Consider the following 57,671-nt stretch of genomic DNA (forward strand, 5'->3'; position numbering starts at 1 on the left):
CGCGAACTGACCGAGAAAACGCGGCGAGTTGCTGCCGGAGATCTTGACGGCCCAGTGAATCTCCGTTCGCACGATGAATTGGCCGAACTGGGCGAGAGCCTGAATCAGATGTGTTCGCGGCTCGCCGATTCACAAAACAAGATTCGCGAGGAGACCGCAGCGCGGATCGCCGCGATCGAGCAACTCCGACATACCGATCGGCTCAATACGGTCGGCCGTTTGGCGGCGGGGATCGCCCACGAACTCGGCACGCCGCTCAATGTTGTCGCGGGACGCGCCGGCTTGATCCTGTCCGGGCGTCTTGCTCCGGATGAAATCGGCGTGAGTGCCGCCGCAATCAAAACCGAAGCGGACAGGATGACTAAGATCATCCGCCAGCTCCTCGATTTCGCCCGCGCCGGCACTCCGCGCAAGGCCACGGTCGATTTGCGTTCGGTCGCGACGCAAACGGTCGACCTGCTGCGCGGGCTCGCGGAGGAGCGAAAGGTCCAACTCTGCGTTGCGGCGAGCGGCGAGCCGGCGGTGGCTGCGGTCGATGCCGAACAGATTCAACAAGTGCTGACGAACCTCGTTGTGAACGCGATCCAGGCGATGCCCGATGGTGGCGAGGTCGAGATCGGCATTGGTCGCCGCGCCGCTAGTGTTCTTGAGGAAGTGCACGGGGGACTGTCCCCGACGTCTCCCTCTCCCTTGACGGGAGAGGGCCGGGGTGAGGGCGTCGCGGAAAAAAAGGGGACTGTCCCCTTCGCGGCGCGCGGTTCTCGGCCCGGTGAATACTACTGCATTAAAGTCCGCGATTCGGGGGTCGGCATCTCGCCGGAGCATCGCCAACATCTCTTCGAGCCGTTTTTCACCACCAAGGGCGTCGGCGAGGGGACCGGCCTCGGGCTATCCATCGCCTATGGCATCGTGCGCGAGCATGGAGGATGGATCGATGTGTCCAGCGAGCCGGGCAAAGGAAGCTGCTTCAGCGTATACTTGCCCGCGGAGACGGAATTGTGAAGCTGATCCGAAAACCGCCGGGGACTGTCCCCTTCTCCCAGGCGGTTTTGTGAGGGGTTCTCAATGCTGATCGACGCAATGAAACCGAAGGTTCTGATCGTTGACGACGAGCGGAGCATGTGCGATCTGTTGGAGGCGGATTTGCGGCTCCGCGACTTCGTACCCGTGTGCTTCACGTCGGCGGCGGAAGGCTTTGCAGCTTTCGAGGGCGAAGATTTCGACGTCGTGCTTACCGATCTCAAGATGCCGGGAATGGACGGCATCGAGTTCTGCTCGCGGCTCGTGGCCAACCGGCCCGATATTCCAGTCGTGGTGATGACGGCGTTCGGCAGCCTCGAGACGGCCATTGCGGCAATCCGCGCCGGCGCATACGACTTTGTCACGAAGCCAGTCGAGATGGAATTGCTGGGCGTGATCCTCCGCCGGGCGGTCGAGCGGCGGCGGCTTCAGGAGCAGGTCCGCTCGCTCAGCGAGGCCGTCGCCCGCACGTCGCGCTTCGAGGAGCTGCTCGGCGAGAGCCCGGCGATGGCCAAGCTGTACGATCAGTTGTCGCGGATCGCCGATTCTGAGGCGTCTGTGCTGATCACTGGCGAGAGCGGCACCGGCAAGGAATTGGTTGCTCGCGCCTTGCACCAACGCAGCCGGCGAAACGAAAAACCGTTCGTCGCGGTGAATTGTGCGGCCATGCCCGACGCGCTTCTGGAAAGCGAGCTGTTCGGACACATCAAAGGGGCGTTCACCGACGCCCGCAGCGATCGCAAGGGATTATTCGTGCAGGCCGAGGGAGGCACGCTGCTGTTGGACGAGATCGGCGAAATGCCACTCTCGATGCAGGCGAAGCTGCTGCGGGCGCTCGAGGAGAACAAGGTCCGCCCGGTCGGCGGCGAGCGCGAGGTCGCGTTCGACGCGCGGATTCTGGCGGCGACGAATCGCGATTTGGAGACGGCCATCGAAGAAGGCCGCTTCCGCCAGGACCTGTTCTTCCGCATCAACGTGATTCAGATCGAAGTCGCGCCGCTTCGCTCGCGCGGGGCCGACATTCTGCTCCTCGCCCAACATTTCATCGAGCATTTCGCCGCGCGCGGCAAAAAGGACGTCCTCGGCATCTCCGAACCGGTCGCCGACAAGTTGCTCGGCTACTCGTGGCCCGGAAATATCCGCGAGCTGCGAAACGTCGTCGAGCGCGCGGTCGCGCTCACTCGGCGCGACAAGCTCACGCTCGACGATTTGCCAGAGAAGATTCGCGACTATCGCAGCTCGCAAGTGCTGATCGGCGGCCCCGATCCGGGCGAACTCGTGCCGCTGGAAGAACTCGAGCGCCGCTACATCCTCCACGTCCTGCACTGCCTCGGCGACAATCGCACCCTCGCCGCCCGCACCCTCGGCCTCGACCGCAAAACTCTCTATCGCAAGCTGCGGCAATTTGGGATGCTCAGCGAGGAAGCAAACTAAGGTTGTGGCACATGTCTTTTGACCGAGAGCGGCCCGCGCGGTGATCGCGACTATCGTTTTGGCTTCGGCGCCAGGCGGCGCTCCAAGCAGCGGGGGCAGAGCGGGCCGATCTTGGCGGCGCGGTGTCGCGCCCTATGGCGAGATAGTTTGCCCTCGGGGGATGGCAAGAAGCTGAGATCAAACAGCGAGGCCGCGGCCTGCGAATCATCGATCTCGGTTCCGCATGACTTGCAATTGGGCATAATCGCCGAGAAGCAGGTTCAAAACCGCCGGCTACGGTCTGCTTATTACGCCGGCGGTGGAGCGAATTTCAATGTCCGGAATCGGAGTCGGCAGCGGTGGCGAGCGGATGGTGGCGAGGCATCGCTCATCATCGCAAATATACCTTGCAAATCGCCTTGGCGAACGATGTGGCCGAATTCCGTGCAATTTCGCGGCGGTTTTCACCGCGGCGTCAAGAACAGCCAATACAAGCCGATCATCCAGGCGAAGAGGAGCAGGCCCAAGCAACCGGATCGTGACGGGGCGACGATCCCGCGATTTGCGGCAACGGCCTCGACGGCTTCTTTCGCTTCCTTAAGTCCGGCGCCGGTTCGCTCGCGATAGACTTTGATCGCCGCGATTTTTCGCCCTTGCTCCAACAGCGAAACGATTTCTTGCTCAAAGTCCGACTCGCCGCTTGCATCTGCCGGCCGCGGCGCGCCCCGCGCCAACTTCTCGATCAGCTCGTCGATCACACTCTTAGCCTCGGCCAGCCCGACCCCGGTCGCTTCCCTGTACCGCTTGATCGCCTCGATCTTTCGCCCTGCCGCGAGGAGATCGCGTAAGTCGGCAGCAAGGTTCGCGTCATCAGCCATTTCCGATTTTCCTCGATCGAGAATACGCCCGTGAAATAAAGGGGACAGGCGCATATATTGGAGTATATGCGTGATATGGCAATGGATCTGGGAGAGGAAAAGGGGATAGGTCCAATTATTTCAACTTAGCCGATGTCGCTTTGTCCGTGCGAGGTCGGCCTCGGGGCTGCAAGGTGAATTCCAGCCCGAGTCGTTTCGCGGTGCGAGTCTGCCACTTCTCGGCGCCGAACGGGCGGCCGCGGCTGACCGACAGCTGAATCGCTTCCAACTCGCGTTCGGTTTGAGGCTCGTTGACCCATGCCAGCCAATCCTTCGGCTCGGCCAACGGCCATTTCGATAGTTCCGGTGGCTCAACCACGGTTTGCTGCCCGATCCGCTGCACGAGGCTTCCCCACCGCCATCGCTCCGCCTTCTTCACGAGGTTGGCGCGCAGGGCGTTCCGCTCAATATAGCGGACGACCGTGTAGAAATGGTCGCCCTCTTGAACGGGAAACGACTTGTACGTGCCTTGATGCAAATGCCCGCGTCCTACGCTGTGACGATTCAGATGCCAGCGACGGACATGCGTTCTGGTCAAATGCTGCTTGAAGGTCGCCAGTTCGCCGTCCGCAATCGGCGAGAGGAGCAAATGCCAATGATTGGGCATCAAGCAGTAAGCGAGGACCCGCATCGCAATCCGCTGCTGCGTCGTGCGCAGCACTCGCAAAAAGGCCTCGTAGTCGCCATTGTCTTCGAAGATTTCACGCCGATCGTTGCCCCGATTCAAGAAATGAAAAACCATTCCGCCCGGGGCAATTCTCGCGGCTCTTAGCATCCCAAAACCGATCGCGTCCCGTCAACAATGGGACTTATCCCCTTTTCCTCGAGTGGTGCTCGCGCTCGTCGAGCCGCTGGCCGTCCGGTTGCCGTTGAAATCGTAGGAAAAGCTTTCGCCGGTCAGGCTGGCGCTCGTGTCCGGGCTGCCGTCGACGTTGTACGTGAAGTTCACGCTCTTGCTCGTGATCCCGCTCGCGCCGTAGCCCGAAGTGTTCTGCTGGGCGATCTGCGTCACGTCCCCCACCGCGTCATAGAGATAGCTGGTTGTCCCGCGCAGGCTGCTCAAGCTCGACAGGTCCGACTTGTCGCTCACGCTCGCCACCGTCCCGTCCGCGTTATACGTGTAGTGCAATTGCGAAAGCATGAACGACATATTCATTGCTGTCGGACCAAAACGCCTTGCGACTCCAAGAGTTCCTCGGCGACGGGAAATTCGGCATCAGACAGTTCCCAGAGCCAAAGCGAACTATCGAGCTTCGAGAGCTTTCCGATGCGTTGCGGCAGGAAATCAGCTTTCTGCAAATGGGCTTCGGAAAGAATGCTCACAGGATACGCGCCGCGGAATAAACCCGTCAAATGGCGATCCTTCCCGCCGATCTCATCCTGCCAAAGGCGATCGGCGCTCTTCCGATACGTGCCAGCGCGGCGCGCTCTTGCCTCCTCTTTGAACGATTCGAGCGTTACCGCCTCACCGCCCATGGCATACCTGCTAGGGTGCTGCGAAAGCGGCATTTTGTACGCGAAACCATAACGCACTTCAGAAATACCTTCGGCGAGCGCACACGCGCGCCGAAGCAATTCGCGCGGATCGGGAATCAGTCCGTCGTCGATTCCAAAGTACAACATCGGGAAATTGAACGTCCCAACGCCAACGTCGGCGCGCCAATCGGATCGATCGCTAGAACCAGCGCGCGGCGAGTCGAATTTCAAGTACTCGACCTCGCCCATTCGCAATGCATGGACTAGCTCGCCCGCGCGCGCGCGCAATGCCTCGCCCCACAGGCTAATGTCATCGCCTCGTTCCGCCAGCACATAGCAATCGTCGTGCAAGAATCCGCCCCCGAATGCGGTAAACAGAATCGGCGACAGATTAAACTCGTTGAATGTTTCAATCGCGCGATCATAAAACCGCAACGGGATCGAGCTGCCTCGATCGCCGGCGAAGAACAATGCGGCGGACGTTGTGATTTGATCGTTGCTCATTCTGGTTGTGTGGCTCGCCAAATAAACTCTTTGGGATCGACCACATTGACCTCACCCCTCATTTCCGGCGGCAGTTGGCTTTGAGCCGTCTTGAGCTTTGTCACCAGTTCGTCGATAGTCTGCGACGGGCTTCTGAATTCGGCCATGTCGATTTGTCCGTCGGTCGTCAACCCCATGAAGTCCGGTTCGATGTTTGGCGAATGGCTGAGGCCCGAGAACTCGCCGAGCCTGATACTGCCCTGCGAGATTCGCTTATAATTGCCGGTCTCTTGCGCCGCCTCGGCGTACGTCCGCTGGAGCAACATGTGCTCCGGCGTCCGTGGCGTGTCGATGACGCCTTCGATCGGCGGATAGCTTGCATCCAACCGGGCGATACTTCTTGGCGCGGTCGGATACTCGAAGTTCGCAAACGGCGCTCCCGTGTCGAATTGGCCGATGACTGGGGTTGGCTCGGCAACGAAGTGAATCGAACTCAATTCCGCCGTTGCCGTGCGAGCCGCGTTCTCCACCTCCAGCGTTGCGTCTCCGGCGAGCGAATCTCCTGCGGTCAGAGCCGCGAGCGTCGCATTGAATAGGAACTCTCCCTTTCCTTCTTCCGTGCTCAACTGCTGGTTGAGTCCTTGCACAACTGCGTTGCCCGTGTCAATCGGGTGCAGGAGCGCGTTCGCGAAAGCGATGTCCGAGTCGATCGGGTGCAGCGCGTTTTGCAGCAGTCCTCCGGCCAGGTTCTTCGGGCCATCCCAGAAGTACCCCTTCAGCGTGCTGAGCATGTTCGAGCCATAGCCCGCGTAGGGCGTCGGGCCGCCCGACACCGGCGCTCCCGAGCCGCTCGACATCAGCATTGCCAGGGACTCCTCCGCGGTTGGCGCCTGCTCCATGCCGCCCCCAACATAGTTCGCCGCCCACGCCTGGACGCTCCCCGCGCTCACGGTCGGCTCCTGCGGCGCCGTCGGAACGTCCCGCGCCACATATTCGTTCTGCCAATCAATCGCTGCCTGCGCGCCGGTGTCGGTGAAGGAATAGGGATTGAAGGCGGGCGAGCTGGCCAGGTCGTAGCCGGTCGTGGGAACGTTGATGGATTGGGCGCAGGCGCCGGTCGGGTCCGTGGCGTTGCCCGGATTGTCGCCGACGTAGGCGTAGGGTTCGCTGCCGCCGAGGCCAGATTGATCGACGCTGAGCCAGGTCGCCGAGAGAGGATCGTAAATGCGCGATTCGGATTGGTAAAGCCCCGTCGATTGGTCGTAGCGCATGCCCCCTTCGCCAACCGAGAATGCGGCGAGGATGCTCGTGCTGCCGGTCGGCGCGCCGTAGCTCGTGAACTTGATGTGCCCGCCGCTCACCAGCGAGCCGCTGCCGTTCACGACGTCGCGCGGGGTGCCTTCGTTGTCGGCCAGGCCCCACAGCACGCTGCCGCTCGTGCCCAGGTCGTCGTCCGTGGCCAGGATTTCATCCACGGCCAACGCATACAACTCCCGCTGCGAGATTTTCGGGGTCGTGCTCGTGCCCGCGCCGGCCAGCTTGTTCGCATCGCTGACTTGCAGATACGGATTCGCGCCGTCGTAGACCGTGTAAACCGCCGGCTGGCTCGTTTCATAGCGGGCGATCTGCCGATTCGCAGAGTCATAGCCGTAGCTCACGGTGTCGGTGACGGCCCCCGCGCTCGTCTCGGCGGTGACGCTCGTCAGCCGGTCGCGATTGTCCCAAGCGTAGACGGTGATCGTGCCGTCGGAGAGCTTCGTGCGCTTCGTCCGATTTCCTTCGGCGTCGTATTGATACGTGTACGTGCCATCGAACGTGAGTCGGTTCGCCGCGCTGGTGCTCGCGCCCGTAGAGCCGCTGGCCGTGCGGTTGCCGTTGGAATCGTAGGAAAAACTTTCGCCGGTCAGGCTGGCGCTCGTCAGCTCGTTGGCGTTGTCGAAAGCGTAGTTCGCCGTGCCGTCGAATGAGGTCTGTTGCGTGACGTTGCCGGCCGCGTCGTATTGGAATGCATAGCTGTGCGTCGCGCCAAAGACCTGCTGCAAATTGGTGAGCCGCCCGTCGCCGTCGTACCCCGAGCCGGCCCCGCCGGAGGTTGTGCGATACTTCGTGGTCGCGGCCAAGGTGTTCGAAGTGCCGTCGTAGCGCGCGATCGTGTCCAAGCTGCCGTCGGCGTTGTAGGTGAAGTTCACCGTCTTCGGCGTGATTCCGCTCGCGCTATAGCCGCTCGTGTTCTGCTGGGCGATCTGCGTCACGTCCCCCACCGCGTCGTAGAGATAGCTGGTCGTCCCGCTCTTCGCGCTCAAGCTCGACAGGTCTGACTTATCCGTCACGCTCTTCGTCGTGCCGTCGGCATTATAGCTATAGTCCAACTCCTCCAGCGCCTTCGGCACGGCCGCGGTCACGACGCCGCCCGACGTGGTCGGCGGGTACTGCGCCACAAGATCCCCCGGCGCCATCCGCACCGAGGCGACCCGGCCGTCGAGATCATAAGCATACTGATAATTGGCCGCGTTCGAAGCGTTTTGCGTGTCGGTCTCGGTGATGCCGGTGACCTGCCCCGCCGCGTCGTACCAGGTGCGGATCGTGTGGAAAGCGCTCGTGGCGGCGGCGGTCGTGAACCAATCCTCCTCGATCTGCCGATTCAGCTTGTCATAGCCGTAAGTCGTTTTCCGGCCATCGGCGTCGATCTTCTGCGTCAAGTTGCCATCGGCGTCGTAGGAGAGCAGCGTCGAGACGGGGGCCGTTTGGGTCACGCCGGCCGGCGTGGTGTAGACCACCGCCTCGGTCTGGCTCGTCTCGCGATTCAAGTGATCGTAGCTGAAAGTCGTCGTATTGCCGGCCGGATCGGTCACGCTCGTGACGTTCCCCAGCGCGTCGTACGCGGTCGTCGTCCTCCCCACGGTGCTGGTGGGAAACACTCGTGGATCGGCCCCCAGCGCGCTGACGGAAACGGTCCGGCGGTTCAACCCGTCGTACACGCTGTACGTCGTGTGCTTGTCCGGATCGGTCATCGAGAGCACGTTGCCATCCGCGTCGTAGGTCCAGGAGGTCGTGGGGCGAGCGGCGCCGGATTGCGGGGCCGGGTCGATTTCGCTCAACTGTCGGCCCAGATTGTCGTAAGTGACTTGCGTGGTCCGGTTAAGCTGGTCGGTGGCGGTCGACACCCGCCCCAGCTCGTCGTACGCCGTCGCCGTGCTGCCCAGCGCGTCGGTCACGCTCACGGGCAGGTTCCAGCCATCATAGGCCGTGTCGGTCTCGTGCTGCAACGGATCGACCGCGGCCGTGACGTTGCCATCCAGATCGTAAGACCAAGTCGTCGTGGGATTCGTTTGGCTGGAAGCCGGGCCGGAGAACTGAGCGGGGGCCGGAGCGATCTCCTTGACCTTGCGGTTCAGGGCCTCGTACTGGAACTGGGTCGTTCGCCCCAGCGGATCCGTCACGCCCAGCACATTCCCGACCGCGTCGTAGAGCTTCGTGGTCATCTGGCTGGCGTCGGTCGGCCCGCTCCCCAAGGCATCGACCACCTGGGTCTGCTCCCCTTCGAGGTTGTAGCCGAAGTAGGTATTGTTGCCCAACGGATCGGTCGTTTGACTCAACTCGCCGGTCTGGTTGTAGGTCAAGACGGTCTGGGGTCTGGGGGCTGGCGACTGGGAGTTGGGAAGGAACCCGGGACTGGGGTCGATCTCCTTCACCTTCCGGTTCAGATTGTCGTAAACGTATGTCGTCGTGAAAAAGTGGTTCGTGTCGTTCGTGGGGGAGTTTGCATCGAGATAACCGCTCGGATTCTGATCGATGTACGGTTGATGGTTGTTCGGATACGCCGCGTTGACGACGTACTGCAAATTGCCGTTGTTGTCGTAAAAGAACTGCGTGGCCAGATCGTCGCTCGCTGAATCCACGAGGACATTGATCTCGGCCGTCTTGCGGTTTGCCTGGTCATAGACGTAATTTGTCTCGTGACCGAGCGGGTCGGTCACTGTAAGCACGTTGCGATTGTCGTCATACGTGTACACGGTGGTCGGCCGAGCCGCTCCGCTGCTCGGCGCCGGCTGGATCACGGCGACGACTTCGCCGAGATGGTTGTAGTCGGTCTCGGTCGTGTGGGCCGTGTCGGTAGAGCCGCTCCCCAGCGCATCGGTCACGAACATCTTGTCGTTCGCGTCGTCGTACTTCGTCACTGTCGTGGCGGCGGTGAGCGGCCCGCTCCCGTCCGGGTCGGGCAGAATCGTCTTGAGGTTGCGGCCCAGCGCGTCATAAGTGAACTGCGTCGTGTTTCCGTTCGGATCGGTCGTGGCGACGACGCGCGAGCCGCCGTCGTATCGCCAGGCGGAGATCGGGGTCGTCGTCGAGAGACCGGACCCAACAGTGCCGCCCGCCGCGACCAGTGGCACGGGATCGATCTCGGCAATCTTCCGGTCTCGCGAATCATAAACATACTGCGTCACTCGGCCGAGCGCGTCGGTCGAATAGATCAGGTTCCCGGCCGGATCGAACTCGGCGGTCGTGTAGGTGCCGTCGGGATTAACCGACTTGACGGTGCGATTCAGACCGTCGTACGAGGCCGTCGTGGTCCGCAACGAAGTCGCCGGCGCCGACGCCGTGGCAAGCATGGTTTGCGTGAGATTTCCGTTGGCGTCGTAGGTGAAGTTTGTCTGCGGCTGGACCAGCGGACCGTTTGTGCCGAGGGCCGCGAGATTGTCCGGGTCCGGCTGCTGCTCGGCGATGAGGCGATCGAGCGGATCATAATTCGGATAATTCGTGACGTTCCCGTTGCCGTCGGTGCTGCTGGTGAGATTGCCGTGGCCGTCGAAGGCCCAGCTCCGCGTGATCGATAGCGACGGCGAGACTTGGGTTGTCGTCGAGGTCGTTTGCCCGGCGGAGTTATAGGCGTACGTCGTCGTATAGCTGCTGCCGTCGGTGGCCCCATGCGCGTCGGGCGCGGTGACCGTCAGCGGCTCTCCGCGGCTTGTCGAGGGATACGTGTAGGTCGTGTAATTGCCGATATAGTTCCAGGTCGCGGAATCGTTCGCATCTTCGATGGATTGATGGAGACTGCCGTCGGAGTTGTACGAGTAGCTGGTGACGTCTCCTCCGAAGGATGACGTGTTGACGACGAGCGGCTGGCCAAACGCCGTGGTTGTGCCGTTGGCGCCGGGAGCTGAATAGGCGGTCGTCGTCGTTCGGCCGAGCCGGTCGGTGAACGACGTCACGTTTTCCGGATAATTGGGATCGCCATGAACGAACGTCTCCGTCTGCCCATACTCGTCGGTGTCGGTCTGCTTCAGATCGTTCAACCAGGTGGCGGTCGTCGTCGTCTGATCTGGATTGAGCTGCTGGAGAACGTTTCCATCCTTGTCGTAATCGTACAACGTGGTTTGGTCGTTCTCATTCGTCGCCGCCGTGCGGTTGCGGAAGAGGTTGTACGAGAAGCTCTGCGAATTGCCCAGCGTGTCGGTCACTTGGAACCCGCGGCGGTTGGCGTAGTAAGTGAATTGCGTTTTGTTGCCGTTCGCATCGATGACGGATTGCAGCAGGTCGTGCAGCGCCGGCGAGGGACTCGCGGTCGTATCGAAGTAGGCGTACTGCGTGACGACGGCCGCTTCGCCGCTCGCCACCGGGGCGGTGACTGAGATCAGGCGGCCGGTCGAGGCGCTCGAGTCGTAACCGTACGTCCAGGTGCGCGGCGACGTCGGAATCGTGTAATCGGTGATCGACGTGACGTGGTTTCCGGTGTACGAAAAACTGAGATAGCGGCTCGTGTCGCTGGGATGCGACGGATCGATGGCCGTGACGGTGGAGATGGTCGCGCCGCTGCGGCTGATGTTCACGCCGTTGCCGTAGCGGTCCTTGATCTGGGTAACGTAATACGTCCCCGAGCCGCCGTTGCTGAACGTGATTGTCGCTCCGGTCTTGTCCGTCCAGGTGTAGGTTGACGTGCTTGTGTTGAAGCCAAGCGCGCCGAAGATCGTGTCCGGCGTGATGTAGCCGGCCGTGGGATTGCTGGGGTTGGCGGGCTTGAACGCCAATCGCATTCCCGTATCGGTGAACCAGACCATCGTGTTCGCCGGCTGGGGACCGTCGATTGTTGTAGAGGGCGCGAGCGTGTCGCTATACATGAATGACCAGCCGTCCCCCATGCCGCGGTCCGGCAGGGCGGTTTGTCCCTGAGCAGGCGTGTCGAACGAATCGTAATGCCGCGACATTCCCAGCGGCGCGCCGAGATTCGGGACGCTGACGTCCGTGGCGTCCTGGATCGCGTCGCCGTTGGCCGTATTGATCGGATCACCGACAACGGCCGTGTTCGCGCTCAGCGAGACGTTGTCGGCGCTCTTTTCGTCCCCCGCGCCAGCGCCGCCGTGCGGAGCATCCCACACGCCGTTGATCGCGCCGTCGATGACGAAGCCCTGCGTTAAGCCGGCGCTATTGACGAGCATGTAGCCAATTCCCGTCCAGGGCCCCTTTGGATTTGGGGTGCCATGGGTCCCGTTGCCGACGATCACCTCGTAGGTCGGCACCCGGGCAGTAAAGCCCGAGCTGACCGCTGCCTGAATGTCGGCGATGAGGTGGGCGTTATCGGCGTTGTTAACCCCGTAGTGCAGCTCGCCGTTTAGCGTGTTCGTATCGTCGTTCGATGAGGTGATGGTCAGGAAGGTATTCTGGGCGTTTTGCTGCTGTTCCAACTGGAACGCTTTGACGGTGGAGATGCTGTCGTAGTTGGTAAGCTCCTCCCAGATGAGTCCTTCCATCGACGAGTTTTGATACCCCATCAAGAGATCACGGTTCAGGTCCTGCGAGTGGTCGTCGTTGATGGAGATGCCGGCCCACGAGTTGCTCGGCACGTCGATGCCCATGCCCGTGGGAAGATAAGGGAACTGCAACGCCGAAGCCGCGGCCGGCTGAAGCACCCAATCGCTGGTCGCGAGCCCCGAGGCGACGAGATTGTAAAACGGCACGGCGCCCGTCAATCCGGCAATTTCACTTTCCCCCGCGTCACATTGATTGAAATACTGGATCGCCGCCAATTGAAGCAGCCCGCCAATAAGGTGGTCCTTGTTCGCGGCGTTCTGATTGATCCACGTTGGCAGAGCGCTCTGGCTGTCAGCCTGGCTGATTTCCGCCGAGTTGACCGTCTGCCGGATGCTCGTCAGCATTTGCTGGGACGTCTGATTGGCGTCCAAGCCGACGGCCATATACTTGCCGCACGGACGGCTGTACACTTTGCTGTAAGATCCATTGGAGAAACTATATCCCGCGCTGGCAAAAGCATCGGCCGGCGCGCCTCCGGCGAATACCTGGACGATCACATTCATCGATTCCCCATAGCCCGCACGGTACCTTTGAGAACCGACGGAAAGTGAATTCGGGTCGGCCGCTCCATCCAGGTAAACATGCGGCACGAACCCGGTCGAGACCCACGACGTAACCGTGACCAAGTTGCCAAAAGAGTTGTACGTAGAAACAGTATTCCAATAGCCGGTGTCCGTGTATCCGACGGTAAGCCGCCGCAGGCTGATGTCCGCCAGGTTCTCGCGAGCCGTGGTGAGGGAAAGGGCGACTGGGTTTCCAACGGCGGCGCCGGTCGCATCCCCGGCGACCACCAACTGATTGGGTTGCGCGGGATCATATTTGACGATTTGAAATCCTTGCTCGCCGCTGCTCTCGCCGATGAACAGCAGCGATTGATTGACAAGCGTCGAATCAAACGCGGCCACGGTGCAGGTGATCGTCGTCGTGTGCGTCGATGCGTTGTATTGACTGACGCCGGAGACCGTGCAACCCGGCACTGGATCAGCGACGGCGATCTGAACGAAATACTGGTCCTGCGACGGGATAGCTGAATTCAATGTCTTGCTGGATTGACTCCAATGCGCCGAAGCGGCCGGCAACGAAGTAAAGACGTGTTGGCGGATCAATCCGGTATATGGCACATCGGCGATCGTCTGGGCCGCACCGCTGGACGCGAGGCTTTTCCGCACCTGGTTCTCGTAATACTCGGCCGCCGATTGTGTTTGCGGCGCCGCCAAATAGCCCGTCTGGTCGAACGCCGCGGAATTCAACATGTCGGGCAGGCCGGCTTGATAGTCGAATTGCTTCCACGTCGGATCGAGGACGACCGGATGGGCGCCGATCGTGCCTTCCAACCAGGTATGATCGAACGTCGCGTAGCTGGAAGACACCGTCGGATTGAGTCCCGCCAAGTTTAGCACGTTGTAAACGGCCGAGGAAGTCTGCACCCCCAGCCAGTTCTCGACCGCGCCAATCGGATCGGTCACCTGGCTCGTGGCATACTGCAAGCCGCTCGCGCCGGCGGCCGCCATGAGCTGGACCAAGAGCGAGTCGGTGTCCCAATCGTTACCGGCCCCGGTTTCCAGCACCGCCAACGGTCCTTTCATGGCGCCCCGGTACGGCTGGTACTGGATCGTATTGACGAGATACTGATAGATCTCGATCGGCAGCTTGTAGAACGCGCCGGCAAGGTCTTGGTAGACCGTGTTGACAGCCGATTGATAGCTAGCGCCGCTGGCCTGCGCGGCTGCGACAATCGAAGCGGCGTTCGCGACGATGGATTGCGGATTGTTCGGGGCGATATCGACGGTGAGCAGCTTGCCGGAAAGGTTGGAGTACCAAGGCGCGCTCGTGCTCGTGGAAAGAGGATTGCCGTAGACGAACAGGCTCGTGAGCGCCGGCTCGTTGGCCACGGACGTGGGCACAGAGGAGAAGTTGTTGTATCGCAAGTCGAGCGTTTGCAAGTGCGCGAACGTCGGCAGAGCGCTAACCGGGTTGCCGAGGACCGCGTCGGTGATCCCGCACCCTTGGAGCGTCAGGCTGGTCAATTGGGTGAGCTTCGAGAGCGGCGAGAGGTCTGGCAGACTTGCTCGCGTTGCATCCTGAGAGAAGTCGCTGGGCACGAGCGTGAGCGACTGGAGATTCGTTGCATTGGCGATCCCGTTGAGCGATGTGACATGGCTGCTGTCGACGGTGAGCGAGGTCAACTGCGCCCACTGGGCTGTCGTCGGGGTCGCGCTGGCGGACAGGCCGAGCGCCTGGTCGGCGGCCGCGACGATCGCCGCGTCCGGCGTGGTTGAAACGGAAGCCACGCTGAGCGTCACCGCGGTGTTCGACCGATTGAGCGTCAGCGTGTAGGGCTGGCCATTCAAGGTGCAGGAGTCCATGGTTTGCCCATCGAGAAACACGAAATTGCCGCCGCTGTTGAGACCGCTCGACGCCGTGATGAGAGTGTACGAGGAACTCACGCTGCTGCCGATGACGTTGACGTTGACTATGTTTGTGCCGCTGACGCTGGCGATGCCCGCGACGGCCAGTTTGTCGGCGCTGCTTGCGCCGACGTCAAAGGACAAATTGGCGCCGCCGAGCGTAAGGCCCGCGGCGGAGGTGGACGACTGCTGGACGCTGAACGTTCCCGTGGCGCCGTCACTCATGCAGAACGTCGATCCGAAATCGAGCGCGAGCGTGGCGCTGCCGGTGCTCGGATTGCCCGCGTAAATCGTTGTCGATCCGGTCTGGGCATCGAGCGTCCCACCGTATGCGACGTGGATCGCGGTGTTGCCGAGCGATGCGGCCGAGCCCATCGTCAGCGAGCCGCCGTTGTTGACGGTCGTTGCGCCGGAATAGGTGTCGTGGCTGTTGACCGTGAGCGAACCGTTGACGGCGACCGACAGCGCTCCGCCGCCGTCGGCCAAGGCGCCGGTGTTGAGGGTGTTGGTGCCGGCGAACGTGACCGTCGCGGCGCCGCTCCCCGAATTCATGCCGCCGGATACCGTCAGGTTGGAGATCGTTGCAGGGCCGCCCAACGTGATCAGGCCGCTGGCGGCGCTGCCGGCGCCAACCAGAGCGCCTCCGCCGCCGGCGCCGGTTCCAACGAGGCCGGTGATTTGATTGGCGAGTGTTACTGAGGGGCCCAAATCCAACTCTCCGCCGCTCAAGAGCGAAACGGCGCCGGTTCCAAGCGACGTGGAGCCGTTCGCGACGATTGTGCCCCAATTGCTTCCATACACAGTCGTTCCGCCGCTATACGTGTTTGCTCCGCTCAGGATGAGCTTCCCCGCGCCCTCCTTCCACACGCTGCCGGTGCCGCTGATCACGCCGGAATACGTCTCCGTCATACCAGCCGGAACGGCGAAGATCAGCGCCGCGCCGCTGGCAACGTATATGTTGCCGGCGACAGAGCCGACGTTGGCGGTCCCGTCGCCGATTTCCAAATAGCCGGCGCTGATTGTGACGCCGGCGGGGCAGTCGTTTGATCCTGTAAGTGTGAGGACTCCCCCGTTCGTCTTATTCATGACGGCGCTGCCGGCGAGGACGGAACCGATCGTATCGTCGGCCGTGGCCGGGACGTCGATGTTGGCGCTTGAGTTCGCCAGATTGATTTGTCCTCCTTGAATGTTGTAGTACGCGATCTGGAAGTAGATGTCAGCAGTCGTCACCTGCGAATCGACCGTGACCGTCCCCGCGCGATCCTTAAAATAAGCGGCTGCACCGACCGCGTTCTGCGGGTAAGTCTGCTCGGTGCCGTTATACTGCCAGAGCTGCGTCAAGGTTTGCCAATGACCAGTTCCGCCGAGACCATTGGTCAGACGGTTATTCGAGACGAGTCCGTCGGCGTCCCAATCCCACTCTTGCGACAGTTGGGCGCTGGCGGGTACAACAGTGCGAACCGTGCCGCCGCCGGTGGTCGTGGATTGTGCCACTGCCAGGAATGTCGGCGAGCCCGCGAGCGCGCTGGTGTCCACTCCCGTAAGCGTCCAGCCGCCGGGCCTGAAGCTGGAGCCGGAACCCGCGCCGCCGCCGCTGCCCGAGCTGGAGCCGGAGCCCCCGTCGAAGCCGCTGCCGGTCCCGGAGTAGATGGTGTCGATCTTGTCGGCCGGAACCGCCGCGCCGAGATAGAAATCGACTTGTTGCACGTCGCCCCAAGCCGCCACGTCGTCGGCTGTCAGGGTCACGTGTGTTGGATCATAGGGAACGGGCGTGATAATGAGCTGGCCGATGGTCACCGCGGTCGGCACGTTTCCTTCGGCGCTCGATTCGGCGGCCGTATCGAGGATGGTCACGCTCCCTTGATAAAAGAAATCCCCACCGCGCCAACCGACGCCGGAAGTGCCAATCGTGGCAACCCTGCCAGCATCGGATGAATCGACAGTCCCACGGAGCTTCGTGTCGCCGCGATAGGTGTATTTCACGAGCGTGTCGTACTGCGTCAGGTTGGAGAAGCCGTCCCACGAATTCCAGATCGCGCTCCCGCTGTGGTCACTATTGGCGTGAGAACCGTCGTCGTTGAGGATCACGCCAAGCGCCGTCATTCCCGTCGTCGGGTTTGATGAATCCGTCTTGTGCTGCTGATCGTAGGCGGCCGTGCTGCTGGTGATTCCGCGGCCGGTCCATGAATGATCGCTCGCCTGGCCGGACCGCACCATGTCGTTGACGTCGGAATAGTCGCTCGGCGCAGTCGTCTCGCTTTGATCTGGTGGGGCGACGATCAAATCGTTGTTCATCATGTCGAGCGTGCCGTAATACACCGTCGATCCCGGCGCCGCTTCGTTATTGTCGATCGAGATCGAGCCGAGCATGCTCGTGCGGGCCGTGTCATGGGCGACTGGCGTCTGATCACCGCGGATTTGCACCGAGCCGAACGAACTCGTGGTGCCGTGGATCGTGAGGATCGCTTGCCGAATGAAATCAGCCGTCAAACCGCTGCCCGCACTGACGGTCAAGGTGCCCGCGCCGTCGATCCCGCCGATTTTCTGGTTCGCGCCCGAGACGAGCAGCGTTCCGTCGTTCCACACAGCGACGCGATTATTCGCATCGGCAAGCATCGCGACGGAGCCGCCCAATTCCACGGTTGCTCCATGCGCGACGACTGCGCTCACTCCCACGCCGATCGACGGGCCGGTCGACGAGTCGTTCGGATCGGCTGCAAGGTGAAGAATTCCCGGCGCGTCGACCATAATCTGACTGAATCCGCTAAGCGTGGGAGCGGTGTCGATGTCCAACTCTCCTTCTTTGACATCGAGCGTGGCCGAGGAGTCGAGGGTCAAGCCGCCGAGCACGAGCGTCCCCGAGTCGGCCGTGGCCAGCGTCGCGCCTCCGCCGACCACAATATTGTCGGGCACAGAGCCGGTGTTGCTCGACCCATCACCCAATTGCAGCGTGCCGCCGCTGACGGTGGTGCCGCCGGTGTATGTATTGGCGTTCGTGAGATTCAATGTCCCTGCGCCGATCTTAGTCAGACTCCCGCTGCCGCTGATCACGCCTGAATATGTCGTTGCACCGCTTGGAACGTCAAAGATCAGCGTTCCGCCGTCAACGATATTGCTTGCCACATAGCCGACTGTCGAATCGTCACCAAATTGCAACGCGCCGCCGCTGATCGTGATGGCGCCGGCGGAATAGTTGGAACCCGTAAGAACCGTTGTACCCGTGCCGGCTTTCGTTAAGGCGACGGAGCCCGAGCCGTTATAGATATTTCCTCCGAAGGTCGTGGAGGACGAGTTGTCGGTTCCGACGGTTAACGTCGCAGGGGCTGAGGCCGAATTCGAAATTGACCCTGCGCTGCCTGCCAAATCGCCAAAGCTCGCGTTGTGGCCGTTCAAATCGAACGTGCCGCTGTTGAGAGTCACGCTCGATGAGACTTCAATCGACGTATTCAGTTGAAGCGTTCCAGATTCTATATCGAGGCTCTCGATCGGCGCGTTGCTATTGCCACCGAGGTTCACCGTGTCGTAGCCAGCATCGAGCGCAATCGTCAAATTGGCTTGGCTCATATTGCCGTCGAGCGTGATGCCGCCGCTCCCTGCAAACGTAAAGCTGCCCAAGATGGCTCCGCTGATCGTCACGGGAGCGCTACTGTTGATCAAGGTGCCATATCCGTCGATTGGCGACGCAAGATTTACGCCGTGGAGATCGAGCGTTCCTCCGCTGAGATGGATAGTCGTCGTTGAAGCCAGGGTCTGGTTCAACTGAAACGTGCCCCCGCCAACGTAGACTCCTGAAGGAACATCGATCTGCGAATTCAACTGCACGTGGCCATTGTCCACGTCGAGACCGCCCAGCGACGCAGTGCTGCCGCCGAGAGTCGAGATACTGGCTCCGTCGGCGGAGAAAGTAAGATTCGCTTGGCTGAGGTCGCCGTCGAACCCGATGTTTGCCGCGCTGCCTGCCACGGTGAAGCCGCCATAGACCGGCCCATGGATGTGAGCGGCGCTTCCGCTATTGGTCAGCGTGCCGTATCCGCTGATGGGCGAACTCAGATCAGCTCCGTTGAGATCCAGCGTGCCTCCCCGACAGTAGATCGAGGTATCGCTCGCTAAATGGCCGTTCAACTCGATCGTGCCGCCGTTGGCGCGCACGCCCGAGTTGACGCTTGTATTCATGTTGAAGGCAACGACGCCGGACTCAATGTCGAGACCGGCGATTTCATCGACTGTTGTGCCCGCGGGGAGCAATCCGCCGTTGATGTCCGCCTCTCCGTTTGAGATGACCGACAGATTGGCTTGATGAAGATCGCCGTCGAAGACGATATGGCCTTGCTCGACGGTGACCGAGCCGGCGACCGTGGCAGCCAAGTGCATGCTTGCGCCGCTGTTGATCAGCGTGCCGCTGCCTGTGATCGAGTCGGAGACGGAGATTCCTTGACCGGCGAGGTCAAGCGTCCCGCCATCCAAGCTCACGGTCATGTTGCTGCCGATCGCGTTGCTGCCGCCGAGCTTGAGCGTGCCTGAGACGACGGTGACGCCGTGCAACGTGCTTCCGACGCCGAGGAGCACCCTGTTGCTTGACTTGAACGTCAAGTTGGCGGAACTGAGGTTCCCATCGAGCGTGATGGCGTTGCTTCCGGCGACCATGCCGTTCCCAGATATTGGGCCGTCGACAATTGCGGTCGCGGTGTTGCTGTTTATGAGCGCGCCGCTGCTGGAACCGCTCGTCGGGAACGCTAGGGCGATCGTGGAGTCGAGGTGTTGGCCGTCCAGGTCCAAGGTTCCGTTGTCAGAAATGGTCGTGCCGTCGGCAATGGCTTGTGCGTTGGCGAGCGTGAGCGATCCCCCGTTGATCCAGGTGCCCCCGGTGTATGTATTGCTGCCGCTGAGGATTTCCGAGCCATTGATCTTCAAGGCCAGGGTTCGGCCCGAGCCGCCATTTTGCAGGGTTCCGCCGAATGTGCCGGAACCGTTGGAGGTCAATGCGATGTTCGTCGAACCAACGGAGTTGGTGACCGTTCCCGAACCGGAAAGCGCCCCGATCGTCTCGTTGTGGCCTGCCAAGTCAAGCGATGCCGCGGAGGCGACTGAAACCGCCGAATTCGCGCTCCACGCGCTATCGGTGCCGCCCTTGAGCGACCCAGCCGAGACGGTCGTCGCGCCGGCGTACGTGCTCGATCCCGACAAGGTCAACGCGCCGCTGCCCGTCTTGGTCAAGCTCCCGCTACCGCTGATTGCCCCTGAGAACGTTTGCGTCGAGGAATCGGCGAAGATCAGGGACCCGTTGTCTGCAATATCGCCGCCGACGGACCCATTGATCGAAGTCCCATCTCCCAGTTGCAGCGTTCCAGCGGTGATTGTCGTCACGCCGGTGTAAGAATTCGTGCCGAGCAGGGTCAGCGAGCCGCCGCCGGCGACCGTCAGCGTCGTGCTGCCACCAATGCTCGATGAACTGACGTCGGTAATGGTCAACGCGTGCGATGAGTCGTTTTGAAACAGGAGCGTCGATGGAGTAACGTTGCCCGACACGGTGACGCTCGTGCGCGTCGCGCGATTGTCGAAGATGACGGCGTCGCCGTCGCTGTATAGCACGTTCGCCGGCCCGCCGGAGGTTGAAGACCAGTTGGCCGTTGTCGTGTTCCAATTCGCCGAACCTGCAGTTCCGACCCAGTAAATCGCGCCGTTGGAGACGGTCAGTAATTCCACCGAGGCCGAGTTGGTCAGAGTCAGCGTGTAGGCTTGCCGATTAACAACGACGGTCTCGGAGGTTGCACCGTTAGAGAACACGAAACTGCCGCTAAGTCCTGAAGCGGCCGTGATGAGCTGATAGTTTTGGCCTACCGATAGGCTCGAGCCGAGCGGGGTGATGTTGATCGTGTTAGTCCCGCTGACGGCGGCCGCGCCGGTGGTTGCGAGCAAGTCGGCGTGAGTGCTATTTAGATCGAAATTGAACGTAGCGCCCGAGATTCCGAGCGATGTGCCCGAGAAACTAGATTGATGATTGAACTGGAACGTACCGGTGGCGCCGTCGTTCATGCTGAAGGTTGAACCGGCGTCGAGCGACAGCGTGGCCCCGGCCGTGCCGGTGCCGGTGCTGCCGGCGGAGATCGTGGCTGAGCCGGGATTGGCGGCAAGCGTCGCGCCGCCGGTTACCTCGATGGCCGTGTTGCCGAGCGAGGCATCGCCGGCTAGGACGAGGGAGCCCGTGCTGACGGTCGTCGGACCGTCGTAGACGTTCGCGCCGCTCAAGGTCGCCGTGCCCGCGCCGGACTTGGCGAGGCTCATGTGGCCGGCGTTGCTCGAGGTGATCGGGCCGGCACCGCCAACGAAGGTGTTGTTGCCCGAGGTCAGGGTGACGTTTCCGGAGGCATCGGCGTTGACGCCGAGCGCGATCGATTCCGCGGCGTTGTTGGTGAGATTGTAGCCGCTGCCGGAGCCGGTGATGCTGATGCCCGAGGGGGAATAGAGCGTGCCGCAGCCATAAAGCGTATTATTCCCGCCACCGGCGTTGAGGATGTTCGTGCCGCCTGCGTTGCCGTAGAGCGTGTTGGTTCCCGATTGCGCGTTGAGCGTGTTCAAGCCGCCGCCGTCCTTCAAGATGTTCGTCCCACCTCCATCATTCAAGATGTTCGTCGACGGACTGCCGTTAAGTGTGTTGGTTCCATGACTGCCGTTCAGCGTATTCGTGCCGGACCCGCCGTAGAGAACGTTGGTCCCACCGCCATCGTTGAGGACGTTGGTGTTGGAGCCGCCGTAAAGAGTTTCGTTCCCCGAGCCGCCGTTGAGCGTGTTGTAGCCGCCGCCGGTTCCCACTGACCCGCCTGACCCGTCTCCCGCGCCGTTGAGAATATCGGTCCCACTGCCACCGTTGAGTGTGTTCGTGCCCCCGCCGTCTACGAGCGTGTTCGAGCCAGTCGTGCCATCGAGGATATTAAATCCGGTCGCGCCAAAGAGGGTGTTCGTGCCGCCGCCGTCGATCAAGATGCCGTTGCCGTCCTGCGTAGAGCCGCTGGAGCCGTTTGGGTTGTAAACGTGGCCGGCACCGTGGGCATCGAGGACATTTTGCCCTGAAAGCCCGTCGAGCAAGAAGGTAATCCCAGCACCACCATCGTCGACGACAGCGTTTGCACCACAACCGGTCGGGTCATCGAGGACGAGTTCTATCGAGCCAAGCGAAGAGAAAGCTGAGGTGTCCACATAAAAGAAATTGCCACCGGACGAACTGTCTGCGCCAAATCCACTGCCCATTTCGAGCTTGATCGTCTGAACTGCCGATGCGGAAACAGTTTGGCCGTCCGAGGTCCCGGTTTGGGAGTTAACCGCAACAAGACCTAGCCCATCCTGGCCGACCGAGACACCAAACGAGTCGCCTCCGTAGCCTACGACGTATAAGCAGCTCGCGGCCGAATCGAACCAAAAAGATGCGACATCCATGCGCGGCTCAAGGAATTCGAAGCCGGCGGACCGATAGGGCGGGCGGCCGGAGCGCGTCGTTGGTCGCTTGCGGTGGGAGGAGCGGTGATTTCGATGCCGCGCGCGAACGGCGCGACGCTTCGACTTTTCATCGCCGCGCTCCTTCCGCCCAAGAGTCGCCAATACTTCTGCTACCGCCTCTTTCCACGCCCGTAGAGGAAGCTTCACGTTCGATCGCTCCTGGCCTTGAGAGCGGCAAATGGGTTTCCGGAAACGCTGCCGCACGCGTTCGCTGAAACAGGTTTTGCAGCACTACAGGATGCTGACGGATGAACTGGCGACGATTGCCACAAATAGACGACCCGCTGGCTGCCGGGGGAGCCCCCCACAAATCCAGCGGTTCGTCGGAGTATAGGGATCGCGCGATGAATTGCAAGCAAATTCTTGGGCCACTTTCTAATTCTCTCCAACGCGCTTCAACACCGTGGTTCGCCTGCTCACACGAAACTCATCGCAGTCTCGCGATTCCACGACCGTGAGCGAGCCGTTGAGAGAGCGGTCTCGGTGCCAGAGCTAGAGAGCATTGCCCTTATTTCGACGATCGCCGACACAGTTAGTGCCTATCCGAATACCGCCTGCGGAGAGGGGGACAGTCCCATTTTGTTCCGAAGACTCCACAAAATGGGACAGTCCCCGGCGGAATTCGGATAGGCTCTTATTCCTCGGCGTCGAGTACGCGATAGAGATAGCTGGCAAAACGCTGATTGGACCCCCCGGCGTCTTCCCAGCTATAAGCATGGCGACCGATGTGCCCGAGGCGAATCGTCGTATCGGCGAAGATTTTGAAGCCGGCCTCGCGCGCCCGATGCGAAAACGCAAAATCGTCCCCCAAGTACCACGGTCCCCGTTCGGTCTCGATCACCATCGGCATGAAATAAGGGACGGTGGGCTTTCGCCATTGCTTGTTGCAGATCGGCAAGTTCAATTGCCGCTGGATTGTTTCGTACACTTCGCGCCGCGTGTGCAGAAATCCGGTCGCTGTATACAGGATCTCGATCACGCTTCCCCCCGCGCCGAATAGGATCTCTTTCGTCTCGGGAAACAAACGAGAGGCCAGGGATCGCTGGGATTTTTTGGGATAGATACCCGAAACGAGCGGGAGGTTGTGCGTGCGAAGTTGGTCCACCGCGTCCGGATGAAACGCGACATCCGCGTCGATCCAGAAGAGTTCTTCGAAGTCGCGGGCCAGGGCGTCGGTTGCCGCTTCGTTCCGGCATTGGTCGATATTGGCAAAGCCGCGAATTCGCCAAACGGGATAGCCGCGCCGTTCGAGCTGCACGAGCGACCGCTCACATTCCGGCTCGATTCCGTAGTTCGCCGGCACCAGCACGACGCATTTCGCGCGATCGTTCATCGCTCGTCTCTTCCTGTCGCGGTCCAAGCATTCTGCTAACTTGCCGGAGTATAAGAGCCGTATCGAACGCAAGCAAATCGCTGGCATCTCCTCCGGCAGTCTGCTGGCGAATCTAAGAGCCTATCCGAGAACCGCCTGAGGAGGGGGGGACAGTCCCCTTTTGTTCCCGACCATCGCGGCGATGGTGCCCGCTCCACAAAGGGGACTGTCCTCGGCGGTTCTCGGATAGGCTCTAAGCGAGAGGTCGATCACCCCACTCCCCTCACCAGAATGCGAAGCCCGGCGATTGACTTTGACCGGCGAACGGGTCAATCTAACAGACGGTGGCAATTGGCGAGTGCCTCGGTCCAGGGCCCGCATGGCATCGTCAAGAAATCGTCGACCTCCCGTTCTCGGGCGAGCCGGCCTTCCGCTGGAATCCGAGGCGGCGGCTTATCGGCAGCGATTCAAGGCTGGCTCATTGTCGGCGGGTTGCACCGCGCTCGTTTCAATCGGTTTCATCGCGCGCCCCTTTTTCGCGCGCCAGATAGTTAGCGGCTCATTCAAGGAGAGTTACCTTGGCACGAACATGGAAGCGCGGCTCGCGGCGGCATCGATCTTCAAGGAGCAAGTCCCGCAGGCTCGCGCCCGAACGTCTCGAAGGGCGCTGGATGTTGTCCGCCACCAACATCCTCACCTATCTTAACGACTTGGCCGGCACGGGGGCGAACACCAACGAAACGGCGCTCACCCCGGCGGACGTCAATGCCAGCCAATTTGGCAAGCTGTTCAGCTCGAGCGTCGATGGGCAGGTTTTTGCCCAGCCGCTCTTCATGGCCAACGTCAACATTACGACGGGGGCCAATCAAGGCGTTCACAACGTCGTGTTCGTCGCCACGGCGCACGACAGCCTCTACGCCTTTGACGCCGGCAATGGCGCGGTGCTTTGGCACACGAGCTTTATCAATAACACCAATGCCGGCGTGCTCGACGTCAATCCAAACATCAACGCCAGCACCGTCGTCACATCGGTCCCCAGCGCCGACGTTAACTCGACCGACATCAATCCCGAGGTCGGAGTCATCGCCACCCCAGTGATCGACCCATCGACGGGAACGATCTACTTGACCGCGAAGACCAAGGACGTCGTCAACGGCAACACGAGCGCTCCCGACTACGTGTATCAGTTGTATGCGATCGACATCGAGAACGGGCGCTTGCAGACGTCGATGGGCGGAGGGGTGATGCAGTTTGCCGACACCGTCTACAGCGGCGGAAACTACACCAACACGACTTCGATTTCGGTCGCCGCGACCACGCCGTCGGCCATCGGACAATCGGGGGGCGTCATCAAGTTCAACACGCTCCGGGCGATGGATCGGACCGGCTTGACGCTCTACAGCGGCCAGATTTACATCGGCTTCGCCTCGCACGGCGACAATAATCCGTACCACGGCTGGGTCGTCGCCTTTAATGCCAACAATTTGCAGCTCAACGGGGTTTTCTGCACTACTCCAGGCGATCAGGAGGGCGGCATCTGGCAAAGCGGCGGACGAATCGAGATCGGTTCCAGTGGGGCCTTGTATTTCGAGACCGGCAACGGTGGGTTCGCCGGCGTCACGTTGAATGGAACCAATCCCACTCCGGCCCTAAACTCCAACGGGTTTCCGGTCGACGGCGATTACGGCGATGCCGTGGTGAAACTCGTGGTGGATCCGACGACGACGCCCGCCAGTCCCGGCCAAAACGGTTGGGGCCTCAAGGTGTCGGATTATTTCGCGCCGTCGAATCAGCAGACTCTCGACAATAACGACACTGATATGGCCTCGTCCGGCCTGGTGATTCTGCCGAATTCCCTGGGCGATGCCGCGCATCCCCACTTGCTGCTCGCCCGCGGCAAATCGGGCGTGATCTATTTGATCGACCGAGACAACATGGGCAAGTACAACTCGAGCACCGACCTCGTGGTTCAAGAGTTCACCGACGCCGGCGGTTTCTGGAGTTCGCCGACGCTGTTTCTAACCAACGCCGGCGGAACGACCGCGAATTTCTATGGTACTTACTACGGCGGCGCTTTGCAGCAATGGTCGATCAGCAACGCCGCATTTTCCACGAGCGTGGTGCACACCGGCCCAGACACATACAATTTTCCCGGCGCCACGGGATTCATCTCGGCCAACGGCACGTCCAACGGAATCGTTTGGGAGGTGGAAAAGAACAGCGGTCAACTGCGGGCCTATAGCGCTGCCAACGTGAGCACGGAACTTTATACGAGCAACCAAAACAGCGCCCGCGACTCGATTAGCGGCAACGGCGTCATCAAGTTCAGCGTGCCGATCGTTGACAACGGAGAGGTCTTCGTGGGGACCGGCAACGCGCTCGTGGTCTTCGGCGAATTGACGGCCGTGACGCAGGCCCCCGCGGCCCCGACGAATCTGGCCGCCAGCGCCTTGAGCGCTTCGCAAGTCCAGTTGACTTGGACGCGAAACTCGACGAACGAATCCGGTTTCGACGTCGAACGCTCGACCGACGGCGTCAATTTCGCTCAAGTCGGACTGGGGGACGCCGGCGCGACGGCATTCATCGATTCGAACGGTCTGCAACCGGACACGAAATACTATTATCGCATTCGCGCCATCAATAAGATCGGCAATTCGGCATACTCGAACATCACCAGCACCACGACTTTGTTTGGCATCGTGGGGCTTTGGGCCGATTCCGATGTCGGCGCACCCGGCGCAACTGGCGGCGCCAGCTTCGCCAACAACACCTACACAGTGTCCGGCTCCGGCAACGACATCTTCAACGCCAGCGACAACTTCCACTACATCTATCAGCCGCTCAATGGCGATGGCACGATCATCGCCCAGATCCTCACGCAAGCAAACACCAGCGGCGGGGCCAAGGCGGGCGTGATGATCCGCGCCACGCTCAACGGCAATTCAGCCTTCGCCGACGTGGTGACCACTCCGGCCGACGGAGTGCTGTTTCAGGACCGCACAACGACCGGCGCAGCCGCCGCTACCGTCGGAAGCATTAGCGGGTCCGCGCCCGAATGGGTCATGCTGGTGCGCTCTGGCAATGTGATTACCGGATATGCTTCGGCCAACGGGCAAAGTTTCACGCAACTCGGTTCGACGACGATCAGCATGGCGTCGTCCGTGTTCGTCGGCCTGGCCGTCACCAGCAACAATGACGGAGCGCTTAGCACCGCCACGTTCAACAACGTGCTGGTCGCGCCGCCGCAGACTTACGCAAGCGATCTGAGTTGGACGTCCGCGACCGACGGTGGATCGCTTTCCGTGCAGAAGGACAAAAGCCAAAATGGCAATTCGATCATGCTGGGAGGCATCGCCTATGCCAAGGGCCTGGGAGTTCGCGCGAATTCCGACGTCGTTTACGCCCTCAACGGTCAATACACCAATTTTATCTCCGACATTGGGATCGACGCCGAGGTGGGCAACAGCGGCGCGGCCGATTTTCAGGTCTATGGCGACGGCCATCTCTTGTACGACAGTGGGACTCTCACCGGCGGTGGCACGATCGGGCATATCGTGGTGAACGTCGCCAATGTCAATTCGCTCGACTTGCGCGTTACCGACGGTGCATCTGGCGCTGGCAGCGACCATGCCGATTGGGCCGGCGCCCGCCTGGTCAACGGCCTGCCGGCTGCCCCCAGCAACCTCGCCGCGCAGATTGCCAGCGGCAGCCAGGTGAACCTCACCTGGACGGACAACTCGTCCAACGAAAGCGCCTTCCTGATTCTTCGCGAAGACCCCAACAGCAGCACGTACAACGTGATCGGTTCGGCACCGGCCAAAGCGACCAGTTACATCGACCCGCAGCTCCTGAACGGGAAAACCTATTCGTATGAGGTGGTCGCGTCGAACACCGTGGGAAATTCCGCGGATTCCAACCTGGCGACGGTGTCCGTGCCGACCGTGCCCACCCCGCCCACCAATCTTCACCTGACGCAGTTGACCTCGAGCACGGTCGGCCTGGCCTGGAACATTTCGCCGACGGACAACCAGACCGGGATCCGAATCTATCGCCGCGACACGACCACGAGCCTCTATTCTCTGATCGCGACCCTTCCGGCCACCGCCACTTCCTACACTGACATCGGCTTGCCCCCCGGCTCGCTCCACGACTACGACGTCAATGCGTACAATATCGGCGGCTATTCGGGTCCGGCGTCGATCGAGGTCACGCTGCTGACCGATGCTCCGACCAATCCGGCGGCGGTTTCCGCTAGCGGCCACATCCAATTGAATTGGACGGCGGCGAGCGGCGCGGTCACTTACAACGTCTACCGCGGCACATCCACCGGCGGCGAAAACGCCACGGCGCTGGCAACCGGAATCTCGACCAACTCGTATTCCGACGCGAACGTCGCGATCGGCGCGACGTATTACTATCAAGTGACGGCGGTCGGCGCCGGCGGCGAAAGCGCGCGGTCGAGCGAAGTGCACGCCACGTATCTTGCCCCGGTAGCCACGATCGTCTCGCCGATCCCCAATCCCAGCGTCGTGCCGATTGGTTCGCTGCAAATCGCATTCAATGAGGCAGTATCCGGCTTCACGCGATCTTCACTGTCGCTATCGTATAGCGGCGGCTCGAACCTGCTTACTCCCTCGCAAACGCTCACAACCAGCGACAACACGACGTTCACGCTCAATAACCTTTCATCGCTCACGACGCCGGTCGGCAGTTACACGCTCACGTTCACCGCCGCTGGCTCCGGCGTAATCGATGCGGCCGGGAATATCGCGGCATCGAACGCGAGCATGACGTTCGTCATTACACATGCTCCGCCGCAGGTCACGGCCGTTTACGTCAGCGGCAGCGCCTGGCAGCAGAATTTCTTGAACTACTTGGCCTCGAGCGGCCAGGGAGATGCCCAGTTGGGCTATCGGGTTCAGGCCGGCGCAAACCAGCTTGGCTCTCTTCCCTGGACGAATATCAACATTATTACCGTGCAGTTCACGGAGGATGTGACGATCAATTCGGCGCAAGCCGGGCTGGCGTTAGTCGGTTCGCCCGATCTGCCTTCGCCGCCCGCCTTGAGCGCGGCTTCGTTCAGCTATTCGAGCGCCACCCGGGCCGCCACTTGGATTTATTCTTCCGCGCTGCCGCTCGATAAGTATTTGATCAGCATTCCTTCAGCCGCAGTGACCAACGGCCTGGGCGCCGCGCTCGACGGCGAATGGACCACTTCGACGAGCAGCTATCCTTCGGGTAACGGCACGGCGGGGGGCGACTTCGACTTCCGCTTCAACATTCTCCCCGGCGACGTCGATCAGAATGGCGTCGTCACCGGCGTGGACGGCGGCGATGTTCGCCAGCATTTCCTTCAATTCCCGTCCTCGCCGAGCTATGTCTCGCTTTACGACACGTCAGGCAAGGGAGCGATCACGGGATTGGATTTGCTCGCCGTGCAGAGCGCGCTGCTCACGCAGTTGCCCGCGACCGATCCGACTCCTCCGGGGCAAGGGGGTGGCGGAGGTGATGCGCCAGCGACTAGCGGTTCCGCGGTTGCCTCTGCGGTCGCGAGGTCGCCGATGGTCGTCGCGGCACCGTCCGCGGCCGAGACGAACGCTCCGACGACGACTTTCTCGACGAGCGGACCGCCGAAAACGATTTCACTCGCGAGCGCCCCGATCACCACAAGCCCGATGGTCGCCGCAGCGACCGCGACCGTCAGGGCCGCCCCGTCGCCATCCGTCATTCCCGCCGCACAGCCCGCGAATGCCGTTGTGCACGATCTCTTGTTGGAAGGCTTTGAGGCCAAATCGGGCAACCCCGCGACGAGATTGTCGTCGATTCTAGATAGCGTGACGTCGCTCGACTCGCTGTCGCTTTCGTCGGCGGCGCATCATGGCGGCTGGTTGCTCGCCCACGACTCGCTGTTCGCGGAATTCGATTATGGCGGTCTCCTCTCCACCACAAAACGATCTCCGTCCGGCAGACGAGTGAAATGACTTCGAGCCTATCCGAATGCCGCCGGGGACTGTCCCCCTTTTGCGCGGGCACCATCGCAGCGATGGTCGGCGGAGCAAAACGGGGACTGTCCCCTTTGCCCAGGCGGTTTTTGGATAGGCTCTTCGCGCGGACGAGACGAGATTTAATGGTTTCAGAATTCCCTCCGGTGTAAAGACCACGTGAGTCAACCCATTTCTCGAGCGAGCCGGTCTCCGTGTTTCCAGCGGCGAGGTCGCGCGCTTGGGTGGCCGCGCAGTCGCTCTCTTCAAGCGGCCGTGGTTCGGCTGGTTCTCAGCGCCGCGGCAGTTCTCGCACTGGGCCGGATCGGCGCCGCCGCCGATATCGTCTGGTCGGTCTCCAGCGGCAATTGGAATACGCCGGCGAATTGGACCGGCGGTCATCTGCCCGGCCCAGCAGACAATTCGTATATCGGGAACGGCGAGGCCGCGAACATCACCGGCAATCTTGCTAATCCGACGGTTACGGCGATCTACGTCGGCGGCACGACGGATCAAGGGGGGCCCGTCGGCGGCAATGGCACTCTTAACATGAGTGCCGGGAGCATTGCCGCTTCGAATTGGTTTATCGTCGGCGATCTGGCAGGCACGACGGGCACGTTCAATCTCTCCGGCGGTTCGGTCAATGTCACCAGCGGCGATGTTTTCGACGTCGGCGACTATGGGACAGGCGTTTTCAATTTGAGTGGGACCGGCAGCGTGAGCGTCGCGGGGGGCACGTTGGTCGTCGGTCGCTGGGGAGACGGCACGGCCGCCGCCAGCGGAGCGGTCTCGCAAACCGGCGCCGCAACCAGTGTGGTGGCCAACGAAATGGATATTGGAGCGGTCGGGCGTCAAGGAACCAGCTTGCAGACACAGGCCGTCTACACGCAGAACAACGGCAAAGTCGCGACCAACAACGGTTTCCATGTCGGCCCGATCGCGAACTCGAACGGTTTGTACACCATCCGCAACGGCAGCCTCACGGTCGGCGCTCAAATGGACGTCGGACTCGGCGGGACCGGCGCTTTCGTGCAACAGGGCGGCGCCGTGACCGTGACGGGAAACGGCAACACTTGGCTATATATCGGCACCAATGCCGGCTCGCACGGCTCGTACACGATTTCGGGAGGCTCGCTCAACGTCAACAATCGAATGATCGTCGGCGAGGACGGATTCGGCACGGTGACGCAAACCGGCGCGACGACATCCGTGAACATCGGTCAAGACATCAGTGTCGGCGACCATCTTGGCAGCAGCACGGCGGCCACCCCCGACGCTTATAACATCGGCGCGGGAACGATCACCACCGGCAACGGTTTCCTTTTGGGATGGAGCGGTTACGGCACGGTCAATCAGACGGGCGGCGCCGTGACCGCCAACGGCAACGGCATTCAGTTCGGCGGCAACAACGGAACCGGCCAAGGAATCTACAATTTGTCCGGCGGGACATTGACCGTTTCGCAGGTCTTCCAGGGTGCCGCCGGAGTCGCTGCGCATCAGTTCAATTTCACCGGCGGCACGCTGCAAATCGGCGAGTACAATTTCGGCGACTTGATTCAATCGGCCACGTCCAATCCGAGCGTGCTCGATGTGACTCAGAACGACACGCTGCTCGCCGGGCGCTACATCCTGTCGTCCGGCGCCGCGCTCGTCGACAACGGCCACACGCTCGATATCGCCGGTGATGCCCATGTTGGCGACACCGGCGGCACGGCCAACATGACTCAAAACAGCGGCACGGTCACGATCGATAACGGCTCGTGGCTTTATCTGGGCATGACTGCCGGGTCCAATGGCACGTATAACCTCGCCGGCGGAACGCTCCTTCCCTCCGCCCGCGAAATCGTCGGCAACGACGGACTGGCGACCTTCAACCAATCGGGCGGCAGCAACGTCGTGCCGATGGATATCAGCGTTGCCGACCACATCGGCAACTCCACCGCCGCCCAGCCGGACACCTACAATCTCTCCGGTGGAACGCTCTCGACCAGCGGCACCGGCATTCAATCGGGATTACTGGTCGGATGGAATGGCTATGGATTATTCAATCAGACCGGCGGCACGGCGTCGTTCGGCGGCAACGGCATTCAGCTTTCTGGCAACGGTGGCTTCGGCACTTACGCGCTCAGCGGAGGCACGGTGTCCACCTCGCAAATCTTCGTGAACGGCGGTCAGACGAACAACGCCGGCGGCGGCGGATTCTTCTTGTTCAACGGCGGCACCCTCATGCCCACCGGCAGCTCGACCACGTTCCTGCAAACTCTCACTGGGGCCAAAGTGCAGGCCGGCGGGGCAATCATCGATACCAGCGGATTCAACATCACGGTGGCGCAACCACTGGTCCACGATGTCGCCCTCGGCCCGTCGCTCGACGGCGGCCTGACCAAGGCGGGCGCAGGCACGCTCACCCTCACTGGCGGCAATCTTTATACCGGCCCCACCAAGATCACTGCCGGCACTCTGCAGGTCCTTCCTGGCGCGGCGTCCCAGCCCGGCCTGTTCGAGGGCCGCGTCAATGGTGCTTTCAACACGTACACGCTCAATCCGCAAACGTCGATCCAAACGACCACCCGCTATGCGAACATCGCCGACAACAGCAACGGCAACACCTATCCGGCCACCGCAGGCGCCTGGCAGGACAATACCACGTTCGCTTACACCGGCTACCTCAAAAACAACAGCAACGGAAATGTTACCTGGACGTTCGCCGAGAATTTCGACGACAACGTGCTGTTGCAGATCGATGGCAATGTCGTGCTGAACGACAACCAGCCGACCGTCCCAACTCTGGCGAACTACACGCTCACTCCCGGTCTCCATACGTTCGAGCTGCGGCTCGGACAAGTTGGCGGTGCCGTTGGCCCGTCGAACCAAGGCTGGTTTAACAATGGGCTTGGCCTCGGCGTCGATACGCAAGGGCGCGGGCAGCAGGTTGCGGCCAACTATGTCGCCTTAACTGATCCGGGCAACGGTTCGCTGCTCGTCACCAGTGTACCGGTCTTGCCACCCACCACGCCCGTCGTCATGTCGAGCAACTCGACGCTCGATATTACCGGCGCGAGCATGACGATTGGCTCGCTCGCCGACGCCCCGGGGAGCCCGACCGGGCATCAGGTGCTGTTGGGCAATGCCACGCTCACCACGGGCAACGACAATACGAACACGACTTTTTCGGGCGTCATTTCCGGAACCGGCGGCGCCCTGACGAAGATCGGCGCCGGCATTTTCACTCTCGCCGGCGCGAACGCGTACACTGGCCCGACCGCGGTTAGTAACGGCACGCTCCGCATCGCCGGCTCGCTCGCCGGAGGCGCCGTGACTATCGGCGATCAATCGGCTGGCCACGCCGCGACGCTGACGGGCACCGGCACAATCAACGGCGCGGTCACGGTCAACGGCCCTGGCGCCGCCGGCACGGGGGGCACGATTGCCGGCGCAACCGGCGCAACGCTCCATTTGGCAGGCGGACTGGCGCTCGCGGGCGGCTCGATCTCGACCTTCACGCTCGCCGCCCCCAACGGATCGAGTGATGTTACCCAAGCGATGGTCAACATCACCGGCGGTAGCTTGACCGGCCCGGCGAGCGGCCTCCACACGATCAATCTCTCCGGATCTCCGCAACCGGGCACGTACGATCTGTACGCGTTCACCGGCACGGCGCCATCGCTCGCCGGCTTCACCCTCGGCGCGCAGCCCGCGGGTTTCCGTTACTCACTCAGCCTGCTGAGCAATCAACTCGACCTGATTGCCTCCGAATCTTCCGCTTGGAATTTCGCCGGCAACGGCAATTACGGCGACAACTCGAAATGGGACCAAAGTATTCTTCCCAATGCGGCGGGCCAAACCGCCGCTTTCGGCAACGGAACGACGAACAATATCGGCAGTCCTCCCGTGGTGGCGGCGAACGTCACGATCGACGGCAACTACACCGTTGGCGCCCTGGAGTTCAACAACAATCAGGCGACGACGTTCGACCTCAGCTATGGCGGCGCCGCCACCGGCTTGACGCTGAATGGCAGCGGCTTCGGCGCGACGGTCACGGTTAGCAATTCCAACAACAATCCGACGATCTACACGAATCTCACGCTCGCCGATAGCACGACATTCAACATCGCCGCCAGCAGCAGCCTGACGCTGACTATCGGCGGCGCCGGCGTCGCGCTGACTGAGATCGGCGGAAGCCACACTCTGACGAAAACGGGCGCCGGCACGCTCATCCTCGACCGCACGAGTTCCTACTCGGGATCCACGACGGTCAACGCCGGCGTGCTCACCGTCACCGCGACCGGTGCGCTGGGCGGCGGTCCGCTGATCGTCAATGGCGCCAGCGTCTCGTCGGTAGTGAATCTGAACAACAATCAAACGCTGGCCAGCCTGGCAGGCGCCGTGTCGGGTGGCGGCTCGGCGAGAGTGAATGTCGCGTCAGGCACGACCCTTGGGATCAACGAACCGCCCGGAAGTGTCAGCTACGGCGGATTACTCGCCCTGGCGTCGGGCGGCGCACCCGGCGCCGGGGCCGCGCTGGCGAAGTCCGGCAGCGGCGCTGAGATTCTCACCGCCGCGCCGGTGCTCGGCAACAACACAACCCTGAACGTCAGCGGCGGAACGCTCAAGCTCAACGTCAGTTCTGGTTCGGCCAGCGTCGGAACCGGCGTAACGGCCAACATCACCGGCAGCGGTGTCTTGGAATTGGCTGGTTCGGTCTCGGCCTTGGGCACGGCGACACCGCCCAATCGGGTCGCAATCACCAACAACAGCAACGCCGCGGCCGGCCTGTTGATCTCCGCCGGCAATCAGCAAGTCGGCGGCATCGGCGGCGCGGGCAACACGCAGGTCAGCGCGGGCAGCGATCTCACGGCCGACCACATCATTCAGAATTCGCTGATCATCGGCGGCACGGCCGGATCCCCGGCCCTCGTGACGATTGACGCGTCAGACTCCGGCGGCAATCCGCTGGCCGAGTCGAATGGCTTCGCGCTCGCCAGCTCGATTGAACCCAGCGATCCGTTCGCTGTTGGATCGCTTACTTCCTCGAACTTGGTGGTCAGCGACGGATCAACATTGGGCGATTCGGCACTGCTCGGCAGGACTCCCGGCGGCGGCACTCTCGGCGGCAACACCGCGGTCCCCGAAACCACGACGCTGCTGCTGATGTTGATCGGCCTATCGTGTGTGCTTGGCCGGAGGATCGCCCAAAGACGCCATGCCGGCCGCGACGGGATCTAACGCCTTTTCAGTTTGCGGACACCCGCGCGGTATCGCAGCCGTTCCAGGATGCATCACGGCTGGACAATTGAGAGTTTGATTGCTGGCGAGGATGGCCTAGGCTTTAAGAGCCTATCCGAGAACCGCCGGGGACTGTCCACCATTTGCGCAGTCCTCGGAGCAAAACGGGGACTGTCCCCTTTGCCCAGGCGGTTCTCGGATAGGCTCCAATTGGCAAAGCCTGTTGCCTAGCCAATGGGATTCCACGTAACAACCCGGAGGCGTGCTGGGCAAATTGTCTAGGGTGTCCCGTCGCGAAAACGAAAGGTCCGCAAGATGACTATCGACGAATTGAGGAGAGAGATAGTGTCGTATCGCAAAGCTCTCACCGAAAAGGGCAAGGCAGGTCACATGGTGAGATTCACATCGACCGGTCCTGTTGGCATGCCCCTAATCGACAAACTTGTAGAAGTCATGGAGATGCAGCAGCGACAAATCGACGATCTTCGAGCAAAGATCAATCCAAGAGGCGAAACGGATGGCGCCGACGGCAATAAAGGTCGTCCCATGTCAACAATTGGCGCCGCCTACTGAATTCCGCCCCGATCATCGTCCGCTATTCTCGCACAGCGTTTTTGCCAGCCTCGGGGATAGGCTCTATCGCCGGGGCCATCGCGCCAGCTCCCGTCGCGGCTACGCGGCCGCGCGCGGCAGCCGACAGCGGCGGAGGAGGTGGTTATGGGGGTACGGCCAGCCGGACGAATGAACGCGGCTCGCTGCCATCCGCGCTATTTGAGATCTCCGAAGATCACGTCTTCGGGAACGTCGTGTTCATCGAGGATTTGTAGCGTGGTGGCGGGACCGAGATCGGGATCGGACCAGGAACGCAATGCCCATACGACCTTCTTATCGGGAGTCAGTACGAGCGCCTGTATGGGCGCGGCGGTTTTATCAACCGGACCGTTCCATTGGTTAACCCAGTTGTTGATGAGCGTGTTTCCGTTTGACAGCCGCCACGCGAGCTGCAGGCTCAGCGGCTTGTATTCCGCCAGGTCCGCGCGCGAGACTTTCCACACCGTCTCGTTCTTCCTGCTCACTTCGCGAACGCCGGAGCGATCGACGAGCAAGACGTTTCCGTTTTTCAGAGGCGTCACTCCCCAAACACCTTCGGCTGGAATGGACCACAATTCCTTCCCCGTCGCGTCATATTCGGAGACCTTGCCGAGGTCCATGTGCCCAACCATGAGCGTGCCCGCAGCCGTGAGCCGGGCGTGACGGAACTGGCCATGGACGCTCTTTGCATTCTTCACGGGAATCGGGAATTCCTTTACGGTCTCCTTCGTGTTGATGTTGACCACTTTGACCAGGGCCGGGTTGCCATTTTGAAGAAAGACGACGTGATCCCTGCCAATGGGCTGGGCCGTGTGGATCTCGCACCCCTGCGGAGCATCGTAGTTCCAAAGCACTTTCTTCTCCGGAGAGATCTTCTTCACCGCGAATTGGTGAGCGAGAACCACATCGCCGTTTGAAAGCAGAACGGCGTCGCTGATTTCGCCCTTGCCATCGGGATCGTCGTAGGTCCAGACGATCTGACCCTTCTTCACGATGAACATCTTGCGTTGTTTCGATTCGCCCGCGTAAAAGAAGTCGTGCTCGGCCAATCCCTTTCCGGGCAAGACGAGCGCGGCGGCTGACACGTCCACGCGGGGCACGGCCTTTTCCGGCGCGGTAGCGATGGTGCGATGGTCGTCGGCCTGCGCGAGTCCGCCGCAACCTGGCAATGGATGCCCGTCTGTTCCAAGCTTATCGCAAGCCCAGAGCAGTCCGAAGGCAAGCAGCCGTTGGTAATCCGGGTCGGCCCCGGTTTTCATATCGTGGCCGAGTGTGGTGCCGAAGACGCGCGCCTTGCCGTAGTGGTTGACCCAGGCGACGATGTGCGTCTTGCCGCTGGACGGGCTCTTGGCGGTCAGCAGCGGCTCGGCGGTGGCCATCAACTTCACCGTGTTGTACAGCTCGTCGCCAGCCGTCTTCCAGTCATCGGGGAAATTCTTGAGGATCGGCTGATCCCTTTCGCCGGCCGCCTTTTCGGTGGAGAACGACCTGTATGGATCGTGGACCCGAGTGTCCATGCCAACCAGCGCGTGCCACTTGGCGTCAGCGATCGCCTCGCGCTGCTTCAGGTCCGGCGCTTTTGGGTCGCGGGGAGGCCGGTAGGTGTGTGCCGAACAGTGAATGAACACGGCCGGCTTGCCCGCCTCGGCCGCCTCGAGCGCACCGTCGTAGTCGCCGTCCTTCCACTTCTCGCCGAAGCAGATGTCGTAGATTACCGCGTCGTAGCCATTAGCGAATTTTGGGTTTTTGAAGATATCGGCCATTTCCTCGGCCGTGGCGACCGGTTTGACGTCGATTTTGACGTTGGCCAGTTCCTCGATTTTTTTCGCCAACACCCGCGGCATCTGCTTGTAGTCGTGGTAGCCGCCGCCGACGAACATGACGACCTTCAGCGGCTCATTCTGCGCCGCGCGAGCTGGCCATGCGGCCGAATTGGAAAACAGCAGGAGAGCCGCGAGAGTCAGAAGGAACTTACTCATCAGAATCTCCGCAAACGTAGTGTCACTTCTCGAAGTGATCCGTCAATACTCTTTCCAATCCGAGGAAATAGGGCGGCCAGTGGCTCTTCCGGGCGCCAACAAGCTGATTGCATTGTAGCTCAGCCGCCGATCAAGCGGCCAGCATCCCGCCCCCTGGGATTTCCGGCCCCGCGTATCTCTTTCTCCGGCTGCACGCGGACGGGGATAATGCGGCTGCAAAACGAGACGCCCAAAACTGACCCGCCGAAGCGCAATCGCCGCTGGTTTCAGTTCAGCCTGACCGACTGACGACAATGCCCGACGACGACGTAGATTGAGCCCCGACAACTCCGGGCCGGAGAATCGATGGCCTCATGGTAGGTTTATGGTAGGTCGGCGACCAAGCGTCGTAGCAAGTCAATACGCCCGGCAGGAATCGAACCTGCAACCTGCGGATTAGAAGTCCGCTGCTCTATCCAATTGAGCTACGGGCGCACGTGCGTCGGTAGTCTGAATTGTGGCCGGAAAGCCCGGCGGAATAAAGGGCAGGGCGATGCCGCTAAGACGAGAACTTGTATTTGTCGCGTAACCCGACCGCGCTATACAGGCCGCAGCCGGCGAGCCGCTGGCGCGAACGAAAACGGCCGCGCCGATGAAGCCGATCGACCGTCCAGACGACCTTCGAGACGGTCTGGCGGCCAGCGTCAGGGCGGCCCCAATTCTGTTGCTTCGAGCAGCCGCAGTGCGCGATAATACCGCCATGGAATCCGAGCCACCCAAAATCATTCCGCCGAAACGCAAGCGCCGCTGGTTTCAGTTCAGCCTAGGCTCGCTGCTGATTTTCGTGATCGCTACCGCCGTATTTTGCGGATGGCTGGGAAAACGAATTGAGCAAAAACGCAAAGAGCGCGAGGCAGCGGAGACGCTTGTCAAGTTTGGCGGCAGCGCGATGTACGACTACGAGAAGGGGACGAATAGCACTCCCCCTGGACCAGATTGGCTCCGAAAGCTGTTCGGCGAGAATCTATTCAGCGAAGTCAGTGCGGTCTATTTCATACGAGTGAGCGTGTCCGATCGTGGACTGACAAATCTCGAAGCGCTGACCCGGCTCCAAAATCTGTCACTTTATGGGTGCAATTTCACCGACGATGGGCTTGCGCACATCAAAGGCTTAACCCAGCTCAAGCATCTGTCGCTTGCTGAAACCAACGTCACCGACGCAGGGCTAGAACATCTCGAGCGATTGGCTGAGTTGCAAAAGCTGCTCTTGGCCGATAGCAACATCAGTGACGCCGGTATAGAGCACCTCAAAGGGTTGACGCAGCTTCAAGAGTTAGACCTCACGGGAACCGACGTTACCGATGCGGGATTGGAAAATCTCAAACGATTGACCAACCTTCAATCACTGGGCCTTGACGGAGCGAATGTCACGGACGCCGGAATAGCCGGCCTTCAGAAGGCGCTACCGAATTGCCAGATCAGCTACATCCATGCAAATGCGCCGCCTCGGCCGATCCGCGGCAAAATGGCATCTGGCCGCGGGAAATGAGCGGCGTCGGATTCCCCGGGCGCAAGCCGGGAACGCCTCAGAATCGCCATGGCCGCTCGTCAGATCACGGTGTCGGCTCTTTGTCCAGGTACGGCTGCTTGGCAGGCTTGAGATGCGCGTCGTCGAGTTTGTCGACGGCCCACAGCAGGCCGCGGGTGACCAGGTCGAGGTAGCGTGGATCGGACACGGTTTCGTTGTTGTGGCCGATCGTAGTCGCGAAGACGCGGGTTTTCTCGTTGTAGATATTGGTCCAGGCGACGATGTTGTCGGCGACTTTTTCCTTGCCGCCGGCGGGTTGGTCGGCTTCCGGAGTTTTTTCATCGGGATTGGCGGCGGCCTTCTTCTTGGGTGGGGATTGCTTGACTATTTGCGTTCCGCGGGCCAGTGCGTGCGCCGTGTCGAGCAGCTTGCCGACCGCGTTGTTGTATAACTCCTCGTGAATCGTCGTCCAATCCTCGAGCCCGCCGACGATCGGGCTCTTCGGGTCGATGAAATGGATTGAGATCGGAAACTGCGCGCCGTGGCCGGTGGTTTGCAGGCCCGTGAACTCGAACCAGGGAGTGACGGCCTTCGGCCAGCCTTCGGTCCGAAAGGCGTGCATTCCGGTGTGCAGCACGACGGCGGGCAGGCCGTCGCGGTGCGGCTTGAGGGCTCGACGAACGACGCCGAGATCGGTCACTCCGCCGCTGCATTCGTCGTGCACCACCACGTCGAAACCATCGGCCCAATTCGGATTGTCGTAGACCGGGTTTGGATGCGTTCGATCGCCGGCCGGATCGTAGGCGATTTTCCACCGGACGTTTGCGCGGGCCGAGATGCCGTTGACGAGGATGTCTTTCTGGTGAGCGAAGTCGTGGAACGCGCCGCCGATCACCAACAGCGCCCTGATGGGCCGGTCGCCAGCGGGCTCGGCGGCATGCGAGCTCACCGGCGCGCCGATCGCCGCGCAGACCGCCGCCAGTGCCAGACAGAATCGGATGGAAAATCGAGTCATTGAAAATCCCCCAGTTACATTTTTAAGCGCCCATCGAAGAACCGTTGGCGGAGGAGGCGGCCCCATCCTGTTCCGCGGACACCCTCACCCCGGCCCTCTCCCGTCGAGGGAGAGGGAGATGCAAGAACCGTCCGCGACGGATGTCCCCGACTCTCCGGTCTCATTACACAACTCGCGTCTTGCCGGGGATCGCTAAGGCGTAAAAGCCGTCGGCGTCGGGAAGCGTCGGGGGCGTGGCTTGGAACGAATACTCCTTGGGCATGACGCTGATCTTCGAACTGATCGCGGAATCCCAGGTCAATTCCTGGCCGGAGTAGGTACACATCCGGCCGAGGATGCCCATCATCGTGCTGTTGGCACCGTATTCGGCCTCGTTGTACGGCTCGCTGCGGCGGATGGCGGCGAATAAGTCGTCGTGCTCGACCTGATAGGCATTCTTGACCTTGGCACCGTGCTTCCACGTGGGCTTCCCCTTGACGTCGATCGTGCCCGAAACAATCGCCGTGCCGTTCGTCCCGTGTGCGTGTTCGGAGACGTTGGTCCAGCAGTCGTTGATCCGGCGGCATTGGCTGTAGACTCGGGAGCCATCGGCGTATTCGAATTCAACGGCGTGATGATCGTAGATTTCGCCGTGGTCCTTGTTTCTGACGCCTTGATGGCCCCCCATGCCGTTGGCCCGAATCGGCAATGCTCGTTTGACCCAGTGGGCCACGTCGATATTGTGGACGTGCTGCTCGACGATGTGATCGCCGCAAGTCCAGACGAAGTCGTACCAATTGCGCATCTGGTACTCCATTTCCGTCAACTCCGGACTTTGCCGGCGAAGGGAATCGCGGGGCATGACCCGGAACAGCGGGACTGCACCACCGTTCCAATAGATGCGCATTGAGAGAATGTCGCCGATCGCGCCGTCGTGCAGCCGCTTGACGGTTTCGATGTAGCCCGCGTCATGGTGCCGTTGCAAGCCGACGCCGACCTTCAGGTCCTTGGCCTTGGCGTCGGCGGCTGTGGCCAGCACGCGCCGAACGCCGACCGCGTCGGTCGCGACCGGCTTTTCCATGAACACGTGCTTGCCCGCCCGGACGGCCGCCTCGAAATGGATCGGCCGGAAGCCGGGGGGAGTGGCCAGCAGCACCACGTCGATTCCGGCGTCGAGCGCCTTTTGATAGGCGTCGAATCCGACGAATCTCCGCTCCTCGGGCACATCGACCCGCTCGGCGTGGCTCTTGCTCAACTGCCTGAAGCTCTGAGCGAGTCGATCGGCGAAGGCGTCCGCCATCGCGACTAACTTGATCGGCCCGGCGGTGCTCAGCGCCTGCTGGCAGGCCCCGGTTCCGCGGCCGCCGCAACCGACCAGGGCGATCTTGATCGTCTCGTCGCCGGCGGCGTGCGCCGAGCGCGCGATGCCCAACGTGCCGGCCAGCGCGCCGCCGGCGGCGAGCATGGACGACGTCGTTAAAAACTCGCGGCGCGTGGCGCTGCGCGAATCGATGGTGCGATCGGTCAATATGTCGCTCATCGGACTTTTTCCAATCTCAAAATAAATGGGTGGAAGAAGGGAACGCTGTAAATCGCTGAGTCGTGGAGGGAGGAAACGCCCGGTCCGCGGCGGCAGAACCAGAGCCGAGAATCACTCGGGCAGGGGGCGGCCTTTCGTTTCCGGCAAGAAGCCCAAGAGCAGGACACCCACTAAGAATAACAAGCTCAGCAAGCTGATTGCAAGCTGCAGATCCAGATTTGGCAGCCCTTTGATCCAGCCCGAAAGCCAGAGCATCGGCGCCGCCAGCAGCCGGCCTCCGTTGAAACAAAAACCGGCCCCCGTCGCCCGTAGATGGGCCGGAAACAACTCGGGAAAGTAAATCGCGAATCCAGCGTGGATGCCCAGCGTGAAAAAGCCGAACAGCGGCAAGATCGCCAGCAATTCGCCGTAGGTCTGCGGCAAATAGCAAGTCGCTGGAACGATCGCCAGCGCGAGGAGCTGCATCAAGGCAAATGCCTTCCGGCGGCCCAAGCGCTCGGCCAGCGGGCCGAAACTAAGCAAACCCAACCCGCCACCGGCCGTTGCGACCACGCCATAAGCGAAGCGGGCCTTATTCTCGGCCTCGCTGATTTCGCTGTGGGAAACGCCGGCCGTTAGCAGCGCTTTTGGATCGATGGCAGGCGCCGTGGCGTGCGAATGCTCGGCAAGGAGATTGCGAAACAGCAATTCGCGGGCAAGGTCCTGACCGGCTACCGTGACGCCCCAAAATGTCGCCAGGCCCACGGCCGCCAGCCCCAAGCCGGCCAACGCGTGCCGCGCCCAGCGCGGATTGGCGAGCAACTCGCGAAAGCTGCCGCGGGGCCGCGCCGCCGCTTCCGCGCGCCGCCAGCTCTCGGGCTCGCGAACGCGGCGGCGAATGAACAGCACCAATAGTGCAGGCGCCAAGCCGATCGCGTAGGCCAACCGCCACTGCGTGCCAACGGCCATCCCCACCAACATCGCCAACCAGGTGCCGAGCACGCTCGTGGCATGGAAGATGCCCGAGGCGCGGGCCCGAGCCCGCTGCGGAAAGACCTCGGCGACGAGCGACGCCGCCACGGCCCATTCGCCGCCGACCCCCATCGCGACGAGGAACCGCAACGCTGCGATCTGCCACACGGAGGTGGCGAAATAGGTGAGCCCTGCGAAGAGCGAATAACAGAGGATCGTCACCGTCAACAGCGGTTTGCGGCCGAACCGATCGGCCAGACTGCCGAAGAGCAGCCCGCCAACGGCGCCGCCCACCAAGAACACCGCCAAAACCAAGTCGCCCAGATATTTGGCCGAGCCGCCGCTCGCCCCCGGGCCGATCAAATCGGCAAGCGCATCGCTTCGAGTGATGTTGAAAACCTGTCCCTCGAACGTGTCGAACACCCAGCCAGCCGAGGCCAGCGCCAGCACCATCCATTGGTAGGTCGAGACGCCGGCGTACCAAGTCCGCGTTTCATCCGGCGCTGAACCCGGCTCGACCACGATTCAATTCTCCTCAAACCCGACGGGCCGGCCCAGCGAGATCGATTCCTCGGCTTTCAGGCACATCGCGACCGACCAGCGGCCGTCTTCGCCCGTGCAGCCGGGGAGCGCGCCCTTTCGGATGGCCTGGGTCACCATTCGCATCTCTTCGACCAGCTCGTAGACCTCGCCCGGCGTGCCGCCGAGCGGCACTTCGACCACCTCTTCCTGCTTGAGCATCTGCAAGCGGAAAGTCGGTTGAAACGTGCGGTCCAGCGCTCCGCTCCACGTGGCCCACAACGCGCCGGTCGTTCCAGTCACTTTAACGATCTGGTGGTGCTCCCAACCGGCGAGCGTCTGCGAGATGACGGCATAGGCCCCGCCGGGAAACGCCATCAGCGCGGAGAAGTTGTCGGTCAGCTCAGGACGATCCGGCTGCCGGCCGATCGCGCGGGCGTAAACGCTGGTCGGATTTCCGGCCGCGGAAAAGCACCATCGCGCGAGATCGAAGAAATGAATCGGTTCCTCGAGCGTCCAATTGCCGACGCGGCGGATGTCGTAGCGCCAGCCCCCCGATCCGAGCCGATAAGGCTGCCGCCATAACTCGATCAGCATGTATTGCGGCTGGCCGACGGCGCCGGCATCGATCAATTCCTTCACCTTGCCCCACAGCGGCGAAAACCGGAATTCGTGACCGACGGCGATCCACCGCCCGCGCGCGGCCGCTAAGTCGATCAGCGCGCTGCAATCGGCCACGCTCAAGGCCATGGGCTTTTCGAGCAGTAGATGCCGGCCGGACTCCAGCACCGCCCGGCCAACCTCATAATGCAGGTCGGATGGCAGCACGACGGACACGACGTCGAACTGCTCTTGGGCCAGCATCTGCCGATAATCGGCGTGCAGCCGGGCACGCGGATGCGCGGCCGCGGCGGCCTGACGATTGACTTCCGAGCGGGCGCAGATTGCCATTAATTCGGCGTCTTCGACGGCCGCGATCGCCCGAGCATGATGCGAGCCCCACGCGCCATAGCCGATCAACCCAAATCGGACTGAAGCCATTTGGCTCCCCTGTTAGACCACAATACGGGCCAGCTTACCGGCCGCGAACTTGACTTGCAAGGAAAAAACCGGTCCTGCATCGGGCCATCGCTTGATATTTATTTTGAAATCGCAATAAATCGGTCGCCGGGCGATCGCGAAAGTGTTGGCTTGCCGACCTTGGTCGTGTATCATGGCGGTTTCCGAACATCATGAAAAAGACCGTCATTAAGCCGACCGCCGTGGCGGACTTGGAATCCACGATGATCCGCGCCGTGCGGACGCGCGGCGCCACCTCGCGCGTCGAGCTGGCCCGCGACTTGTCGCTCGTCGCATCCACCGCCGGGCTGTATGTCGACCGCTTGATCCAGCGCGGTTACCTCGTGGAATCGACGCGAACCACGCGCGGGCTCGGGCGGCCGCCCGTGCTCGTCGAGCTGAATCCGGCGGGGGGACGGTTCATTGGCCTGGACTTCGACGCCCGGCAAATGATGGTCGCCACGGTCGATTTGGCGCAGCAGCCGCAGGAGCAAATCCGCCGCAAGATTCCGGCCCGAGCGGCCGCCGACCGTGTGCTAACCATGATCGAGGACTTGCTCGACGAAGTGTTGGGCTCCCGACGGCGGGACGTGCAGGGAATCGGCCTCGGCGTGCCCGGCAAGATCGATTACCAGCGCGGCGTTTCTTTGCAGTACGATTTTATTCCCGGTTGGCAAAACATCGCGATCGGGCCGCGGATCGCCAAGCGGTTTCGCTTGCCCGTGTTCGTCGAAAACAACGTGCGCTCGATGGCCATCGGAGAATTATGGAGCGGACCGAGGCGCGGGCTGCGCGACTTGGTCTGCCTGGGGATCCGCAGTGGCATCGGCACCGGAATCATTGCCGGCAAGAAACTGCTTGGCGGCGCGAACAACCTCGCGGGCGAAATCGGGCGGTGGGCCTGCCCCGGATTGCCGGCCGGCCGCCGCCGCGCCAGCGTCCTCCGGTCTCCCCATCGCCCGCAAGAGACGATCGAGGACGTCGCGTCGCTGACCGCCATGCTCCAGGCCACCTCGGAACAGCTCGGGCGCGGACGAAAGAGCATTTTGGGTCGGCCGGGCAACACGCCGACGGCCGGCGAACTGGTGGCTGCCGCCAACGAGGACGACGAATTGGCGCTGGCAATCATTCGCGAGGCCGCCCAGATCCACGGCTGGATCGTGCATCAATTGACCCTGCTCTTGGATCCCGAGAGAGTTTTCATCGCCGGACCGCTGATCGAGGCCAGGAACTATATCGAGACCGTGCGCCGCGCCGCGATCAAGCTGGGCAGCACCGTTCGAGAGGACGGCGCCGCCTTGGGGACGCGAATCGTGGCTTCCACGTTAGGGCCCTTTGGCGGCGCGCTGGGCGCCGCGGCCCTGGCATTTCATCATTGGACGCCGCGGCGGTAAGCCCGTCTTTCAAATGGCCACAGACTGCATTCGATCGCCGAACGGGACCACGCTGCCCGCAGTCGGCTTCGGGCTTTGGAAAATCGAGCGCCCCGCCGCCGCGGGCTTGGTGCGCGAAGCGATTCGCGCCGGTTATCGTCATTTCGATAGCGCCTGCGATTACGGCAACGAATCGGAGGTTGGCGAGGGTTTGGCCACCGCGGTGGAAACGGGCTTGTGCCGTCGCGACGATCTGTGGATCACGTCGAAACTATGGAACAACTTTCATCGCCGCGAGCGCGTGCGGCCGGCGCTCGAGCGAACGCTCCGCGATTTGCGGCTGGAATACCTCGATCTCTACTTGATCCACTTTCCCATTGCGCTCGAGTATGTGCCGCCGGAAGTGCGCTACCCACCGGGCTGGTTTGGCGATCCGGACGCCGCGCAGCCGCGGATGGCGCCCGCTCGCGTTCCCCTGGCCGAAACGTGGCAGGGAATGGAAGACGTGCTGAAGGCCGGGTTGGTCCGCAAGATCGGGGTCTGCAATTACAATTGCGCCTTGCTTCGCGACCTGCTGGCCTATGCGTCGATTCGGCCTGCCGTGTTGCAGGTCGAATTGCACCCCTTCCTGGCACAGGAAAAGCTGCTGCGGTTTTGCCGAGAGGAAGGGATCATCGTCACCGGGTTCTCGCCGCTCGGCGCAGCGTCGTACGTGTCGATCGGCATGGCGACGGCGCGCGACTCGGTCCTCGAGCAACCGGCGGTCGTTGACGCGGCGCGGCGGCACGGCAAGACCCCGGCCCAAATCGTCTTGCGGTGGGGAGTTCAACGCGGCACGGCAGTGGTTCCCAAGACGTCGCGGATCGAGCGATTGGCCGAGAACCTCGCGTTGTTCGATTTCGAGTTGTCGGCCGATGAGATGCAGACGGTCGGCGCGCTCGATCGCGGCCGACGGTTCAACGATCCGGGTGTGTTCGGCGAAGCTGCCTTTCACACGTTCATGCCAATTTACGATTAGGTGCGCCTCACAAAACCGCCGGGGACTGTCCCCATTTTGCGCAGTCCGCGAAGCAAAACTGGGGACTGTCCGCTTCTCCCAGGCGGTTTTGTGAGACGCTCAAAGGTTATTTCGATGAGGAGTTCGATGATCCGAAGCGCTTTGCAGGTTGCTCCCGTCGCGGTCGCCGGCCAGCAGTCTTACGATGGCGATCCGTTTCCGCAGGTGCTCGAATGCCAGACGCCCGGCATCGACTTGGAGACCGCCGCGCAGTGGGTGACCGAGCGGAGCGAGCAACTGATCGGCGACGCCGAGCGCTACGGCGCCGTCCTCTTTCGCGGCTTTCCCTTGCGGACCGCCGAGCAATTCGATCGCTTCGTGACGGCCTTCGGCTTGCCGGCCTTCACTTATGAAGATTCGCTCTCGAATGCCGTGCGCGTCAACCGCACGCCACGCGTGTTCACGGCCAATGAGGCGCCCCCGACGGCCGAGATTTTCTTCCACCATGAAATGGCCCAGACGCCCTACTATCCCAGCAAGTTGTTCTTTTTCTGCGAGCATCCGGCCGATTTCGGCGGGGCGACGCCATTGCTCCGATCCGACGTTCTCTGGCAGCGCCTCGCGCAGAGTTGCCCTCATTTCGCCGACGACTGCGCGGCGAAAGGGCTGCGTTATACGAACGTGATGCCGGGTGCGAGCGATCTGGCCTCGGGCATGGGCCGAAGCTGGCAAAACACGCTCAAGGCCGCGACGCCGGAGGCCGCCGAACAGCGGCTTCGCGGCTTGGGTTACTCTTGGGAATGGTTGCCCGACGGTTCGCTGAAAGCGACCACGCCGGTGCTGCCGGCGGTGTACGATCCGCCCGCGGGACGACGCACATTTTTTAACCAATTGATCGCGGCTTTCCGCGGCTGGAAAGATGCCCGGAACGATCCGTCGAAAGCCGTCGCCTTTGGCGACGGTGCCCCGATCGATCGCGACGCGATGAAGGTCGTGATCCAACTCTCGGAAGAGTTGGCGATCGACGTCCCCTGGCAAACGGGCGACGTCGCGCTGGTCGACAACTTCCTCACGATGCACGCCCGCCGCCCCTTCGCCGGCACGCGCAAGATCCTCGCCGCGATGGTCTGAGCGGGCCGGAAGGCAGTGGGCATGAAGCAGTGGGCGGGGTGGCACTGGCCAGCGCAGCCGGCCAGTGCCGAGCCCGACCTCAGCGCTGACCTGATGAATCGCCCTGCCTCGATGGGCGATGGGCGAGACGTAGATTGATTGGCACTCCAGCACTGGCCGACGTTGCTGGCCAGTGCCACACAGCCGCTAACCTTGCAACGGCTGGCCACGGTCGGCGACAATGCGTTAATGCAAACCGAGCCGCAAAAGGCTGCCCCGCTGAAGCACAAGCGTCGCTGGCTTCAATTCAGCCTCCGCTCGCTGCTGATCTTTACGCTCGTTTGCGCGGTCGTGTCCGCTTGGTTGGGGAGCAAGATCGAGCAGAAACGCAAGGAGCGGGAAGCGGTCGAGGCGATTGTCAAATTGGGTGGCAGCGTTCGGTACGACTACGAGGACGGAACCAGCAAGCAACCACCCGGACCATACTGGCTGCGAAACCTATTCGGGGAGAATATCTTCAGCGAAGTCGTTGAGGTGAATCTGCGGGCCGCCAGCAACGTCACGGACGCCGATCTGAAGTACCTCAAAGGGTTCGCTCATCTCCAAAGTCTGAACCTAACGGGGGCCAAAATCACCGACGCGGGATTAGTGAACCTCGAAGGATTGACCGAGTTGCAAGATCTAGTCCTTTATAAAACCAACGTCACTGATGACGGATTGGTTCACTTCAAAGGGTTGGCGCAACTTGAATCATTGAATCTGGAAGGTACTAACGTCAGCGATGTCGGACTGAAAGAACTGAAGGGGTTCACCCGACTTCACGAGCTAATTCTAGATCGCACCAAGATTACCGACGCCGGACTCGTAAACATCAAACCGTTGACCCAGCTAAAAAACCTTTATTTGAGCAAGACCCGAATCACCAACGCCGGATTGGAAAACCTCGATGGGTTGAGTCAACTTGTCGTGCTGGACCTTTGTTACACCAATACAACCGACGCTGGGCTGGCAAAACTCAAAGGGCTGGACAAACTTCGCGGCCTGTTCCTCAACGGAACCAAATTCGGCGACGTTGGAATGAACGATCTCAAGGAGTTCCACCGTCTCACGATGCTGCTTCTGGACGACAATGAAATCACCGACGCCGGACTGGCATTTCTCAAAGGGTTTTCGAGTCTCCGGGTGCTGTACATCGGCAAAACCAAAGTCACCGATGCCGGATTGAATCATCTCAATAATCTGACGCAGCTCCGTAGGCTCGATCTGCATGACACGAACATCACCGACGCCGGATTGGCAAACCTCAAAACCCTAACGCAACTCGTTTTTCTCGACCTGCAGCACACGAACGTCACCGACGCCGGCGTGAAAGACCTTCAGAAGGCATTGCCGAGTTGTCAGATCAAGCACTGAGAATCGACGCGCCCGGCGTCCGGCCGTGGCAAGCGACCGCAGGAGGCATTCGATTTCCATTTCCCTTGATTTCGAGCAAGTGCCGCATTATCATCCGGGAGAAGTCGTTGAATTGGCAAGCGCGGACTTCACGGCAGGAAGATGCGGGCATTTCGGTCGAGGCATCGTGCCGCTCCAGGGCGAGATTCAATACGCGATTGGGAGAGGGCGACCGTCCTGTATTGCCCCGAGGACTTGGCAAGAATGGGAAAGTCCCAGGCGGTGTCGAAACTGATTCTTTTGTTGTTCGCGGTTTTGCCGCTGATCGTCACGGCGGGTTGCGGCCGCGGCGATGCGAATCTGCCGCCGCGGGCGAAGGTCACTGGCTTGGTCACGCTCGACGGCCGGCCGCTGGCGACTGGCATGGTGATGTTCGTGCCCGACGCGGACCGGCAAACGAACGGTCCTCCGGCAGTCGGCGGCATCGACGCGACTGGGCACTACGAACTCACGACCGACCGTCAGTCCTCCGGCGATGGAGCGATTATCGGTTTCCATCGCGTGCGGATCGTGGCCAGTGAGAAGCCGCGCAATTCCATGCAGAGCATGTCTCCTTCGCTGATCCCGCTCAAGTACAACGACGAGGCGAAATCCGGTCTCGCGTTTGAGGTGAAGGCCAACCGGGAAAATGTGTTCGACTTAAAGTTGTCGGCCGAGCCCTAAAATGACTGCGAATTCTAATCCGCGTCAGAGCAATTGCAGGCGAAAGCCGCGTTGGCCGAGGGTTTGTCGTTGTTGCCTCGGCCATTTGTTTCGCGTGCCACGGCGTGCGCCGATCGCCGCGTGCGGCGCGTCCGGCGAGGCAATCGACGAAGAGTTCGCGGCGGACGGCCTCGCGGCGCGGCGGTCCGCCTTCACATTGGTCGAACTCCTGGTGGTGATCGCGATCATCGGGATTTTGATCGGTCTCTTGTTGCCGGCGGTGCAGGCGGCCCGGGAAGCGGCGCGGCGCACCGGGTGCCTGAACCACCTCAAGCAACTCGCGCTGGCCATGCAGAATTATCATACCCAATTCACGCGGTTCCCCGCCGGCGAGACGCATGGCGGCTACTGGCATTGTGACTGGGACGGCCAAATCGGGATGTGGATGACATGCGTGCTGCCGTTTGCCGAGGAGCTGCCCTCGTATAGCATGTTGGACTTCAGAGCCCATCCGCAATGGACGTCACAGAACAACCAGACCGTGATGAAAAAACTGTTCCCGATTTTCCTTTGTCCGAGCGATCCCTACACGGGTTTGACCACGCCGTGGGGACCGCCGGGCGACACCAACGTCGCCCGCATCTGTCATTATTTCGGCGTGGCCGGCTCCAGCGAATTCAGCGCGATGCCTCATCCCAACGGCGCCGTGAATTACGTCGGCGGGGTTCCCTATGGCCATTGCAACGCGAACGACGGCATCTTCTTCAACGACTCGAGCACACGGATCCGCGACATTCGCGACGGCACCAGCAAGACGGCGATGTTCTTCGAAAGCTGGGGGCGTATCTGGGCCGATCATGTCGCCCCGAGCAATCCCCCCCCGGGTTACCCCGACTTCGAATCGAGCCGCGGCATGAATTTGCACACCGTGGTGTATCTCGATTGGACGCCCAACAGCAACCACACCAATCCTTGGAAGACCAACAGCTTTCATCGCGGCGGCGTCCATGCGGCGATGGCCGACGGATCGGTTCGCTTCGTGTCGGACTTGATCGATCTGCGGATCATGAAGGGATTGGCCACGATTCGCGGCGGCGAAACGATCGATGTCACGAAGTTCTGAGATGCGCGGCCGGGCGGGGGACTCGCGCCGCAACGTAAAGCGCCCGCGTTTAGCGGCTCAGCCAAATCAACGGCCAGTGCCGCTGAGTCACGACGATAGCCGCGTTGCCGCCGAAACATTCAACGAGCTAAGATGTAGTCTGCAGTCACGCAAACACCCAAGTCGGATCGTCCGCCGTGTTGAAATACACGGTCGGCACGGCGACGTTGAGCAGCCGCAGATAGAGGCAGAGCTGGGCGCGATGGTGAATCAAATGGTTCACGCACCAGACACGGTAGACCAACGCCCGCGGGCGAGTCACCATCACCTGCTCGCCGTTGCGCATCGTCCAGGGTTGATTGAGCGTCGCCGCGTCAAACCGCGCCACCGCCTCGCGCAGCGCGGCAACGTTCCGATCGAACCGCCCCAGCAATTCCTGGCGATCCTTCAACACCGCGGGCGGTCGCGGGGCGTTGGCGGCGTCGAGTTCGTCTTGGGCGATCGCGACGCGCGTCCAGTCGGGCAGGTCCGCAACATGCAGCGCGAGTTGGCCCAGGCTCATCGACTTTTCGTGCGGCTTCCAATCGTAGCGGTCCTCCGGTAGCCGCTCCAGCACAGGCCGAGTTGCATCCAGCTCGCGATCGAGATCGTAGAATGCGATTTGCTTCGGTGACAATGACGGCTCATTCATTGGGTTTCTCCTTGATTTTTTAGCAACTCCGCGATGATAGGCGATATTTGCTCCCGCAATGTGACTTGAGCATCTCTGTGCTCGGCGGCTAGTTCAAAGTTTTTGCGAAGGATTGCTTCCTCCTTGTCCATTTGCAATTGGTAAACCTGCATCGCAATGCGATGGACATCAACCCATCCAGGCGCACATTGTACGCAGACCCAAGGCGGCCGCGAAATGCCGGCAGGGGAAACCGAGCAAAGTATCGCTGTTCCTGCATTGATTTCGTCCGTGTTTGTTTTCGAAAGATGAGTTGCCTGCCACACCACACGAACGACCCGAGGTTCTCCACACCTTGGACACATCGCAGGAAGTGGTTCGGGGGCCTTCTCCACCATATCAGGCCCGTCGGCCTTCGACGCGGATGGAGGCAATCCGCTTGTTTCTCCGCGAGCCTGAGCCAGCACATTTAGAACCTCGTTACGGACGACCTCAAGCTTCAGCCCGAGTTTCATCAATATCTGCGCGGCGACAGTTTCCTCTTCGCGGAGCAGGCCGAGGAGGAGGTGCTCAGTGCCGACATAGCCGTGTTTCAAATTGCGGGCCTCTTCGAACGCGTATTCGATCACTTTCTTGACCCGCGGCGTTTGAGGCAACTTGCCGATCGTGACGAGGTCGGGTCCGGTTTGAACGAGTTTCGCAATCTGGCGTCGGATCACATTCGGGTCGACGACGAGGTTTTCGAACACTTTGGCAGCCGCGCCACTTCCTACGTTGACGAGGCCCAACAAAATATGCTCAGTGCCGATGTATTCGTGATTGAAGCTCCGGGCTGCGTGACTAGCGAGTTGGATCGCTTTTCTCGCCCGATCTGTGAATCGTTCGTACACGAATTCGCTCCCGTTGCCCGCGCCGGGGGAATTAGATTTCGGAAGAATCCTTGAACATCCCAGCATTGTAGCGGAGGAAGGCGAGAGAATCCGCCGCGTTCAGCCTTCCGGTAGGCGCACCAGCCAGCGAAGATTGCCCGTGTGGACCCGCAAGCTCATCGCTTGGGATTCGGCCCCAGACGGCGCTTCAAGCAGGGAAGGCACAGCGGCCCAATCTTGGCTGCGCGGAATTTCGCCCTGGGGCGCGATAACTTGCCTTCGATTGATGGCAAGAAGCTGAGATCGAAGAGTGAGGCCGCTGCCTGCGAGTCGTCAATTTCAGTCCCGCATGACTTGCACTTGGGCATAGATGCGTGAACGCAGTTTCAAACGGTCGGAGATGGTCCGCTTGTCGCGGCGCGACCGACTCCGATGATGCGAGCGAATAGAAGAGATGCGCCGCCCGCCATTGCAAGTATAGCTCACGAATCGCCAGACGGCTTTTCGATTTACTCAAGTCGAAAGCGACGCATTGCATAGCCGCCGGTCAGAAAGACAACCGTCGCGAGCACCGTGCTTGAGAGTCCCCCGGACCACTCTTGTCCGGTAACGGCGAACAGTGCGCTAATGCCGAGGAGCAGCACTCCGAGGACAGTGGAGACCCAACCCAGCCCGCGCAACAATCGCGCCCCGATCTTTTCCTTTCGCGACGGTTGAGCCGCCGCAGCTAGTTCGGTGGGCAGTTCGTCAAGCGACTGCGCAATCGTGCCGCCGATGCGCTTCGCGATCGCGGCGGCCATTTGCTCGGGATGCGGCCAGACGACGCTGGAAAACACGAAGTCTCCCTGGCTCGTGTACAGAATGTAATTTTGCTGCTCACCCCCCGGCGCGAGATTGTTCGGAACCCGCCATAATCGGATCCCCTTGATTTCGTCCCAGCGGAGCCGGACTTCCCGAATGCCCCACGGGTTCCATAAGAACCATTCGTAAAGGCTGGTGGTGAGATGCAGCCCGTCGCTACTCAGCTCCATTTGCATCCGGCGGCACCGCGCGGCCAGCAAGAACAACCAACTTGCTAAAAGCCCGAGAAAGAGCGCAAGAGCCATAAGCACGGCAGCGACGACAACCGCTCCCGACGATGGCTTGTCCGCCGGCACCGTAACGCGCGCCCAGGCGATGAGAACGGCAATTCCGCCGAGCGGCAGAGCAAACGCAGCGAGGATGCTCGCCCCCACGATCATGCCGATGATTCGGCCCCGCAGCGGCCGGAAAACCGTGGCGGAGTTGGCGGTTGGGGGCGAGGTGTTGCTTTTGTCCAGCATTGATGGGCTCGGTATGTGACGATGATGCTGAGGACGTGTGGCACTGGCCAGCGAAGTCGGCCAGTGCCGGCGTGGGCCACCCTAAGAGCCTATCCGAAAACCGCCGGGGACTGTCCACCTTTTGCGCGGGCACCATCGCCGCGATGGTCGGCGGAGCAAAACGGGGACTGTCCCCTTTGCCCAAGCGGTTTTCGGGTAGGCTCAAAGCTCTATTCGCGTTGTGTTCTTCGTGCGATCCGCGCGGAACCTTTCCGCGACAAAGATTCCTGGGCGATGTGCGCCGCCAACGTGACTGGCAAGTCAGCACTGGCCGACTTCGCTGGCCAGTGCCACACACCGGGCGATCGTGCAAATACGAGCGCGCGTAAATCGGAACTCGCCGAAATCATAGCCGCGTGACCGACGCTCAGCAATGCCGACAGGCTGGGCTTCCTCGCGGCGTTGACGCTTTAACAAAACTCGGGGCCGGCGGTCAAATGGGCGGTCCGGAGTGCCATTCGACTGGCCGCCGAGCTAGAATGCTCGGATGGTCGAACGCCCAATCGAGTTGATGCGATGAACACGATGAAAACGTCAAACCGCGGCTGCTCGAATTGCGGACGAAATCGACTGTCGGTTTTCGACAGACGAACGCGCCAATGGATTAAGGTCTGCCTTCTCACAACAACGGCCCTTTCGCTCGTGAACTCCTCACGTCTTGCAATAGGGTTTGACAAGGCCGCAGACGCGATGCGCAGCGGATATGTTGCTTTCAAGAATAAAGATTTCGATCTGGCCATCAAATGCTACACCGAAGCGATCCAACTCGACCCTATTGACTCGGCGGCGTTCTCGGAGCGGGGATTGTCGAATCTCGAGAAGGGCTACTACGAAAAGGCATTCGCGGATGAAACGGAAGCCATCCGACTTGACCCTAATAATGCCAACGCGTACTCCGCGCGGGGTTCTGTGTATCAGGACAAGGGCAACTTAGATAAGGCCATTGCCGACGAATCTGAGGCGATCCGACTCAACCAAAAGAATGCCTTTGCTTACTGCAACCGAGGTATGGCGTATGCGCATCAGGGCAAATTCGACAAAGCGATCGCTGACGAAACTGAGGCGATCCGGCTCGACCCCCATAACGCGGCGGCGTATTCCGCGCGGGGAGCCGCTCACGAGTCGATGAACGAATACGACGAAGCCATCGTCGATCATACGGAGGTGATCCGGCTCGAACCTAATAACGCGCGGGCTTACAACATCCGGGGTTTCGCGTACCATCGCAACGCGGAGCTAGCTAAGACGAATATCAGATTATGATCGGGCGAGCCAGGAACAGGCGAAGGCACAATCAGACTATGATCGAGCCGCACAACTGAATCTCGAATCGAGATCAAAGGCGAAATGAATCATGCGCCCGGCATCTCGCTCGAGCCTATGCCCAATCGGGATTGGAGTCAATTCGGGCGAACAAAGCTCCACGAAACGCAACTCGCCTCCCGATCCGCGAACCGAATCGTCGAGCGATGTCCATGACCGTCGTCATTCTGGTCCTTCGACTCCTCGCCGAAGCCGGCGCACTTTCCGCGCCGCTCCTCGTCTCGCTCTCGCGTCGTCGGGCCACGCAGCCGGAAGCTGTGATGATTCACTCTACTGACGGTCCGATTCAGTCGACCAGCCGGGCCCCGCTCATTTCCAACTTGCTGGCGATCCTGGCATTTTTCTGCTGTCTCTGGGGCCCATTCGAGCTGCCGGGTTTGTCGGAGAGTGCCAACATCAGCCTGGCGGCGCTCGGTCTCGCTGTCGTGATTGCCGGCATGGTAATCATGTTGCGGGCGAGAGCCGCTCTGGGGGACTCTTGGAGTTTCGCCCCAAAGGCCAGCCACGGCACAGGGTTGGCAACGTCCGGTCTCTACGGCCATGTGCGGCACCCCATTTATCTGGGCATGGCGCTCTTGTTTTTCGGGACCGCCGTTGCCTTTGCCAACTGGTTGTCGATCCTATTCGCTCTGCTGCTGATCGTACCGACGCTCGTGTGGCGCGCGCTAGTCGAAGAACGATTGCTAGTGCACGTTTTTGGCGATCAGTACGTTGCCTACCGCCGCCAGACGAAGATGTTCGTTCCTTATCTATTGTGACCCCCGTCACCGGTGTCACCCGGGATTCAAGAACATTGCGACGATCTGGCGGCGGTTCGTCCATCGTGTCCGCGGCAGTGAAGATCGACTCGCCGAGGGCGCGGGCCGTGAAACCCCTTTCGGCAGCGTCTTCGATGAGAAAGGAGATCTCGTTCGCGGTCTGAACTGCTGGGCGACACGGCTGCCGGATTCAGCGGGAAACCGAAAGAGGCACCGGTGGGAGTCGAACCCACGATGGCGGATTTGCAAGCAGAAGCCATCAACGAAATCCGCCGAGAAAAACGATGATTCTCAAATGGGCGCTGCACCTGCCGCAGCAGTTGAAGCAGGCTTGCCGAAAATCATGGCCGCGTGGCCCAATCTTCCCGAACCCATCCGCCGCGCGATGCTCGCCTAAATCGGCTAGGCAAGAGCGGCCCGATGTCGTGCTGCCGTGTCACTTTACGCACAATCTAGCGCTGTAGTGACTAGAATCGAGTGTTTTGCTGGATTCGCCCAGCGGTGTTGGCTCGGCAATTCTTGGTCGTGCGAAATATGCTAGGTTTTCAAAGCGGGTAGGGCAGCGAGATTTCACCGCTCCAATATTTGAGACGATGAAAACGAGGAACTCATGGGCAAGACGATCCTGTTCGGCGTTGTATGGTTTGTTGTCATTTACTTCGTCCTCTGCCTGATCATCGGCGGCGTGGCTGGCTATTCCGCCGGCTCCCACTATCCCGACAGCTCTGAGGCGGGCATCGAGGCGGCGAGAATGGCCGGCTACCGAATAGGGCGCCAATACGGCGTTTTGATTCTTGCCGGCGCCGCGTTGTTGTCCGCCATGGGCAGTGTCGCCGGCGTTTTGCCCGGAACGAAACAGCGCAGTGCCTGACAAGGTTCAGGGGACGGGCGGGAGTGTCGGCCATGCCCCCGTGATTCCCGGCGCGCATTGATGGGTCCCTTTATCATTTCCCCCGTCCGGCGGGTTAGGGAACAGACGGGGGCCGCGACTCTCTTTCTTTCGCCATCGGATCAAGCCAGTTTCATCGCGATTTGCTCGTCAAGAATTTCCCGGACGGTCAGGGCCACGATGACCTTGCCCGTCCGTTTGAAAAACCCTTGAACCTCGCGCGTGGCGTCGGTCGAATAGTCGAACGACACAAAGAATCCTTGGGGCCGATCGGCTCACATCATTGCAGCCTCGAATGAATCAACGTCGGGCCAACATGGCGATCATGCTCGCGGCGGCATTCCACCCGTGGCCGGAGCCGGCTTGATCGGCCAACGCATCGCCGGGCGGGATTCTCAATTCCCACGGTTGCCGCGGCGGGACGCGGGTGGCTGACTTCCAAGGGGCCAATTCATCGGTGGTGTTGTCCCGCGGAATCTACGGCTCGCGCGTTTCGTTTCTGTGATTACTCCGATCACGCAAAGCCACCCCGCACACCCCGATCATCAGGAGGACATATACTGCCATCGCCATTGGAGTAATCCTTCCAACGAATGTTGTCAAGCCAAAACCGTAAGCGCAAAAAACGCCAAATTCAATCCTGCCCACAACCGACATGGGCGGACCCTCACCGCGGCTGTGTTTGCCGCCCCATCGCACCGGCCAAGACGGAAAGAATGCGGATACGAAAAGGACCAAGGCGCTGATTAAAAAGATCGTCGGTAACACCCACATTTTTGTTCGTTTACGTTAGGGTCTAGTTGCAAGCATGGCCGCACGGCGAAGGCGGCGCTCTCGCTTCAACGGTTCATCGCCGCATTATCCCCGACCGCGGGCAGCCGGAGCAAGCGATAGTTCGGCGCGTGATTTCGTGGCCAAAATGGCACGCGGATCGAATTGGGGCTGAGTCGCGTTCTCGATGCTGCCGCCGTTACGCACCAGATCCGAAGAGTTCATTCACGACAATGGCGCGATCGACTCCTCGATGCGCCGCCACGTCCGACAGAATTGAACCGAGTGTGCCGACGCGCAACGGATCGTGGTTGGGGATAGTGACATGATGTTCCCCGCCGACTTGCGTTGTCAATCGGATGTGGGAACCGCGCTGCCGTGTGACCGTGTACCCGTAGCGGGTCAGCGCTTTGATCAGGTCCGACGCCGATAGGTCGCGAGGCAGCTTCACGCCGGCAGCACTTCCTCGTGAACGTAGTGCAGGCGGATTACTTTTGGCCCCAGACCGTTTTCAAAGTGGCAATCGACGGCTTCGCGGATGTTTTGCCGCAGTTCGTCCATCGTGTCCGCGTCAGTGAAGATCGACTCGCCGAGGGCACGGGCAGTAAATCCCCCTTCGGCAGCGTCTTCGATGAGAAAGATGATTTCGTTCACAGCATGAACTGTTGGATGGGACGGCT

At 61.3% G+C, this 57,671-nt stretch carries 31 protein-coding genes, 1 tRNA gene and 1 pseudogene; 15 read left to right on the top strand and 18 right to left on the bottom strand.

Annotated elements, in window-relative coordinates; translation table 11 throughout:
• The coding region (locus VGY55_05995) for a HAMP domain-containing sensor histidine kinase (protein ID HEV2969525.1) at positions 1–1,002 on the top strand (1,002 nt) is incomplete at its 5' end.
• 63 nt (positions 1,003–1,065) lie between these two features.
• Positions 1,066–2,454, top strand: a complete 1,389-nt coding sequence (locus tag VGY55_06000) for a sigma-54 dependent transcriptional regulator (GenBank protein ID HEV2969526.1) — start codon at positions 1,066–1,068, stop codon at positions 2,452–2,454.
• Between the two features lie 443 nt (positions 2,455–2,897).
• Here VGY55_06000 and VGY55_06005 read toward each other — a convergent pair whose 3' ends face one another.
• The 6 genes from VGY55_06005 to VGY55_06030 form a co-directional block, all read right to left on the bottom strand.
• Positions 2,898–3,311 carry a ribosomal protein L7/L12 gene (locus tag VGY55_06005; GenBank protein HEV2969527.1) on the bottom strand — a complete coding sequence of 138 codons (414 nt, stop codon included), beginning with the start codon at positions 3,309–3,311 and terminating at the stop codon, positions 2,898–2,900.
• A 115-nt stretch (positions 3,312–3,426) separates the two neighbouring features.
• Positions 3,427–4,092, bottom strand: coding sequence for a transposase (locus VGY55_06010; GenBank protein HEV2969528.1), 666 nt, complete (start codon positions 4,090–4,092; stop codon positions 3,427–3,429).
• 54 nt (positions 4,093–4,146) lie between these two features.
• Positions 4,147–4,506: a hypothetical protein gene (locus tag VGY55_06015; protein ID HEV2969529.1), complete on the bottom strand. Its 360-nt coding sequence runs from the start codon at positions 4,504–4,506 to the stop codon at positions 4,147–4,149.
• On the bottom strand, positions 4,503–5,330 hold the full coding sequence (locus VGY55_06020) for a hypothetical protein (GenBank protein ID HEV2969530.1): 828 nt from the start codon (positions 5,328–5,330) through the stop codon (positions 4,503–4,505). The genes VGY55_06015 and VGY55_06020 overlap by 4 nt, the downstream gene beginning before the upstream one ends.
• Positions 5,327–21,955, bottom strand: a complete 16,629-nt coding sequence (locus VGY55_06025; GenBank protein HEV2969531.1) for an autotransporter-associated beta strand repeat-containing protein — start codon at positions 21,953–21,955, stop codon at positions 5,327–5,329. The genes VGY55_06020 and VGY55_06025 overlap by 4 nt, the downstream gene beginning before the upstream one ends.
• Before the next feature lie 694 nt (positions 21,956–22,649).
• Positions 22,650–23,348, bottom strand: a complete 699-nt coding sequence (locus VGY55_06030; GenBank protein ID HEV2969532.1) for a hypothetical protein — start codon at positions 23,346–23,348, stop codon at positions 22,650–22,652.
• Between the two features lie 557 nt (positions 23,349–23,905).
• Here VGY55_06030 and VGY55_06035 point away from each other — a divergent pair.
• The 3 genes from VGY55_06035 (at position 23,906) to VGY55_06045 (ending at position 35,107) form a co-directional block, all read left to right on the top strand.
• Positions 23,906–29,308 carry an NPCBM/NEW2 domain-containing protein gene (locus VGY55_06035; protein HEV2969533.1) on the top strand — a complete coding sequence of 1,801 codons (5,403 nt, stop codon included), beginning with the start codon at positions 23,906–23,908 and terminating at the stop codon, positions 29,306–29,308.
• Between the two features lie 276 nt (positions 29,309–29,584).
• A complete protein-coding gene (locus VGY55_06040) occupies positions 29,585–34,534 on the top strand; it encodes an autotransporter-associated beta strand repeat-containing protein (protein HEV2969534.1) in 4,950 nt (1,649 codons plus the stop codon).
• A gap of 315 nt (positions 34,535–34,849) precedes the next feature.
• Complete coding sequence (locus VGY55_06045) at positions 34,850–35,107, top strand: hypothetical protein (GenBank protein HEV2969535.1); 258 nt, start codon at positions 34,850–34,852, stop codon at positions 35,105–35,107.
• Between the two features lie 194 nt (positions 35,108–35,301).
• Here VGY55_06045 and VGY55_06050 read toward each other — a convergent pair whose 3' ends face one another.
• A complete protein-coding gene (locus tag VGY55_06050) occupies positions 35,302–37,104 on the bottom strand; it encodes a ThuA domain-containing protein (GenBank protein HEV2969536.1) in 1,803 nt (600 codons plus the stop codon).
• A gap of 400 nt (positions 37,105–37,504) precedes the next feature.
• Positions 37,505–37,578, bottom strand: a tRNA-Arg gene (locus VGY55_06055).
• Positions 37,579–37,843: 265 nt separating this feature from the next.
• Between VGY55_06055 and VGY55_06060 the strand changes: the two genes are divergently transcribed.
• Complete coding sequence (locus VGY55_06060) at positions 37,844–38,632, top strand: hypothetical protein (protein HEV2969537.1); 789 nt, start codon at positions 37,844–37,846, stop codon at positions 38,630–38,632.
• Between the two features lie 64 nt (positions 38,633–38,696).
• Here VGY55_06060 and VGY55_06065 read toward each other — a convergent pair whose 3' ends face one another.
• The 4 genes from VGY55_06065 to VGY55_06080 form a co-directional block, all read right to left on the bottom strand.
• Positions 38,697–39,626 (bottom strand): ThuA domain-containing protein, encoded by a 930-nt coding sequence (locus VGY55_06065; protein HEV2969538.1) that lies wholly within the window; start codon positions 39,624–39,626, stop codon positions 38,697–38,699.
• Between the two features lie 163 nt (positions 39,627–39,789).
• The gene (locus VGY55_06070; protein ID HEV2969539.1) at positions 39,790–41,145 is read right to left on the bottom strand and encodes a Gfo/Idh/MocA family oxidoreductase; all 1,356 of its coding nucleotides are present in this window, start codon (positions 41,143–41,145) and stop codon (positions 39,790–39,792) included.
• A 111-nt stretch (positions 41,146–41,256) separates the two neighbouring features.
• Positions 41,257–42,618: an MFS transporter gene (locus VGY55_06075; protein HEV2969540.1), complete on the bottom strand. Its 1,362-nt coding sequence runs from the start codon at positions 42,616–42,618 to the stop codon at positions 41,257–41,259.
• 3 nt (positions 42,619–42,621) lie between these two features.
• Complete coding sequence (locus VGY55_06080; protein ID HEV2969541.1) at positions 42,622–43,656, bottom strand: Gfo/Idh/MocA family oxidoreductase; 1,035 nt, start codon at positions 43,654–43,656, stop codon at positions 42,622–42,624.
• Between the two features lie 191 nt (positions 43,657–43,847).
• On the opposite strand from VGY55_06080, the gene VGY55_06085 reads away from it, so the two are divergent.
• From VGY55_06085 to VGY55_06110, 6 genes are all read left to right on the top strand, one after another.
• Positions 43,848–45,068: an ROK family protein gene (locus VGY55_06085; GenBank protein ID HEV2969542.1), complete on the top strand. Its 1,221-nt coding sequence runs from the start codon at positions 43,848–43,850 to the stop codon at positions 45,066–45,068.
• Positions 45,069–45,081: 13 nt separating this feature from the next.
• On the top strand, positions 45,082–46,065 hold the full coding sequence (locus VGY55_06090; GenBank protein ID HEV2969543.1) for an aldo/keto reductase: 984 nt from the start codon (positions 45,082–45,084) through the stop codon (positions 46,063–46,065).
• Positions 46,066–46,191: 126 nt separating this feature from the next.
• The gene (locus VGY55_06095; protein HEV2969544.1) at positions 46,192–47,175 is read left to right on the top strand and encodes a TauD/TfdA family dioxygenase; all 984 of its coding nucleotides are present in this window, start codon (positions 46,192–46,194) and stop codon (positions 47,173–47,175) included.
• A gap of 138 nt (positions 47,176–47,313) precedes the next feature.
• Complete coding sequence (locus VGY55_06100) at positions 47,314–48,567, top strand: hypothetical protein (protein ID HEV2969545.1); 1,254 nt, start codon at positions 47,314–47,316, stop codon at positions 48,565–48,567.
• 243 nt (positions 48,568–48,810) lie between these two features.
• Positions 48,811–49,269: a hypothetical protein gene (locus VGY55_06105; GenBank protein HEV2969546.1), complete on the top strand. Its 459-nt coding sequence runs from the start codon at positions 48,811–48,813 to the stop codon at positions 49,267–49,269.
• A gap of 94 nt (positions 49,270–49,363) precedes the next feature.
• Entirely contained in the window at positions 49,364–50,371 is a 1,008-nt protein-coding gene (locus VGY55_06110) for a DUF1559 domain-containing protein (GenBank protein ID HEV2969547.1), read from the top strand.
• A 145-nt stretch (positions 50,372–50,516) separates the two neighbouring features.
• Here the strand turns inward: VGY55_06110 and VGY55_06115 are convergent, their stop codons facing one another.
• The 3 genes and pseudogenes from VGY55_06115 to VGY55_06125 form a co-directional block, all read right to left on the bottom strand.
• Positions 50,517–51,041 carry a DinB family protein gene (locus tag VGY55_06115; protein HEV2969548.1) on the bottom strand — a complete coding sequence of 175 codons (525 nt, stop codon included), beginning with the start codon at positions 51,039–51,041 and terminating at the stop codon, positions 50,517–50,519.
• Positions 51,042–51,481: 440 nt separating this feature from the next.
• Positions 51,482–51,910, bottom strand: a pseudogene (locus VGY55_06120) (Clp protease N-terminal domain-containing protein).
• A gap of 488 nt (positions 51,911–52,398) precedes the next feature.
• Positions 52,399–53,211, bottom strand: coding sequence for a hypothetical protein (locus tag VGY55_06125; GenBank protein HEV2969549.1), 813 nt, complete (start codon positions 53,209–53,211; stop codon positions 52,399–52,401).
• A gap of 555 nt (positions 53,212–53,766) precedes the next feature.
• Here VGY55_06125 and VGY55_06130 point away from each other — a divergent pair.
• The 3 genes from VGY55_06130 to VGY55_06140 all read left to right on the top strand — a co-directional run bounded on the left by VGY55_06130 (position 53,767) and on the right by VGY55_06140 (position 56,202).
• On the top strand, positions 53,767–54,513 hold the full coding sequence (locus VGY55_06130) for a tetratricopeptide repeat protein (GenBank protein ID HEV2969550.1): 747 nt from the start codon (positions 53,767–53,769) through the stop codon (positions 54,511–54,513).
• 212 nt (positions 54,514–54,725) lie between these two features.
• Positions 54,726–55,331 (top strand): isoprenylcysteine carboxylmethyltransferase family protein, encoded by a 606-nt coding sequence (locus tag VGY55_06135; protein ID HEV2969551.1) that lies wholly within the window; start codon positions 54,726–54,728, stop codon positions 55,329–55,331.
• Between the two features lie 610 nt (positions 55,332–55,941).
• Entirely contained in the window at positions 55,942–56,202 is a 261-nt protein-coding gene (locus tag VGY55_06140) for a hypothetical protein (GenBank protein HEV2969552.1), read from the top strand.
• 140 nt (positions 56,203–56,342) lie between these two features.
• On the opposite strand, the gene VGY55_06145 is transcribed toward VGY55_06140, so the two are convergent.
• The 3 genes from VGY55_06145 to VGY55_06155 all read right to left on the bottom strand — a co-directional run bounded on the left by VGY55_06145 (position 56,343) and on the right by VGY55_06155 (position 57,645).
• On the bottom strand, positions 56,343–56,471 hold the full coding sequence (locus VGY55_06145) for a hypothetical protein (protein ID HEV2969553.1): 129 nt from the start codon (positions 56,469–56,471) through the stop codon (positions 56,343–56,345).
• Positions 56,472–57,190: 719 nt separating this feature from the next.
• Positions 57,191–57,442, bottom strand: coding sequence for a type II toxin-antitoxin system HicA family toxin (locus tag VGY55_06150; GenBank protein ID HEV2969554.1), 252 nt, complete (start codon positions 57,440–57,442; stop codon positions 57,191–57,193).
• A complete protein-coding gene (locus VGY55_06155) occupies positions 57,439–57,645 on the bottom strand; it encodes a hypothetical protein (protein HEV2969555.1) in 207 nt (68 codons plus the stop codon). Before VGY55_06155 ends, VGY55_06150 begins: the two co-directional genes overlap by 4 nt.
• Positions 57,646–57,671 lie beyond the last annotated feature (26 nt).

The sequence above is a fragment of the Pirellulales bacterium genome (assembly GCA_035939775.1).
Lineage (GTDB): Bacteria > Planctomycetota > Planctomycetia > Pirellulales > DATAWG01 > DASZFO01.

Bases quoted from the DNA above. Each gene is read 5' to 3' on its own strand.
- VGY55_06060 (HEV2969537.1), top strand. From the start codon at position 37,844: ATGGAATCCGAGCCACCCAAAATCATTCCGCCGAAACGCAAGCGCCGC.
- VGY55_06090 (HEV2969543.1), top strand. From the start codon at position 45,082: ATGGCCACAGACTGCATTCGATCGCCGAACGGGACCACGCTGCCCGCA.
- VGY55_06005 (HEV2969527.1), bottom strand. From the start codon at position 3,311: ATGGCTGATGACGCGAACCTTGCTGCCGACTTACGCGATCTCCTCGCG.
- VGY55_06015 (HEV2969529.1), bottom strand. From the start codon at position 4,506: ATGAATATGTCGTTCATGCTTTCGCAATTGCACTACACGTATAACGCG.
- VGY55_06000 (HEV2969526.1), top strand. From the start codon at position 1,066: ATGCTGATCGACGCAATGAAACCGAAGGTTCTGATCGTTGACGACGAG.
- VGY55_06065 (HEV2969538.1), bottom strand. From the start codon at position 39,626: ATGACTCGATTTTCCATCCGATTCTGTCTGGCACTGGCGGCGGTCTGC.
- VGY55_06030 (HEV2969532.1), bottom strand. From the start codon at position 23,348: ATGAACGATCGCGCGAAATGCGTCGTGCTGGTGCCGGCGAACTACGGA.
- VGY55_06050 (HEV2969536.1), bottom strand. From the start codon at position 37,104: ATGAGTAAGTTCCTTCTGACTCTCGCGGCTCTCCTGCTGTTTTCCAAT.
- VGY55_06125 (HEV2969549.1), bottom strand. From the start codon at position 53,211: ATGCTGGACAAAAGCAACACCTCGCCCCCAACCGCCAACTCCGCCACG.
- VGY55_06080 (HEV2969541.1), bottom strand. From the start codon at position 43,656: ATGGCTTCAGTCCGATTTGGGTTGATCGGCTATGGCGCGTGGGGCTCG.
- VGY55_06105 (HEV2969546.1), top strand. From the start codon at position 48,811: ATGGGAAAGTCCCAGGCGGTGTCGAAACTGATTCTTTTGTTGTTCGCG.
- VGY55_06115 (HEV2969548.1), bottom strand. From the start codon at position 51,041: ATGAATGAGCCGTCATTGTCACCGAAGCAAATCGCATTCTACGATCTC.
- VGY55_06045 (HEV2969535.1), top strand. From the start codon at position 34,850: ATGACTATCGACGAATTGAGGAGAGAGATAGTGTCGTATCGCAAAGCT.
- VGY55_06135 (HEV2969551.1), top strand. From the start codon at position 54,726: ATGACCGTCGTCATTCTGGTCCTTCGACTCCTCGCCGAAGCCGGCGCA.
- VGY55_06070 (HEV2969539.1), bottom strand. From the start codon at position 41,145: ATGAGCGACATATTGACCGATCGCACCATCGATTCGCGCAGCGCCACG.
- VGY55_06095 (HEV2969544.1), top strand. From the start codon at position 46,192: ATGATCCGAAGCGCTTTGCAGGTTGCTCCCGTCGCGGTCGCCGGCCAG.
- VGY55_06020 (HEV2969530.1), bottom strand. From the start codon at position 5,330: ATGAGCAACGATCAAATCACAACGTCCGCCGCATTGTTCTTCGCCGGC.
- VGY55_06025 (HEV2969531.1), bottom strand. From the start codon at position 21,955: ATGGATGTCGCATCTTTTTGGTTCGATTCGGCCGCGAGCTGCTTATAC.
- VGY55_06085 (HEV2969542.1), top strand. From the start codon at position 43,848: ATGAAAAAGACCGTCATTAAGCCGACCGCCGTGGCGGACTTGGAATCC.
- VGY55_06140 (HEV2969552.1), top strand. From the start codon at position 55,942: ATGGGCAAGACGATCCTGTTCGGCGTTGTATGGTTTGTTGTCATTTAC.
- VGY55_06010 (HEV2969528.1), bottom strand. From the start codon at position 4,092: ATGGTTTTTCATTTCTTGAATCGGGGCAACGATCGGCGTGAAATCTTC.
- VGY55_06130 (HEV2969550.1), top strand. From the start codon at position 53,767: ATGAACACGATGAAAACGTCAAACCGCGGCTGCTCGAATTGCGGACGA.